This window comes from Rhizobium hidalgonense (assembly GCF_002914525.1).
Taxonomy (GTDB): Bacteria; Pseudomonadota; Alphaproteobacteria; order Rhizobiales; family Rhizobiaceae; genus Rhizobium; species Rhizobium hidalgonense.
The window spans coordinates 1-57,496 of sequence record NZ_LODW01000060.1 but is presented as its reverse complement, the minus strand read 5'-3'; the positions used below and the strand labels follow the sequence as shown (position 1 = coordinate 57,496).

The 57,496-nt window shown below is 61.5% G+C and carries 54 protein-coding genes (1 of these 54 cut by a window edge); 25 read left to right on the top strand and 29 right to left on the bottom strand.

Annotated features, from left to right (window positions below; genetic code table 11):
• Positions 1-352, top strand: partial view of a dephospho-CoA kinase gene (gene coaE / locus ATY29_RS19610; protein ID WP_003571421.1) — the 3' portion only. Its footprint begins 260 nt before the window's first position; 352 of the gene's 612 nt are visible here — the last part of the coding sequence; the start codon falls outside the window, past its left edge; the stop codon is at positions 350-352.
• Positions 345-1,067 (top strand): DNA polymerase III subunit epsilon, encoded by a 723-nt coding sequence (gene dnaQ, locus ATY29_RS19605; RefSeq protein ID WP_025417399.1) that lies wholly within the window; start codon positions 345-347, stop codon positions 1,065-1,067. The genes coaE and dnaQ overlap by 8 nt, the downstream gene beginning before the upstream one ends.
• A gap of 66 nt (positions 1,068-1,133) precedes the next feature.
• On the opposite strand, the gene secB is transcribed toward dnaQ, so the two are convergent.
• Positions 1,134-1,619 (bottom strand): protein-export chaperone SecB, encoded by a 486-nt coding sequence (gene secB / locus ATY29_RS19600; RefSeq protein WP_003571418.1) that lies wholly within the window; start codon positions 1,617-1,619, stop codon positions 1,134-1,136.
• 101 nt (positions 1,620-1,720) lie between these two features.
• Complete coding sequence (locus ATY29_RS19595) at positions 1,721-2,227, bottom strand: FxsA family protein (RefSeq protein WP_038574280.1); 507 nt, start codon at positions 2,225-2,227, stop codon at positions 1,721-1,723.
• Positions 2,228-2,358: 131 nt separating this feature from the next.
• Between ATY29_RS19595 and ATY29_RS19590 the strand changes: the two genes are divergently transcribed.
• The 5 genes from ATY29_RS19590 (at position 2,359) to gyrB (ending at position 7,683) form a co-directional block, all read left to right on the top strand.
• Complete coding sequence (locus tag ATY29_RS19590) at positions 2,359-3,063, top strand: Tim44/TimA family putative adaptor protein (protein WP_003571416.1); 705 nt, start codon at positions 2,359-2,361, stop codon at positions 3,061-3,063.
• The gene (gene mltA / locus ATY29_RS19585; protein WP_097537077.1) at positions 3,056-4,174 is read left to right on the top strand and encodes a murein transglycosylase A; all 1,119 of its coding nucleotides are present in this window, start codon (positions 3,056-3,058) and stop codon (positions 4,172-4,174) included. Before ATY29_RS19590 ends, mltA begins: the two co-directional genes overlap by 8 nt.
• Positions 4,174-4,737: a Smr/MutS family protein gene (locus ATY29_RS19580; protein ID WP_097537076.1), complete on the top strand. Its 564-nt coding sequence runs from the start codon at positions 4,174-4,176 to the stop codon at positions 4,735-4,737. Before mltA ends, ATY29_RS19580 begins: the two co-directional genes overlap by 1 nt.
• Positions 4,734-5,111, top strand: coding sequence for a helix-turn-helix domain-containing protein (locus ATY29_RS19575; RefSeq protein WP_003571412.1), 378 nt, complete (start codon positions 4,734-4,736; stop codon positions 5,109-5,111). The genes ATY29_RS19580 and ATY29_RS19575 overlap by 4 nt, the downstream gene beginning before the upstream one ends.
• 136 nt (positions 5,112-5,247) lie before the next feature.
• Complete coding sequence (gyrB, locus tag ATY29_RS19570) at positions 5,248-7,683, top strand: DNA topoisomerase (ATP-hydrolyzing) subunit B (RefSeq protein ID WP_025417404.1); 2,436 nt, start codon at positions 5,248-5,250, stop codon at positions 7,681-7,683.
• Between the two features lie 66 nt (positions 7,684-7,749).
• On the opposite strand, the gene ATY29_RS19565 is transcribed toward gyrB, so the two are convergent.
• Both ATY29_RS19565 and ATY29_RS19560 read right to left on the bottom strand, forming a co-directional pair.
• Complete coding sequence (locus ATY29_RS19565) at positions 7,750-8,349, bottom strand: nitroreductase family protein (protein ID WP_003571410.1); 600 nt, start codon at positions 8,347-8,349, stop codon at positions 7,750-7,752.
• Positions 8,350-8,388: 39 nt separating this feature from the next.
• On the bottom strand, positions 8,389-8,673 hold the full coding sequence (locus ATY29_RS19560) for a DUF2218 domain-containing protein (protein ID WP_003571408.1): 285 nt from the start codon (positions 8,671-8,673) through the stop codon (positions 8,389-8,391).
• A 269-nt stretch (positions 8,674-8,942) separates the two neighbouring features.
• Between ATY29_RS19560 and ATY29_RS19555 the strand changes: the two genes are divergently transcribed.
• From ATY29_RS19555 to ATY29_RS19515, 9 genes are all read left to right on the top strand, one after another.
• Positions 8,943-9,785, top strand: a complete 843-nt coding sequence (locus ATY29_RS19555; RefSeq protein ID WP_003571407.1) for a fumarylacetoacetate hydrolase family protein — start codon at positions 8,943-8,945, stop codon at positions 9,783-9,785.
• A gap of 202 nt (positions 9,786-9,987) precedes the next feature.
• Complete coding sequence (locus ATY29_RS19550) at positions 9,988-11,265, top strand: polyhydroxyalkanoate depolymerase (RefSeq protein ID WP_003571405.1); 1,278 nt, start codon at positions 9,988-9,990, stop codon at positions 11,263-11,265.
• 145 nt (positions 11,266-11,410) lie between these two features.
• Positions 11,411-11,845, top strand: coding sequence for a DUF2852 domain-containing protein (locus ATY29_RS19545; RefSeq protein WP_003571403.1), 435 nt, complete (start codon positions 11,411-11,413; stop codon positions 11,843-11,845).
• An 84-nt stretch (positions 11,846-11,929) separates the two neighbouring features.
• On the top strand, positions 11,930-12,688 hold the full coding sequence (locus tag ATY29_RS19540; protein ID WP_097537075.1) for a M48 family metallopeptidase: 759 nt from the start codon (positions 11,930-11,932) through the stop codon (positions 12,686-12,688).
• Positions 12,689-12,763: 75 nt separating this feature from the next.
• Positions 12,764-13,432, top strand: coding sequence for a phosphoribosylanthranilate isomerase (locus ATY29_RS19535; RefSeq protein ID WP_025417407.1), 669 nt, complete (start codon positions 12,764-12,766; stop codon positions 13,430-13,432).
• Between the two features lie 2 nt (positions 13,433-13,434).
• On the top strand, positions 13,435-14,655 hold the full coding sequence (trpB, locus tag ATY29_RS19530; RefSeq protein WP_003571397.1) for a tryptophan synthase subunit beta: 1,221 nt from the start codon (positions 13,435-13,437) through the stop codon (positions 14,653-14,655).
• A 3-nt stretch (positions 14,656-14,658) separates the two neighbouring features.
• Entirely contained in the window at positions 14,659-15,498 is an 840-nt protein-coding gene (trpA, locus tag ATY29_RS19525; protein WP_097537074.1) for a tryptophan synthase subunit alpha, read from the top strand.
• 142 nt (positions 15,499-15,640) lie between these two features.
• Positions 15,641-16,546 carry an acetyl-CoA carboxylase, carboxyltransferase subunit beta gene (gene accD / locus ATY29_RS19520; RefSeq protein WP_003571394.1) on the top strand — a complete coding sequence of 302 codons (906 nt, stop codon included), beginning with the start codon at positions 15,641-15,643 and terminating at the stop codon, positions 16,544-16,546.
• 27 nt (positions 16,547-16,573) lie between these two features.
• Positions 16,574-17,926: a bifunctional folylpolyglutamate synthase/dihydrofolate synthase gene (locus ATY29_RS19515; RefSeq protein WP_097537073.1), complete on the top strand. Its 1,353-nt coding sequence runs from the start codon at positions 16,574-16,576 to the stop codon at positions 17,924-17,926.
• A gap of 64 nt (positions 17,927-17,990) precedes the next feature.
• Here ATY29_RS19515 and trxA read toward each other — a convergent pair whose 3' ends face one another.
• From trxA to ATY29_RS19455, 12 genes are all read right to left on the bottom strand, one after another.
• Positions 17,991-18,311, bottom strand: coding sequence for a thioredoxin (gene trxA / locus ATY29_RS19510; RefSeq protein WP_003544118.1), 321 nt, complete (start codon positions 18,309-18,311; stop codon positions 17,991-17,993).
• A 71-nt stretch (positions 18,312-18,382) separates the two neighbouring features.
• Entirely contained in the window at positions 18,383-21,934 is a 3,552-nt protein-coding gene (gene addA, locus ATY29_RS19505; RefSeq protein ID WP_097537072.1) for a double-strand break repair helicase AddA, read from the bottom strand.
• Entirely contained in the window at positions 21,927-25,121 is a 3,195-nt protein-coding gene (gene addB, locus ATY29_RS19500) for a double-strand break repair protein AddB (protein ID WP_097537071.1), read from the bottom strand. Before addB ends, addA begins: the two co-directional genes overlap by 8 nt.
• A gap of 3 nt (positions 25,122-25,124) precedes the next feature.
• Positions 25,125-25,856 carry a nucleotidyltransferase family protein gene (locus ATY29_RS19495; protein WP_097537070.1) on the bottom strand — a complete coding sequence of 244 codons (732 nt, stop codon included), beginning with the start codon at positions 25,854-25,856 and terminating at the stop codon, positions 25,125-25,127.
• 13 nt (positions 25,857-25,869) lie between these two features.
• Positions 25,870-27,381 carry a tRNA (adenosine(37)-N6)-threonylcarbamoyltransferase complex ATPase subunit type 1 TsaE gene (tsaE, locus tag ATY29_RS19490; protein WP_097537069.1) on the bottom strand — a complete coding sequence of 504 codons (1,512 nt, stop codon included), beginning with the start codon at positions 27,379-27,381 and terminating at the stop codon, positions 25,870-25,872.
• Positions 27,378-29,960, bottom strand: coding sequence for a sensor histidine kinase (locus tag ATY29_RS19485; RefSeq protein WP_097537068.1), 2,583 nt, complete (start codon positions 29,958-29,960; stop codon positions 27,378-27,380). Before ATY29_RS19485 ends, tsaE begins: the two co-directional genes overlap by 4 nt.
• Before the next feature lie 203 nt (positions 29,961-30,163).
• Positions 30,164-31,564, bottom strand: a complete 1,401-nt coding sequence (gene ahcY / locus ATY29_RS19480; RefSeq protein WP_003571384.1) for an adenosylhomocysteinase — start codon at positions 31,562-31,564, stop codon at positions 30,164-30,166.
• A gap of 172 nt (positions 31,565-31,736) precedes the next feature.
• Positions 31,737-32,012, bottom strand: a complete 276-nt coding sequence (locus ATY29_RS19475; RefSeq protein WP_003544133.1) for an HPr family phosphocarrier protein — start codon at positions 32,010-32,012, stop codon at positions 31,737-31,739.
• A gap of 9 nt (positions 32,013-32,021) precedes the next feature.
• Positions 32,022-32,423, bottom strand: a complete 402-nt coding sequence (locus ATY29_RS19470) for a PTS sugar transporter subunit IIA (protein WP_003544139.1) — start codon at positions 32,421-32,423, stop codon at positions 32,022-32,024.
• A 150-nt stretch (positions 32,424-32,573) separates the two neighbouring features.
• Positions 32,574-33,023, bottom strand: a complete 450-nt coding sequence (locus tag ATY29_RS19465) for an HPr kinase/phosphorylase (protein ID WP_025417414.1) — start codon at positions 33,021-33,023, stop codon at positions 32,574-32,576.
• Positions 33,020-34,810, bottom strand: coding sequence for a sensor histidine kinase (locus ATY29_RS19460; RefSeq protein ID WP_097537067.1), 1,791 nt, complete (start codon positions 34,808-34,810; stop codon positions 33,020-33,022). Before ATY29_RS19460 ends, ATY29_RS19465 begins: the two co-directional genes overlap by 4 nt.
• Before the next feature lie 79 nt (positions 34,811-34,889).
• Positions 34,890-35,624 (bottom strand): response regulator transcription factor, encoded by a 735-nt coding sequence (locus ATY29_RS19455; protein WP_003571378.1) that lies wholly within the window; start codon positions 35,622-35,624, stop codon positions 34,890-34,892.
• A gap of 338 nt (positions 35,625-35,962) precedes the next feature.
• On the opposite strand from ATY29_RS19455, the gene ATY29_RS19450 reads away from it, so the two are divergent.
• The 3 genes from ATY29_RS19450 to ATY29_RS19440 all read left to right on the top strand — a co-directional run bounded on the left by ATY29_RS19450 (position 35,963) and on the right by ATY29_RS19440 (position 38,822).
• The gene (locus ATY29_RS19450) at positions 35,963-37,573 is read left to right on the top strand and encodes a phosphoenolpyruvate carboxykinase (protein WP_097537066.1); all 1,611 of its coding nucleotides are present in this window, start codon (positions 35,963-35,965) and stop codon (positions 37,571-37,573) included.
• Between the two features lie 186 nt (positions 37,574-37,759).
• Entirely contained in the window at positions 37,760-38,203 is a 444-nt protein-coding gene (gene arfB, locus ATY29_RS19445) for an alternative ribosome rescue aminoacyl-tRNA hydrolase ArfB (RefSeq protein ID WP_003571376.1), read from the top strand.
• A gap of 1 nt (position 38,204) precedes the next feature.
• The gene (locus ATY29_RS19440) at positions 38,205-38,822 is read left to right on the top strand and encodes an alpha-ketoglutarate-dependent dioxygenase AlkB family protein (RefSeq protein WP_003571375.1); all 618 of its coding nucleotides are present in this window, start codon (positions 38,205-38,207) and stop codon (positions 38,820-38,822) included.
• 17 nt (positions 38,823-38,839) lie between these two features.
• Here ATY29_RS19440 and coaA read toward each other — a convergent pair whose 3' ends face one another.
• From coaA to hisB, 9 genes are read right to left on the bottom strand one after another with little or no spacing between them, the layout of a single operon-like run.
• On the bottom strand, positions 38,840-39,835 hold the full coding sequence (coaA, locus tag ATY29_RS19435; protein ID WP_097537065.1) for a type I pantothenate kinase: 996 nt from the start codon (positions 39,833-39,835) through the stop codon (positions 38,840-38,842).
• Positions 39,832-40,155 (bottom strand): phosphoribosyl-ATP diphosphatase, encoded by a 324-nt coding sequence (locus ATY29_RS19430; protein ID WP_003571373.1) that lies wholly within the window; start codon positions 40,153-40,155, stop codon positions 39,832-39,834. The genes coaA and ATY29_RS19430 overlap by 4 nt, the downstream gene beginning before the upstream one ends.
• Before the next feature lie 16 nt (positions 40,156-40,171).
• Positions 40,172-40,960, bottom strand: coding sequence for an imidazole glycerol phosphate synthase subunit HisF (gene hisF, locus ATY29_RS19425; RefSeq protein ID WP_097537064.1), 789 nt, complete (start codon positions 40,958-40,960; stop codon positions 40,172-40,174).
• Positions 40,960-41,706: a 1-(5-phosphoribosyl)-5-[(5-phosphoribosylamino)methylideneamino]imidazole-4-carboxamide isomerase gene (gene hisA, locus ATY29_RS19420; protein ID WP_097537063.1), complete on the bottom strand. Its 747-nt coding sequence runs from the start codon at positions 41,704-41,706 to the stop codon at positions 40,960-40,962. Before hisA ends, hisF begins: the two co-directional genes overlap by 1 nt.
• Before the next feature lie 5 nt (positions 41,707-41,711).
• Entirely contained in the window at positions 41,712-42,269 is a 558-nt protein-coding gene (locus ATY29_RS19415) for a hypothetical protein (RefSeq protein WP_003571369.1), read from the bottom strand.
• Positions 42,266-42,448, bottom strand: a complete 183-nt coding sequence (locus ATY29_RS19410; protein ID WP_097537062.1) for a hypothetical protein — start codon at positions 42,446-42,448, stop codon at positions 42,266-42,268. Before ATY29_RS19410 ends, ATY29_RS19415 begins: the two co-directional genes overlap by 4 nt.
• Positions 42,449-42,500: 52 nt before the next feature.
• Positions 42,501-43,151: an imidazole glycerol phosphate synthase subunit HisH gene (hisH, locus tag ATY29_RS19405; protein ID WP_003571365.1), complete on the bottom strand. Its 651-nt coding sequence runs from the start codon at positions 43,149-43,151 to the stop codon at positions 42,501-42,503.
• A 2-nt stretch (positions 43,152-43,153) separates the two neighbouring features.
• Positions 43,154-43,639, bottom strand: a complete 486-nt coding sequence (locus ATY29_RS19400; protein ID WP_097537061.1) for a DUF2628 domain-containing protein — start codon at positions 43,637-43,639, stop codon at positions 43,154-43,156.
• A 22-nt stretch (positions 43,640-43,661) separates the two neighbouring features.
• On the bottom strand, positions 43,662-44,270 hold the full coding sequence (gene hisB / locus ATY29_RS19395) for an imidazoleglycerol-phosphate dehydratase HisB (RefSeq protein ID WP_003571362.1): 609 nt from the start codon (positions 44,268-44,270) through the stop codon (positions 43,662-43,664).
• A 177-nt stretch (positions 44,271-44,447) separates the two neighbouring features.
• On the opposite strand from hisB, the gene hslV reads away from it, so the two are divergent.
• The 5 genes from hslV to ATY29_RS19370 all read left to right on the top strand — a co-directional run bounded on the left by hslV (position 44,448) and on the right by ATY29_RS19370 (position 51,230).
• The gene (hslV, locus tag ATY29_RS19390) at positions 44,448-44,975 is read left to right on the top strand and encodes an ATP-dependent protease subunit HslV (protein ID WP_003571361.1); all 528 of its coding nucleotides are present in this window, start codon (positions 44,448-44,450) and stop codon (positions 44,973-44,975) included.
• A 90-nt stretch (positions 44,976-45,065) separates the two neighbouring features.
• Positions 45,066-46,373: an ATP-dependent protease ATPase subunit HslU gene (hslU, locus tag ATY29_RS19385; RefSeq protein ID WP_003571359.1), complete on the top strand. Its 1,308-nt coding sequence runs from the start codon at positions 45,066-45,068 to the stop codon at positions 46,371-46,373.
• A 192-nt stretch (positions 46,374-46,565) separates the two neighbouring features.
• Complete coding sequence (locus ATY29_RS19380) at positions 46,566-47,513, top strand: DUF1402 family protein (protein WP_003571357.1); 948 nt, start codon at positions 46,566-46,568, stop codon at positions 47,511-47,513.
• Between the two features lie 47 nt (positions 47,514-47,560).
• Complete coding sequence (locus ATY29_RS19375; RefSeq protein WP_097537060.1) at positions 47,561-48,973, top strand: cytochrome P450; 1,413 nt, start codon at positions 47,561-47,563, stop codon at positions 48,971-48,973.
• 85 nt (positions 48,974-49,058) lie between these two features.
• A complete protein-coding gene (locus ATY29_RS19370; protein ID WP_097537059.1) occupies positions 49,059-51,230 on the top strand; it encodes a malate synthase G in 2,172 nt (723 codons plus the stop codon).
• 77 nt (positions 51,231-51,307) lie between these two features.
• On the opposite strand, the gene ATY29_RS19365 is transcribed toward ATY29_RS19370, so the two are convergent.
• On the bottom strand, positions 51,308-51,991 hold the full coding sequence (locus ATY29_RS19365; RefSeq protein WP_003571351.1) for a L,D-transpeptidase: 684 nt from the start codon (positions 51,989-51,991) through the stop codon (positions 51,308-51,310).
• A gap of 179 nt (positions 51,992-52,170) precedes the next feature.
• Between ATY29_RS19365 and ATY29_RS19360 the strand changes: the two genes are divergently transcribed.
• Positions 52,171-52,665 (top strand): MmcB family DNA repair protein, encoded by a 495-nt coding sequence (locus tag ATY29_RS19360; RefSeq protein WP_003571349.1) that lies wholly within the window; start codon positions 52,171-52,173, stop codon positions 52,663-52,665.
• A gap of 12 nt (positions 52,666-52,677) precedes the next feature.
• On the opposite strand, the gene ATY29_RS19355 is transcribed toward ATY29_RS19360, so the two are convergent.
• The 3 genes from ATY29_RS19355 to hrpB all read right to left on the bottom strand — a co-directional run bounded on the left by ATY29_RS19355 (position 52,678) and on the right by hrpB (position 57,142).
• A complete protein-coding gene (locus ATY29_RS19355; protein ID WP_025417428.1) occupies positions 52,678-53,256 on the bottom strand; it encodes an ActR/PrrA/RegA family redox response regulator transcription factor in 579 nt (192 codons plus the stop codon).
• Between the two features lie 68 nt (positions 53,257-53,324).
• A complete protein-coding gene (locus ATY29_RS19350; protein WP_003571345.1) occupies positions 53,325-54,653 on the bottom strand; it encodes an ActS/PrrB/RegB family redox-sensitive histidine kinase in 1,329 nt (442 codons plus the stop codon).
• A 23-nt stretch (positions 54,654-54,676) separates the two neighbouring features.
• On the bottom strand, positions 54,677-57,142 hold the full coding sequence (hrpB, locus tag ATY29_RS19345) for an ATP-dependent helicase HrpB (protein ID WP_003571343.1): 2,466 nt from the start codon (positions 57,140-57,142) through the stop codon (positions 54,677-54,679).
• Positions 57,143-57,496: the final 354 nt, after the last annotated feature.

Here is a 57,496-nt window from a genome sequence, read left to right as displayed (position 1 = left end):
GCGCAAACGCGAGACGGAATTTTTAAAGCGGCAGCGCGCCGCCGGCGCCGAGATGGTCGTCCTTGATATTCCGCTGCTCTTCGAAACCAGTGCCTGGGAAAGTGTGGATGTCGTCGTCGTCGTCAGCGCCGGTCCACAGATTCAACGCGAGAGGGTGCTTGCGCGCGACGGCATGACCAAGGAAAAATTCGAGATGATTCTCTCGCGCCAGACGCCGGACGCGGAAAAACGCCGCCGGGCGGATTATCTGATCGACAGCAGCCGCAGTATCGCGGAGACGAAGGAACGGGTGCTCGAAATTATCGCCGACCTTAAAACACGAATTGCCAAGGGAGATTTCCGGAATGCGTGAAATCATCTTCGATACGGAAACCACTGGCCTCGACAACCGCGCCGACCGCATCATCGAAATCGGCGGCATCGAGCTCTTCAACCATTTCCCGACAGGCAACGTCATTCATATCTTCATCAATCCCGGCGATCAGAAGGTTCATCCGGATGCGCTTGCGGTGCACGGGATCACCGATGAGTTCCTGAAGGACAAAAAGCCTTTCGCCGATGTCGCCGAAGAAATCCTTGCTTTCTTCGGTGATGCGAAGTGGATCGCCCACAACGCCACGTTCGACATGGGCTTCATCAACGCCGAATTCGCGCGGATCGGTTTACCGCCAATCCTGCCGGAGCGGGTGGTCGATACCCTGTCGATGGCGCGGCGCAAACATCCGATGGGGCCGAATTCGCTCGACGCGCTCTGCCGGCGTTACGGCATCGATAATTCGCACCGCACCAAACACGGCGCGCTACTCGACTCCGAACTGCTCGCCGAAGTCTATATCGAGATGATCGGCGGCAGGCAGGCAGCTTTCGGCCTGAGCATGACCGCCACATCAGGTCAGAACGGTCGCGGCGACGGGGCGGAGCAAGAGGATGTGGTAATTGCATCCGTGCTCGAGCGGCCCCGCCCGCTTGCCCCGCGCCTCAGCCAGTCCGAGGCGCAGGCGCACGAGGCGCTCGTGGCCAAGCTCGGTGAAAAAGGCATCTGGGCGAAATACGCCAGCCTCAATTAAACCGGCCTCAATTAAAAATGCCCGGGACTTGCCCGGGCATCACATCTCAAAACCGAAAAAATCCGATCAGTTCGGAACGGCCTGAACCTTGGCGCGGGCCTGCTCTTCGGCAACGCGCTGAGCGAACATCTGCGTGAAGTCGATCGGGTCGATCATCAGCGGCGGGAAACCACCGTTGCGGGTGACGTCGGCGATGATCTGACGGGCGAAGGGGAAGAGCATGCGCGGGCACTCGATGAAGAGCACCGGCAGCATGTGTTCCTGCGGGAAACCGGCAACGCGGAAGACGCCGCCATAGGCGAGTTCGGTATGGAAAACCGTCTTGTCGCCGTCCTTGGCTTCGGCATTCAGCGACAGCACGACGTCGAAATCCGTATCCGAAAGCGGATTGGCGTTGACGTTCACATTGATGTTGATCGTCGGCGCCTTGTCGCGGGCCTGCAGCGAACGCGGCGCACCCGGATTTTCGAAGGAGAGATCCTTGGTATATTGCGCAAGGATCGAAAGGGTGGGGCTGGCCGCACCGTTGCTGTTGTTATCGTCGTCTGCCATTGGCTTTTCCTCGAGGGGCATGGGAATGGTGCCGCCATCTAACATTTCGGGGAAGGGCTTACAACCCTGGGCGCTTGGTCCGGTTGATCGGTCGAAGTGCCTCAATCGCCGAGATGTTTGCCGGACCATGGCGAGTTGCGGTCCGGCTCCCTATGATAGTCCTCATCGTCGAGATCGACCACCTTCGAGTTCGGCTTGCGGTCGCGGAAATCGGGTTGCGGTCCGGTGGAAAAGCCGCCTCTGGCATGGACGGTGACGAAGCGTTTGGCGACCCACCGCCAGACGAAATCACGCACCGGCGGAATGAGGATCAGGATGGCAATGACATCCGTGATGAAGCCAGGAATGATCAGCAGCAGCGAGGCGATGACGTTCATCGCCGGCTGTAGCAGCTCGCGGCCCGGCATCACCCCGTTTCGTCCTTCGCTCGACATGCGGCGCAAAATACCGATGCCCTGCCGGCGCAGCAGAATCATGCCGAGAACGAAGCCCAGCATGACGAGCGCCAGCGTCAGCCACAATCCGATCGCCCGGCCGACGACGACGAAACCGGCAATTTCGGCGAGCGGCAGCAGCAGAATGAAAGCTGGCAGGATCGAAAAACGCATGGTCGTCATGTCCCGGGCTTGCCGGTCTCCTCTTAAGGCCGGCGAAGATGCCAGCCATCATTTGAATCATCTGTATAGGCAGACTATATGGGAGTACAAATCAGAGATGTTAACGGCGGCTGCGATACGATATGAGTTCGAACGACTTCATCACATTATTCTTCCTGGTGGCGGCTGTGCTGATTTTCTTTCAGCTGCGCTCCGTGCTCGGGCGCCGCACAGGAAATGAGAAGCCGCCGCGCGATCTCTATACGCCGCGGGATGCAGCGCCGGCTGAAGCCGCCGATGGCGGCAAGGTCGTAACGCTGCCGCGCCGCGATGCGACGACCGAGGATGAGGATCGCTTCGCCGCCATTGATGCCGTTGCTGCGCCCGGAACGCCGCTCAACGAATCGCTGCGCGCGTTGAACAAGGCTGATCCCGCCTTCAGCCCGAAGGAGTTTCTGAACGGCGCCCGCATGGCTTACGAGATGATCGTCATGGCCTATGCCGATGGCGACCGGAAAACGCTGAAGAATTTATTGTCCCGCGAAGTCTATGACGGCTTCGATGCGGCGATCGGCGAGCGCGAAGCCCGGGGCGACAAGGTTAAGTCCACCTTCGTCGGTATCGACAAGGCCGAAATCACCCATGCGGAGACCAAGGGCAGCGAAGCGCAGATCACCGTTCGCATCATCAGCCAGCTGATATCGGCCACCTACGACAAGGCGGACGTGCTGATCGAAGGCGACGCCGAAAACGTCGCCGAGGTCAACGATCTGTGGACCTTCGCCCGCGACACCCGTTCGCGCGATCCGAACTGGAAACTCGTGGCGACCGAATCGGAACATGAGTGACCACTCATCGGACTTCGTCCTGCAGGCCATAAGTTTCGACACTCTGGAAGGCTGGAAGGATGATGATCCCTCCGGCCTTTTTGAAGTCATGCGAAATTGCCGTCGCCAGATCACCGATGTCAAGCCCTACCGCACCGGATCGCTTGGCCTGAGTTCGGAAGATCTGCTTCCGCTTCTGCTGGCCGCCGAAGATGTCGCGCCGTCGTCTCCGGCATCGGCGCGCGGCTTTTTCGAGACGCACTGTCGGCCCTTCCTGATCCGCCGCAAGGATGGCAATTCCGGCTTCGTTACCGCCTTTTACGAACCGGATATCGAGGTGTCGGAGCGGCCTGACGCAACCTTCCGTTTCCCTTTCTACCGTCGCCCGGACGATCTGATCGATCTCGACGACACCAATCGCCCCGCCGAGCTCGACAAGTCTTATGCTTTCGGCCGTCTGCATGATGGGCGTATCGACGCCTATCCGGATCGCCGCGCGATCGATCAGGGTTATCTCGAAGGTCGCGGTCTCGAAATCGCCTGGGCGAAATCGAAGGTCGATGTCTTCTTCGTACATGTGCAGGGGGCGGCCCGCCTGCGTTACAGTGACGGCCGTATCGGCCGCATCACCTATGCTGCGAAGGCCGGCCATGCTTTCTCCGCTGTCGGCAAACTGCTGATCGACCGCGGCGAGATCGATCGTGCCGACATCTCGATGCAGACGATTCGTTCCTGGCTGGCGCTTAATCCCGAGCGCGTCGACGAGGTGCTATGGCACAACCGCTCATATATTTTTTTCCGCGAGACGCCGGTTGCCGATCCTGAGGCTGGTCCGGTCGCCGCCGCCAAGGTGCCGCTTCTTGCCGGCCGATCGCTTGCAGTCGACCGGTTGATCCATACGTTCGGTTTTCCCTTTTTCATCCGCGCCGAAAGCCTCACCCATCTCGATCACGGCCGGCCCTTCCGTCGGCTGATGCTGGCACTCGATACCGGCTCGGCGATCGTCGGACCGACGCGCGGCGATATCTTCACCGGCTCGGGGGATCTTTCGGGTGATATGGCTGGCACCGTGCGCAACGACGCCGATTTCGCCATTCTCATTCCCAACGCCGCCGCCGGACGATTCGACTGATGGCCAGGGATCGTAAACTCACTGCCGATGAGAGGATCCTCTGGGGCAAGGTCGCCCGCAGCACCCGGCCGATGCCCGGCAAGGCGGGTGAACTGACCGAACTCGACGCTTTTCTCGCCGAAACGACGGCCGAGCAGGAGAAAGCCGAAAAGCAGGTACACGCATCACCGATGCCGATGCAGCCGGCAGCACCCGCGACGGCGAAACCATCCGCCGGGGTGCATCATCCACTGGAAAGGCCGGTCAAGCGCAAGATCGCCAAGGGCCGGCTGGCGCTCGAAGCGCGCATCGACCTGCACGGGCTGGTACAGAGCGAGGCTCATGTCATCCTGCTCGATTTTCTCATCCGCGCCCACGAGCGCGGCATGCGCCATGTCTTGGTCATAACAGGCAAAGGCAGCTCGATGGGCAGCGACGGCGCGCTGAAACGGGCCGTGCCCCTCTGGTTCTCGAAGCCGGAATTCCGCTACCTGATCTCCTCCTACGAGTCCGCCGCACAGCATCATGGCGGCGAGGGCGCGCTCTATATCCGCCTGTCTCGGCGGCTTGGGGAACGGCCATGACTCCCTTCGGAGAGGCGGTTCGCCGGCTGAGAGCCCGCAAGGGCGTGTCGCAGAAGGAGATGGCGGAAGCGCTGAATGTCTCTCCCGCCTATCTCTCGGCGCTCGAACACGGCAAGCGCGGCTTGCCGACATTCGATCTGCTGCAGCGCATTGCCGGCTATTTCAACATCATCTGGGATGAGGCCGAGGAATTGTTCCTGCTCGCCCGTTCTTCGGATCCACGCGTCGTCATCGACACGTCAGGCCTGCCGCCGGAATATACCGAATTTGCCAACCGTTTGGCGCGGCGGATCCGCAACCTTGACAGTGCAGAGATAGGCCAGCTATCGGCTCTTCTCGAAAATGACGGCAAAGGTGACGGAAAAGCGTCATAATCCCCTGATTTATGCCAGGTTCAGGGGAGTTGCCATTGGGAACTGAGTTCAAAAAACCCTATATACGAGGGTGAAGAGAGCCGGTGATTCGCAAGGCCCGCCGCTGCTTTACGACAACAGGGAAAATCTCGACAGAATGAGCGATACATCCGCGACGGAAAACGGCGTAAGCACCGAATATGGCGCAGATTCCATCAAGGTTCTGAAGGGCCTCGATGCCGTGCGCAAACGTCCCGGCATGTATATCGGCGATACCGACGACGGCTCCGGCCTCCATCACATGGTCTATGAAGTCGTCGACAACGCGATCGACGAAGCGCTCGCCGGCCATGCGGACATCGTTACCGTCAGCCTCAATCCGGATGGCTCGGTGACCGTCACCGATAACGGCCGCGGCATTCCGACGGACATCCACACCGGCGAAGGGGTGTCGGCGGCCGAAGTCATCATGACGCAGTTGCATGCCGGCGGTAAGTTCGACCAGAATTCCTACAAGGTGTCAGGCGGCCTGCATGGCGTCGGCGTTTCCGTGGTCAACGCGTTGTCCGTCTGGCTGAAGCTGAAGATTCGCCGCCAGGGCAAGATCCATGAAATGAGCTTCACCCACGGCGTGGCCGATGCGCCACTGAAGGTCACCGGCGATGCGCCCAATGAGACCGGCACGGAAGTGAGCTTCATGCCGAGCAGCGACACCTTCACCATGACGGAGTTCGATTACGGCACGCTGGAGCATCGCCTGCGCGAACTCGCCTTCCTGAATTCCGGCGTCCGCATTCTGCTGACCGACAAGCGCCATTCCGATATCAAGCAGGAAGAACTGCGTTATGACGGCGGCCTCGAGGCGTTCGTCGCCTATCTCGACCGGGCCAAAAAGTCGCTCGTCGACAAGCCGGTCGCCATCCGCGGCGAAAAGGACGGCATCACCGTCGAAGTCGCGATGTGGTGGAACGACAGCTATCACGAGAACGTGCTCTGCTTCACCAACAACATTCCCCAGCGCGACGGCGGCACGCATATGGCCGGCTTCCGCGCGGCGCTGACGCGCCAGGTGGTTTCCTATGCCGACAATTCCGGCATCACCAAAAAGGAAAAGGTGACGCTGCAGGGCGAAGATTGCCGCGAAGGCCTGACGGCGGTGCTGTCGGTCAAGGTGCCCGATCCGAAATTCTCCTCGCAGACCAAGGACAAGCTGGTTTCCTCGGAAGTTCGCCCTGTCGTCGAAAGCCTGGTCAACGAGGCTCTGAACACCTGGTTCGAAGAACATCCGAGCGAAGCCAAGATTCTCGTCGGCAAGGTCGTCGAGGCCGCCGCCGCCCGCGAAGCGGCCCGCAAGGCCCGCGAATTGACCCGCCGCAAGGGCGCGCTCGATATCGCTTCGCTGCCCGGCAAGCTTGCTGACTGCTCCGAACGTGATCCGGCAAAATCCGAAGTCTTTCTGGTCGAGGGCGATTCCGCCGGCGGCTCGGCCAAACAGGGGCGGTCGCGCGAAAACCAGGCGATCCTGCCGCTGCGCGGCAAGATCCTCAACGTCGAACGCGCCCGTTTCGACAAGATGCTGTCGAGCCAGGAAATCGGCACGCTGATCACGGCGCTCGGCACCGGCATCGGCAAGGACGAGTTCAACGTCGAAAAGCTGCGCTACCACAAGATCATCATCATGACGGACGCCGACGTCGACGGCGCCCATATCCGCACCCTGCTGCTCACCTTCTTCTTCCGGCAGATGCCGGAACTGATCGAGCGCGGCCATCTCTATATCGCTCAGCCGCCGCTCTATAAGGTCGCGCGCGGCAAGTCGGTGCAGTATCTGAAGGACGAAAAGGCGCTCGAGGAATATCTCATCAGCCAGGGCCTGGAAGACGCGGCGCTGAAACTCGGCAGCGGTGAAGTTCGCACCGGCCAGGATCTGCGCGAGGTCATCCTCGACGCGCTGCGCATGCGTGCTTTGCTCGACAATCTTCATTCGCGTTACAATCGTGCGGTCATCGAACAGGCGGCGATCGCCGGTGCCCTCAATGCCGAACTCGTCAGCGACCGGGCAAGAGCCCAGGCATTGACGAGCGAGGTGGCAAGGCGCCTCGACATCATTGCCGAGGAAACCGAGCGCGGCTGGCAGGGCGATCTGAGCAGCGATGGCGGTCTGCGCCTCGAACGCATGGTCCGCGGCGTCAAGGAAATCGTCGTGCTGGATATGGCGCTGATCGGCTCCTCAGATGCCCGGCACATCGACCAACTGACGTCACGTCTCAAGGAAATCTATCAGACGCCGCCGTCGCTGCATCGCCGCGAAGGCGATGTCGAAATCTCCGGCCCGCGCGCCTTGCTCGACGCAATCTTTGCAACCGGCCGCAAGGGCCTGAGCATGCAGCGGTACAAGGGTCTGGGTGAGATGAATGCCGAGCAGCTCTGGGAGACGACGCTCGATCCGAATGTCCGCTCGCTGCTGCAGGTCAAGGTCAACGACGCCACCGATGCCGACGGCCTCTTCGCCCGGTTGATGGGTGATGAAGTCGAGCCGCGGCGCGAATTCATCCAGGACAACGCGTTGAGCGTCGCAAACCTCGATATCTGATGGATATTCGACATTAAAAAAGCCCCGCCGTCCTTGGAATGGCGGGGTTTTCGTTTTCGAGATTGCTCAGTTCGCAACGAAACGGCCGTTGAAGGCGACCTCGGCGAGTGGCTTGCGCTGGCTGGGGAATTCGCGCGCCTGATTGCGTTCGGAAAGCACGCTCTTGTCGGCTAGGCGGCCGACGGCAACACCGGCCTCAACCCGGTAACCCTCGGGAATGCCGAAGGTCTTCATGATTTCCTGGTGTTTGATGCCGCCCATGCCGTGGGCATAGAGGCCCGAGAGGCGGGCCTGCAGCGCCAAGTATCCCCAGGCCGTGCCGGCGTCGAAGGAATGGGTATAGCTTGGTTTTTCCTCGCCGGAGCCGGCAGCGCCGGTGAAGCTGCGCGACACGACGAAGATCAGCGCCGACGCATTTTTAGCCCATTCCTGATTGGCATCGACGAGCAATGCGACGAATTTTTCCCAATGCTCCGAACCCTTGAGCGCGTAAACGAAACGCCAAGGCTGTTGATTGGACGAGGAGGGCGCCCAATGGGCGGCGTCGAGCAGGCTGAGCAGCTGGGCTTCCTCGATGATTTCGCCGGTGAAGGCGCGCGGTGACCAGCGGTCGAGAAATATCGGATCGATCGGATATTGCGATTCGCGGCTATTGCTCTGTGTCATGCTTATTCCCAGGGTTGGGGCGTAAATGCGCGGGTGCGGTCAGTCCGTCCAGACGATGTCGAGTTCCTCGCGGAAGGCGAAGCGCTTCAGATGATCGTCGATCACGCCCTGCATTCTTGCCTGCTGTGCCGGGTCGGCGACGGAAAGCATCATGGTCAGCGCCGCATCGTCGGCGGTGAACGTCACCTCGGCCGTCTCGCTGAACGGCACCCGGCCCTTGTGCGGATCGAAATCGACGCTGAATTTATGGCTCCAGTGTTTGCAGAGCTGCTGCAGGTAGCGGCTTGCATGTTCTGTGCGCACGACGGCCTGGGAGAGGTGCATGTCGAACTCCATCTCATCTTGGACTGGAGCCAAGTCATATTTCCTGCTTCGCAGCCTTGGCAAGCGCAGTGTCGTCGCAGTTGGATGGACGGACTGTCTTCAAAAAGCAGCTCACGCCAGCGTCGGTGATGCCGCATTCATGCGGGTTGCGCCGAAATCCATTCGAATTCGGGAAAAGCCGTACCGCTTGGCGGCAAAGCCGTAATGACACCGGTGAATAATTCGTTCATAGGTGGCTGCAAATCCGTTTTCGATGAGGAGGAAATTCCATGAAGCTGATGCGTGTTGGCGAAGCAGGCAGTGAAAAACCGGCACTTCTCGATGCCGATGGCAAGATCCGCGATCTCTCCGGTCATGTCGCCGATATCGGCGGCGAGGCGATTTCGCCGGCGGGCCTTGCAAAGATCGCAGCGATCGATCCGAACAGCCTTCCGGAGCTTGCCCCCGGCCGTATCGGCGCCTGCGTTGCCGGCACCGGCAAATTCATCTGCATCGGCCTTAATTTCTCCGATCATGCCGCCGAAACCGGTGCGACGGTGCCGCCCGAGCCGGTGATCTTCATGAAGGCGACCTCGGCCATCGTCGGTCCGAATGACAGCGTCCGGATTCCGCGCGGTTCGGAAAAGACCGATTGGGAAGTCGAACTCGGCGTCGTCATCGGCAAGACCGCGAAATACGTCAGCGAGGCCGACGCGCTCGACTACGTCGCCGGCTATTGCGTGTCTCACGACGTTTCCGAGCGCGCCTTCCAGACGGAGCGCGCCGGTCAGTGGACCAAAGGCAAGTCCTGCGACACCTTCGGACCGATCGGTCCCTGGCTGGTCACCAAGGACGAAATCGCCGATCCGCAAAACCTCGGCATGTGGCTCAAGGTCAACGGCCAGACGATGCAGAACGGTTCGTCCAAGACCATGGTCTATGGTGTCGCCCACATCGTTGCCTATCTAAGCCAGTTCATGTCGCTGCATCCGGGCGACGTGATTTCGACCGGTACGCCTCCGGGTGTCGGCATGGGCATGAAACCGCCACATTATCTCAAGGCCGGCGACGTGGTCGAACTCGGAATCGAAGGTCTCGGCACCCAGAAACAGACCTTCGTAGCGGATCGTTAACAACGATTCCTGCTGAGAACCTTAAGTTTTCCAGTCGATAATGATGCCGGAGAGTCACTTCTCCGGCATTTCTTGTGCGGGTCTGGTTCGTCTATGTTGCTGCGCAACAAAAAACTGTTAGTCTGAGTGACGTGCCCGCGTAACGGAAAGAGTCGATGCCTTTCAATCGGCGTCATCTTTTCGATAGAGAAAGGTGGCGCCTTTGTTTTATCAGCTTTATGAATTGAACCATGCTGCCATGGCGCCGTTTCGCGCCGCGGCCGATATCATGCGGTTTGCCTATGCCAATCCGCTCAATCCGTTTTCCCATACGCCGCTCGGCCGGACGATGGCGGCAAGCCTCGAAATGTTCGAACGCACGACCCGCCGCTACGGCAAGCCGGAATTCGGATTGAAGCAGACGGCGATCGGTGATCAGACGGTTTTTGTCCGCGAAGAGATCGTCTGGTCGCGACCCTTCTGCAATCTCCTGCATTTCGCCCGCAGTGGTCCTGCCGCCCGCGGCAATGACCCGCGCATCCTGATTGTCGCGCCGATGTCCGGCCACTATGCGACGCTGCTGCGCGGCACGGTCGAGGCGCTGCTGCCGAGTGCCGATGTCTACATCACCGACTGGATCGACGCCCGCATGGTGCCGATGACGGAAGGCTCCTTCGATTTCGACGATTATGTCGACTACGTCATCGAAATGCTGCATTTCCTCGGCCACGATACGCATGTGATCGCCGTCTGTCAGCCTTCCGTCCCGGTGCTGGCAGCCGCAGCCGTCATGGAGGAAGCCAACGATCCGCTGTCCCCGTCGTCGATGACGCTGATGGGCGGCCCGATCGACACGCGCATCAACCCGACGGCGGTCAACAAGCTCGCCCAGGAGCGCTCGCTGCAGTGGTTCTCCGATAATGTCATCATGAATGTGCCCTGGCCGCAGCCGGGCTTCATGCGCCCGGTCTATCCCGGCTTCCTGCAGCTTTCGGGCTTCATGTCGATGAACCTCGACCGCCACCTCGTCGCCCACAAGGAATTCTTCATGCATCTGGTGAAGAACGATGGCGAACCGGAAAAACATCGTGATTTCTACGACGAATATCTCGCCGTCATGGATCTGACCGCCGAATTCTACCTGCAGACGGTCGAGCAGGTCTTCATCAAGCATTCGCTGCCGAAGGGCGAATTGATGCATCGCGGCAAACGCGTCGATCCGGCAGCGATCCGCAAGGTGGCGCTTCTGACCGTCGAAGGTGAGAATGACGATATCTCGGGCGTCGGCCAGACCAAGGCGGCGCAGACCATCTGCGTCAACATCCCCGAACATATGCGCATGCATTATCTTCAGCCGGATGTCGGCCACTACGGTGTTTTCAACGGCTCGCGTTTCCGCCGCGAGATTGCGCCGCGCATCATCAATTTCGTCCGCGAGCATTCTCGTTCCGCCGTCAAGCCGCCGGTGCCGCGTGTTATCAAGGGCGGCCGCAGCGCCTGATTTAGGTGTAGCTGAATTAGAAAAACGGATTCAAGGCCTTGTCCGATTTCACGGGCAATCGTCTTGAAGGCCGTGGTTGCGGTAACCACATCGATTTCAGCGTTCGGTATTCTGCCGGGCGCGGAAAGCGAGGGATACCCGCACGATGAACCAGTCAGCATTGCTTCGACCGGATTGGACTCCGGCTACCATTGCCCTGATGATTCTCGGCTTCATGGTTTTCTGGCCTCTGGGTCTTGCCATGCTTGCCTACATCATCTTCGGCGACCGTCTGCGCGGCTTCAAGCGTGACGTCAACCAGGCGACCGATGGCTTCTTTGCCTCGTGCCGCCGCTCGAACGGCCGTCACCGCCCGCATTTCTCGACCGGCAATGTCGCCTTCGACGACTGGCGCAAGGCCGAGATCGACCGGATCGAGGAAGAGCGCCGCAAGCTCGATGAAATGCGCGAGGAATTCGACGCCTACATGCGCGAACTTCGCCGCGCCAAGGACCAGGAAGAGTTCGATCGCTTCATGCGTGACCGCAAGAACGCCAAGCGTGACGACAACGGCCCGGTCGCTGAATACCAGACGCCATGAAGGCCTGAACGCTGAAAATCACCGGCATCTTCCGATGCCGGTTTTTCTATGTCCGCTGCCCCGGCGAATCGGGTAGAAACAACCATGTTCTCGCTTCTGAAGACAAGGCCGAAAGCCCGAAAACCGGCGCCGCCCGAAACGCGGACGCTTGACGTGGCCGGCCGGCTGATGCCGCTGACCATCAAGCAGCACGACCGGGCGACGCGCATCACCTTGCGCATAGAGCCGGGCGGCCGGGCCCTGAAGATGACGGTGCCGAAAGGTCTTGCGGCGCGCGAGGTCAACGCCTTTCTCGATCGGCACCAGGGGTGGCTGCTGACCAAGCTTGCCAAGTTTTCGACCAATGCCGGCCTGCGCGACGGCGGTGAAATTCTCTTTCGCGGCGTTTCCCATCGCATCCAGCATACCGGCAGCTTGCGCGGCCTGACGGAAGCGGTTTCCATCGATGGCAGACCGGTGCTGCTGGTTAGCGGAATGCCGGAACATGTCGGGCGGCGCATCGCGGCCTTCCTCAAGAAAGAGGCGCGCGCCGACCTTGGGAAGCTGGCGACGTTGCATGCCGGCATGATCCGGGCGTCGATCCGTTCGATCTCGATGAAAGATACGCGCAGCCGCTGGGGCTCGTGCTCGTCGGAGGGAAATCTGAGCTTTTCCTGGCGCATCGTCATGGCGCCGCCCTCGGTGATCGATTATCTCGCCGCCCACGAAGTTGCCCATCTCAAGGAGATGAACCACGGGCCCCGCTTCTGGGCGCTTTGCAAGAAGCTTTGCCCCGGCATGGAGGAAGCGAAATCCTGGTTGAAGCGGCATGGCAGCCAGTTGCACGCCATTGATTTCGACTGACCGACGTGGGCGCTAAATACGGCGTACCATGCAAATTGGCTCGACTCTTGCCGCATTTCGTGTCACTTCGCTGCCATGAAAACCGATATTAAGATCTGTGGCTTGAAGACGCCCGAAGCGATCGATCGTGCGCTGAAACGCGGCGCGACCCATATCGGTTTTATCTTTTTCGAAAAGAGCCCGCGCTACATCGAGCCGGACCTGGCGGCAAAACTGGCCGAACCGGCGCGTGGCAAGGCGAAGATCGTCGCCGTCGTCGTCGATCCCACCAATGACGAGCTGGACGAGATTGTCTCGCTGTTGAAGCCGGATATTCTGCAACTGCACGGCAATGAGAGCCCCGAACACGTGCTGACGATCAAGGCGCTCTATGGCCTGCCGGTCATGAAAGTCTTTTCCGTGCGCACCGCCGATGATCTCAGGCGCGTCGAAGCCTATATCGGCATCGCCGACCGTTTCCTGTTCGACGCGAAAGCGCCGAAGGGTTCGGAATTGCCCGGCGGTAACGGGATTTCCTTCGACTGGAGCCTTCTGAGCTGGCTCGACGGCAGCATCGACTACATGCTGTCTGGCGGGTTGAACAAGGACAATGTCGCGGATGCGCTGGCCAATACCAAGGCGCGTGGTATCGACGTCTCCTCAGGCGTCGAAACTGCGCCTGGCGTCAAGAGCGTCGCAATGATCGATGAATTTTTCGATGCGGTCGAAGAGGCGGATGCGCCTGTCATGGCCTCAGGGAGTTGAGAGTGAACGAGACGCTTAAACCGAATTCCTTCCGTTCCGGGCCTGATGAAGACGGCCGCTTCGGCATCTATGGCGGTCGTTTCGTTGCCGAAACATTGATGCCTTTGATCCTTGATCTGCAGGACGAGTGGGATAAGGCGAAGAACGATCCGGCATTCCAGGCCGAATTGAAGCATCTCGGCGCGCATTATATCGGTCGCCCGAGCCCGCTCTATTTCGCCGAGCGGCTGACGGCCGAACTCGGTGGCGCCAAGATCTATTTCAAGCGCGAGGAGCTGAACCACACCGGCTCGCACAAGATCAACAACTGCATCGGCCAGATCCTGCTCGCCAAGCGCATGGGCAAGACCCGGATCATCGCCGAAACCGGCGCCGGCCAGCATGGCGTTGCCTCCGCCACCGTCGCCGCCCGCTTCGGCCTTCCCTGCGTCGTCTATATGGGCGCTACCGACGTCGAGCGTCAGGCGCCGAACGTTTTCCGCATGAAGCTGCTCGGCGCCGAAGTCAAACCGGTGACAGCCGGCAGCGGCACGCTGAAGGACGCCATGAACGAGGCGCTGCGCGACTGGGTCACCAATGTCGAGGATACCTATTACCTGATCGGAACGGCAGCCGGTCCGCATCCCTACCCGGAGATGGTCCGCGATTTCCAATCGGTGATCGGCGCGGAAGCGAAAGAACAGATGCTGGCCGCCGAAGGCCGCCTGCCGGATCTCGTCATCGCTGCCGTCGGCGGCGGTTCGAACGCCATCGGCATCTTCCATCCTTTCCTCGATGATCCCACCGTCAAGATCGTCGGCGTCGAAGCCGGCGGCAAGGGCCTGCAGGGCGACGAACATTGCGCGTCGATCACCGCCGGTTCGCCGGGTGTGCTGCACGGCAACCGCACCTATCTGCTGCAGGATGGCGACGGCCAGATCAAGGAAGGCCATTCGATTTCGGCCGGTCTCGATTATCCCGGCATCGGCCCCGAACATTCCTGGCTGAACGATACCGGCCGCGTCGATTATGTACCGATCATGGATCACGAAGCGCTGGAGGCCTTCCAGACGCTGACGCGCCTCGAAGGCATCATCCCGGCGCTCGAGCCCTCGCACGCGATTGCCGAGGTGATCAAGCGCGCGCCGAAGATGGGCAAGGACGAGATTATCCTGATGAACCTCTCCGGCCGCGGCGACAAGGATATCTTCACCGTCGGCAAGATTCTGGGAATGGGACTGTAAGACATGACCGCACGCATGGACAAACGCTTTGCCGAGCTGAAGGCCGAGGGCCGTCCGGCGCTTGTGACCTATTTCATGGGCGGCGATCCTGATTACGATACCTCCCTCGGCATCATGAAGGCGCTGCCGGAGGCGGGCTCCGACATCATCGAGCTCGGCATGCCGTTTTCCGATCCGATGGCCGACGGCCCGGCGATCCAGCTCGCCGGCCAGCGTGCGCTGAAAGGCGGTCAGACGCTGAAGAAAACGCTGCAACTGGCGGCCGATTTCCGCAAGAGCAACGACGCCACGCCGATCGTGATGATGGGCTACTACAACCCGATCTATATTTACGGCGTCGAGACATTCCTCGATGACGCGCTCGCCGCCGGCATCGACGGCCTGATCGTCGTCGATCTGCCGCCTGAAATGGATGACGAACTCTGCCTTCCGGCGATCCGTAAAGGTATCAACTTCATCCGCCTGGCGACGCCGACGACGGATGAAAAGCGCCTGCCGAAGGTTTTGAAGAACACTTCCGGTTTCGTCTATTACGTCTCGATGAACGGCATCACCGGATCGGCGCTGCCGGATCCGTCGCTGGTTTCGGGCGCGGTCGAACGCATCAAGCAGCACACGCAGCTGCCCGTCTGCGTCGGCTTCGGCGTCAAGACGGCGGAACATGCAAAGGTCATCGGCGGTTCGGCCGATGGGGTCGTCGTCGGCACCGCCATCGTCAATCAAGTCGCCACGAGCTTGACCGCGGACGGCAGGGCGACGGCGGACACGGTTGAGGCGGTCGCAACGCTGGTGCGCGGCCTTTCCTCGGGAACCCGTTCGGCACGCCTTGTTGCTGCCGAATAGTATGCCCACATTGGCACCAAAGCATGTCGCGCAAAAGTGTGCAGCGGTTTTGCGGCAACGACATGCGGGAAACAAAGACCTAAAGCGTCGGCCAAGCAGCTGACAGCCCGGGACGCGCTTTAGTCAATCAGGAGTATTCGAGTTGAACTGGATCACCAACTACGTTCGCCCGCGGATCAATTCCATGCTGGGCCGTCGCGAAGTGCCGGAGAACCTCTGGATCAAGTGCCCGGAGACCGGAGAGATGGTCTTCCATAAGGACCTGGAAGGCAACAAATGGGTCATCCCGGCCTCCGGCTATCACATGAAGATGCCGGCGAAGGCTCGCCTGGCCGACCTTTTCGACAATGGGGAGTTCGAATCGCTGCCGCAGCCGAGGGTCGCCCAGGACCCGCTGAAGTTTCGCGATTCGAAGAAATATAGCGATCGCCTGCGCGACAGCCGCCTGAAGACCGAACAAGAGGACACGATCCTCGCCGGCCTCGGAAAAGTGCAGGGCCTGAAGCTCGTCGCCGTCGTGCATGAATTCAACTTCATCGGCGGTTCGCTCGGCATGGCCGCCGGCGAGGCGATCGTCAAGGCTTTCGAGCGCGCGACCTCCGAAAAGTGCCCGCTGGTGATGTTCCCCGCTTCCGGCGGCGCGCGCATGCAGGAAGGCATCCTGTCGCTGATGCAGCTGCCGCGCACGACCGTTGCCGTCGATCTGCTCAAGGAATCCGGCCAGCCCTATATCGTCGTCCTGACCAACCCGACCACCGGCGGTGTCACGGCCTCCTACGCCATGCTGGGCGATATTCACCTTGCCGAACCCGGCGCCGAAATCGGCTTTGCCGGCAAGCGGGTGATCGAGCAGACCTTGCGTGAAAAACTGCCCGAAGGCTTCCAGACCTCCGAATATCTCTTGGAACATGGTATGGTGGACATGGTCGTAAAGCGTCACGACCTTCCGGAAACGCTGGCGCGTCTCCTGAAGATCCTGACGAAGAAGCCCGTTTCGGCGGCGAATGACATGAATAGCGGCGCGATCGCTCTGGCGGCGAGCGCCTGATAATCGACAAGCAGGCGGGGTGCCGAAATGATACCCAGGGGCCAAACCGCGGTGAGTGAGGCAGCACAGGAGATCGACAAGCTCATGGGATTGCATCCCAAGGGCTTCGACCTGTCTCTGGATCGCATCACCCGTCTTCTCCAGGTGCTCGGCAATCCGCACAGGAGATTGCCGCCGGTGATCCATGTTGCCGGCACCAACGGCAAGGGGTCGGTCACCGCCTTCTGCCGGGCTCTGCTCGAAGCCGGCGGTTACAGCGCGCATGTTCACACCTCGCCGCATCTCGTCAATTGGCACGAGCGTTATCGCATCGGTGTGCCGGGCGGACGCGGGCAGCTTGTCGATGACGCAGTCTTTGCAGAGGCCCTGCGCCGTGTGGCTGGTGCCAATGCCGGACAGCATATCACCGTCTTCGAAATCCTGACGGCCGTCACCTTCATCCTGTTTTCCGAACAGCCGGCCGATGCCGCGATCATCGAAGTCGGTCTCGGCGGCCGTTTCGATGCCACCAATGTCATTTCCGATCCGGCCGTCTCGGTGATCATGCCGATCTCGCTGGATCACCAGCCCTATCTCGGCGACCGGGTCGAGCTGATCGCCGCCGAAAAGGCCGGTATCATGAAGCCGGGATTTCCCGTCGTCATCGGCCATCAGGAATATGATGCGGCACTCGACGTGCTGATGTCGACGGCTGAGCGGCTGCATTGCCCGAGCGCCGTCTTCGGGCAGGATTTCATGGCGCATGAGGAATATGGCCGGCTCGTCTATCAGGACGAATTCGGTCTTGCCGACCTGCCGCTGCCGCGCCTTCCCGGCCGCCACCAATATGCCAATGCGGCCGCTGCCATTCGCGCCGTCAAGGCCGCGGGTTTCACCGTGACCGAGACGATGATGGAAAAGGCGATGAATCTCGTGGAATGGCCGGGCCGGCTGCAGCGTCTCGGCGAAGGCCGGCTACTGGCGCATGCGCCCGCCGGCGCCGAGATCTGGATCGATGGCGGGCACAATCCCGGTGCCGGCGAAGTCATCGCCGAAGCTATGGCCAATTTCGAAGAGCGCCAGTCACGGCCGCTTTTCCTGATTATCGGCATGATCAACACTAAGGACCCTGTCGGCTATTTCAGGGCCTTTGCCGGCTTGGTCGAGAAGGTTTTCTGCGTGCCGATCCGCGGCAGCGACGCGATGATCGACCCGGTGATATTGTCGAATGCCGCCTATGATGCCGGCTTGGTTGCCGAACCGATGTCGACGGTCGGCGATGCGCTGGAAGCCATAAAAGCCCTCCTCGATCCGGAAGGCCTACCCCCGCGCATCCTCGTCGGCGGCTCTCTCTATCTCGTCGGCGATGTACTTTCCGACAACGGCACGCCCCCCAAATGAAGATTGCGACATGAAAAAAGCCCGGTCGAAGCCGGGCTTTTTCATCAATGCGAGGCGATATCAATCAGGCAGCGCTCGAAATCCAGTTCGAAAGCGCGGTCTTCGGCTTGGCGCCGACCGAGATATCGGCAACTTCACCGCCCTTGAAAATTGCAAGGGTCGGAATGGAGCGCACACCGAACTGTGCGGCGAGTTCCGGGTTTTCATCGATATTCAGCTTGGCGACCTTGACCTTGCCTTCCATCTCGACGGCGATTTCTTCAAGGCTCGGCGCAATCATCTTGCACGGGCCGCACCATTCAGCCCAGAAATCGACGACGACGGGTTCTGCAGATTCCAGAACTTCCGACTGGAAATTGTTGATATCGACTTTCACGGTAGCCATGGGCTGCTCCTTTAACTCAAGTGTTGAACCACATGTGATGGTGCGGTGCCGAATTTTCAATGTCCGGTATTTCACTTTGTCTTGACCGCTGCAAGCGCCAAACCGAGCGCCTTTTCGCTCAGCGTGTAGAGCGAGGCGTTCTCGGTGTAGACAAGCATGCAATCGATAGGCTTGTCGGGATAGAGCGGCGCCAGGATCTCGCGATAGATTGCCAGCTGCGCCCGATGGGCGAAGGGGATGGCCGCCTCTGTCGCCGGCGGCACCCGATTGGTCTTGTAGTCGAGGATGACGACACGATCGGCAAGGACGGCAAGCCGGTCGATTCGGCCGGAGACGGCATAACGCCTGTCATCGAACGTCAATGTTCCCATGATCGAGACCTCGGGCTGGGCCTCAGTCCCCAGGACGGCCTGCAGTCCCTCTTCGTCCAATAGTTTCAGAACCGAATCGACTAATTTGCGCCGTTCGGCTTCCGGCCAGAACCGCGCCGCCCGTTCGGCATAACGGCCTGCGGCATCCGCCCGTTCGCCAAGTGGAATTTCGGGAAGTGCCTGCAGCATGCGATGAATCAACCGGCCCTTCTCCAGCGAACGATCGCTGCGCTCCTTCTCGCTGAACAGCGGAGATGCGACGAGCAATCCGCCCTCGTCTTCATCGATGATCGTCCCGGCGCCGGAGGGGCTGAGCGGGCGGGGCAGCGCGGCCTGCGGTGGCAATGGCCGCAACAGACCGTCCGGCAAGGCCTCCTCGCTGTCGCGCTCTCGGGCGCGGTCGGCCCGCTCGAAGCGTCGTTCCACCCGTGGCACGCGCCATTTGATCCCCGGCCATTGCCCATCGGGACTGGAGAATGTGGTTGCCTCCACATGCGGATGGTCGTCGCGCAGTGCCGTCGAAATCATCATATGCCACGTGTCGTTGTTCACACGCACGCCGCGGTAACCGCAAACGACCAACCGGTCGGCGGCACGCGTCATGGCGACATAGAGCAATCGGCGGTACTCTTCCTCCGCCAGCATCTGGATACGAACGGCGTCGTCCTGGGTCAGCGAATTGGCGAGATCGGAGACGGGAACCCAGACGGGCATCGGCGGCTCATCGGCGTCGGTCTCGATCAGCCGCAGCTTCGGCAGATGGGTATGGGTGAAGGCCTTCGAACCGCCGTCGACGAGGAAAACGATCGGCGCCTCGAGGCCCTTGGAGGCATGCACCGTCATGATCCGCACTTCGTTGCGCCCCTTGTCCTGCTCCCGCTTCACCACCGGGGCTTCGAGCTCCAGCGTCGAGATGAAGGATTGCAGCCCGGGAAGGCCGGAGCTTTCGTGATCCAGGGTGAAGGTCAGGAATTCGTCGAGAATATCGCTGACCTCGGTGCCGAGCCGGGCAAGGAATTGCCGCCGCCCGCCATGGCTACCGAGCACCCGCGCATAGAAATCATGAACCGACAGGCTCCTGGATTGCCGAAGGAACAGCTCCAGCGTCTCCACGGCAGCGCGGAAACGCTCGGTGCCGTCGGCGGCGAAGCGTTTGAGATGGCTCCAGACGCTCTCATTGTCGCCGCGCAGGCCGGCGACCGCAAAGATGTCGTCCTCGGAGAGATCGAAAAGCGGGCTCTTCAGCACGGCGGCGAGCGAAAGATCGTCTTCCGGCAGCAGCAGGAAACGGCCGAGCGCCAGCAGATCCTGCACGGCGATATGGCTGGTCAGCACCAGCCTGTCGGCGCCGGCGACCGGAATGTCGCCGCGGCGCTTCAACGCGCGCGTCAACGCATTGACGAAGGCATCGCGCTTGCGCACCAGCACCAGGATGTCGCCGGCCTCGATCAGGCGCTCCCTACCCTTGTCGACGATCGTCTCACGCCCGACGAGCGCGCCGATCGAATGGGCGATCCGTCGCGCCAGGATGGCCGCCGGCGCGCTTTCCGGCGTCGCGTCGAATGGCGCCGTCCAGTCCTCCTCCTTCACCACAGCTTCCGGCGCGACCATTTCCCAGAGATCGACGGCGCCGGGATGGCCGATGCGGCTGGAGCGATGCACCACCGGTTCGCCGAGCGCGCTGAGGCCGCGTGAATTGTCGGGCTCCCTGAAAATGTGGTCGACGGCTTCGAGCACGTCGGCGGTCGAGCGGAAGGAGAGGGGCAGCCGGACAGAGGAAAAATTCTGGCCGCTGTCGGTCACACGCCGCCGTGTTCGATCGCTTTCCTCGGAAAAACGCTCCGGCCTTGCGCCCTGGAAGGAATAGATCGACTGCTTTTCGTCGCCGACGGCAAAGAGCGTGCGCACGACCGGCCGGGCGCTCTCGCCGGAGAAGAAATCCTCGGCGAGCGACTGGATGACGCTCCACTGGATCGGGCTGGTATCCTGCGCTTCGTCGACGAGGATATGGTCGATGCCGCGATCGAGCTTATAGTGGATCCAGGGGCCGACGCCGCTTTTCGTCAAAAGGTCGGCGGTGCGGGTGATCAGATCCTCGAAATCGAGCTGGCTGCGCTGCTTCTTCAGCTCCTCATAGTCGCGATTCAGTCGGTCTGCGAGCACCAGCGCGGCATGGGTTGCGCCATACATCCGCATGAGTTTCAGCCGGTCGCGGCTTGCGGCGACATGGGCGCGGGCAGCGGCGACGGCCTCCGTCAACTGCGGTGCTTCGGTCAGCATGGCCTTGACCGTGAATTGCGAGTCCGCCTTTGGCTCGCCCTTCACGGTCAGAAAGATTTTCTCGAGAAACTCGGCGCGCTTTGCGTCATCGTGTTCACGCCCGGCAAGCCTGAGGCCGTAGGCAACTTCCTGCGCCTTCGCGCCGCCCTTCTGGTCGGCAAGCGACAGATAAAGCTCCAGCATGTGGCCCGAAAGCGCCGGCAGCGGCCAATACTGCGCCGCGATCCCGCTCTCGGTGTCATCGGGGGCAAGGCCAAGCCGTTGACGCAGAAACATCTCGATACCGCCCTGCCGTTCGGCTGTCGCCGTGAAACGACGGATGGCGTTGCGGTTGGCGACGATGTCGCCGAGCAGATTTTCCAGTCCGGATTCGTCGCCGAGATCGAGCACATAGGCGAAGGCCTCGGCGAGGTCGCTGTCTCCCTCCGGCGCGGTCGCCGTCAGCAGCGCCCGGCGCGCATCGGAAAGCAGCGCTTCCGCCGCGCGGTCGTCGAGAACCGAGAAATGCCCGGCGACGTTGGCCTCCAGCGGGAACTGATGCAGCAAGGCCTCGCAAAAGGCATGGATCGTCTGGATCTTCAACCCACCGGGTGTCTCCAGCGCCTTGGCAAACAGCCGGCGGGCCTCGGCAAGCTTAATTCCTTCAGGCGCCATCCCCTCGATCTGGGTGATCCGCCGGCTCAGATCCTCATCGTCGAGCACCACCCAGTCTGCCAGCCTCTCGAAGACGCGGTTCGACATTTCCGAAGCTGCAGCCTTGGTATAGGTGAGGCACAAAATCGCGGAGGGCCGCGCCCCGGCAAGCAGGAGACGGATGACGCGCTGAGTCAGCACATGCGTCTTGCCGGAACCGGCATTGGCCGAGACCCATGCGGAACGCTCGGGATCGGAGGCAATCGCCTGCTGGATCGTCGTCCAGCCGATCCAGGCGCCAGGATCATCGTCGCTCGGAAGAGGTGTTACATCACTCATCGCCGCCGCCCTCCTCGGTCTCGGCTGTCGACCATTCGGAGACGCGGGCGAGATGATCATAATCGCCGCCGAAATCGAATTGCTGTGCCGGGATGAGCCGCGAGGTAAAGCCTTTCTCGCCGGATTGCAGCAAACTCACGAACTTGACCAGCTGATCGATCGATTCCTCGGCGAGATCGATCGCCGATTTCGCCTTGTCGCTGCGCGCCGAATTCTCGTTGTTGACGGCGTCGACCTGAAAACGGCGTCCCGGCCGCAGGCGGACATAGAGCAGGTCCTGCGGCACGAGACTGCCGACATCGCGGAAGGCGCCGGCGCTCAAGGCCGCGGCTTCGAGCGCAAGCTGCGGATCGAGAAGCACGCGTGCCTGTGTCGGCGAGGGATTGTAGCCGGTCTTGTAGTCGATGATATCGGCGGCGTTCGGTCCGGTGACGTCGATCCGGTCGGCAACCCCGTTGAGCCGGATATTGATCGGCTCCAGCTCGACGCCGCCCCGCACCTCCGTCAGCGTCTTGCGGATGCCGGGCCGCCGTCCGGCCTCCCAGTCGAGGAAGGCGCGGGCCACCGCGCGAAAGCGTGGCCGCCACACAGCATCGATATGCGGCGGCAGCCGCTCCATGTCGAAAAGCTCGGAAAGAATGCGCTCCATCGCCGCTGCCGCATCCGGCGTACCGGCGACATGGGCTTCGCGAATGAACCGGTCGATGATCGTGTGGTAGAGCGTGCCGCGTTCGGCCGCTCCCGGATCGCGGTTGAACGCATCGACGGGATCGAGCCGCAGAATGCGGCGGGCATAGATGGCATAGGGGTCGCGGCGCAGCCGGCCGACCTCGCTGAAGGAGTAGGATGTCGGCTGCAGTGCCAGCGGCGGTTTCGGCGAGGGTCGCTGTGCCGGGGCCTGGGCCTCGCCGCGATCGATCAGGCCGGCCCATCGGAGGAACCGGTTGCCGCGTCCCTTCAATTCCGCTTCGAACGCCTCTCCGGCAAGCGCCAGCAGCCGCTGCAGCCAGCGCGAGGTGACCGTCGGCGTCGAGCCCTGGCGCAGCGCGCGCGAATAGATCAGATGGCGCGTGCCGTTCGCCATCTCGAAGTCATGCGCCAGCTGGCCGATGCGCCGCTCCGGCGGCTCAAGGCCGATTTCCGTCTTCATCATCCGCGGAATGAAGGGATTGTTGGCGGTCTGCCCCGGCCAGGTGCCCTCGGTCAACCCGCCGAGGATCAGCGTATCGACGCTCTGCAGCCGGGCTTCCAGTGTGCCGAAGACGAACAGGCGGGGATGGCTGAGCGCCCGTGGTTTTACCGCATGACCGGCGGCAAGCGCTGCCATGATGTCGATCCATTGCGGCCCGTCGGCCTCCATCTGGCCGTTGGTGTCGATCACTTCGCCGAGCAGGGTGGCGAGCGCATCACCGGCTTCATCGGACCAGAGATCGGCGAGATCGCCGTGCGGATCGACCGCCACCGCTTCAAGCGAACGGCCGGTTCGCTCCGCCCATTCGGACAAGGTGAAGCTCGCGGTTCTCCCACGATCTTCCGGCCGGTGCCGCATCAAGGCCGAAGCCAGAGGCTCGGTTGCTTGTGTGACCCGGCGGGCAAGGTCGTATGCCGCCTCGGCGGCGTCTGATGCAAGCGCCTTTCGCCATTGCGGCGCGTGCCTGTCCTCGGCCTGTTCGGCAAGCTGATGGGTCAGCAACGGCTCAAGCCTGCTGATATCCACCTCCGCCACGCCGCCGCGTAGCGCCAATAGCTCAAGCGCCCGGGTCGCCGAAATCAATGCGTCGCGTTCCAGGCCGAAACGGGCCAGCGGATGTTTGAGCAGCGAGACGATCGCCACCGGATCGCCCGGGCGCAGCGCTGCCTCCAGCAGCAATTGCAGAAGCGTGCCCTGCGGCGTGGCCGCAAGCGGTGTACCCGCCGAATCGTCGGCGAGAATGCCGAAGCGGGAAAGTTCAGCCATCACCCGCCGGGCGAGATTGCGGTCCGGCGTGATGAGCGCCGCCCGGCTTTCGCCCTCCTGCCCCGGTCTTTCCAGTGCCAGCCGCAGCGCGATGGCAATCGCGGTTGCTTCTTCACGCTCGTTGGCGGCTTCGATCAGCGAAACATCGGCGAAGGCTGACGTGAACGCGCCCTCCGGCAGCGCGCTCTTCCACGCCCCCCAATCGCTGGTCGCCTCCGCCGGGACGAGCGCCCGGGACAGGATTTCGGCGCGCTGGTCGAGGTCGGGCTCCGGCCTGTCGAGGGCCGTCACCTCGGCACGTGTGAGTTTCAGCCGCTTCAGCAGCGATGACAGGCCATATTGCGGATGACTCCGGCTTGCAGGATTGGCAAGCTGGCCGGGTGCCGGTTCCGGCGCGACCATCTGCCAGTCTTTCTCGGGCATGGAGAGATCGAGGCCCGGAAGCACGATCACCCCTTCAGGCATATGGGCGACAGCGGCAATTAGATCGGCGGTGGCGGGAACCGAACCTGTCGAACCGGCAATGATGATCGGCCCGGTGGTTTTCGTCGCCGAAAGCCTGGATGCTTCGGCCCGGAGAATGGCGTTTCGGTGCCGCGCCGGCGAGGATTTGCCGAGTTCCGAAAGCCGCTCCGGCCAGAAGGCGCTGGCGATCTGGAGGAATTCCGCCGTCAGCTGCCACCAGGCGGCATAGTCGCCGGTGTCGAGTTTCGACAGTTCCGACCAGTCGAGGTCTTCGGTTTCCATGGAATCGATCAGCTCCGCGAGGTTGCGGGCGAGCCAGATCGCATCCGCCGGGCTGGCTGGGGCGACCAGCGGCGAGTCCGAATGAATGTGGCGGACGATCTCCGGCAGTTTGTTCCGCCAGGCAAGGATCAGTCGCGCAAGCTCCAGCAGTCGGGCGGTATTCGACAGCGGCTGGGCGAGATCGATCGTTGCCGGCAGTGCCTCGTCGAAATAGCCGCTGTCGTCGTCGGTTTCGCCGAGAGCACGAATAACAGGCAGGATCGCCGAGCGGCCGCCGAGCAGGTCGACGAATTCCGAGCGCAGTACACGCACGGCGCGCCGCGTCGGCAGGTAGATCGTCACCCGGGACAGCGACAGCGGATCATCGGTCTCATGCCGGAAGAGCGGTGTCAGCCGGCCGTCGCAAAGCGTCGTTGCCAGCGTTTTCAGGAAGGAGAGGCCCGCCGGGATCGTCAGAATGCGTGGCTGGTGCCGCTCCGCCATAGCTCACGCAAACGCCCGCAGCCGTCGGATCGTTTCCTCCGCTTCGCCGATCGCTTCCGGCGTTCCCACCGTCAGCCAGTGGCCCTCGAGCACCATGCCGAAAAGCCGCCCGCACGCGATCGCCTTGTCGAAATAAATATTGAGGTTGAAGGCATCCTGTGGCGCGTCATCGAGCAAGGACGGGTTCATAACGATCGCTCCGGCATAGACGACGGGATTGGTCGGATCGTCGCGATACCGCGTCAGCCGGCCGTCGGCCGCCATGCCGAAATCATTCCGGCCGTTATGACCCGTCGTATCCTCAATTCCAACGCACAGCAGCGCCATGTCCATGCGTTCGGCATCGAAGAATCCGGCTAAGCGCTGCAGGTTCGTCGGCCGCCCGGACTGTTCGCCGATCCAGAAGAGATCGGCATTCATGACGAAAACGTTCTCGCGATCGAGCAGCGTCAGACCCTTGGCCAGCCCGCCGCCGGAATTCATCAGTGCTTCCCGCTCGTCCGAGATGATGATGTCGAGGCCGCGATAGGCCTCGAGATGATCGAGCATCTGGCCGGCAAAGTGGTGAACATTGACGACCGTCCGTTCGACGCCGGCCGCCACCAGCGCATCCAGCGCATAGTCGATCATCGGCTTGCCGTCGATCTTCACCAGCGGCTTCGGGATCGTGTCGGTGATCGGGCGCATACGGGTGCCGAGACCCGCGGCCAGTACCATGGCTTGTCTGATCGTCATGCTGATCCGGAACTTATGATTCGCTTTGGCCTATTCCAGCCCTTGCGCACCAATCGCGCAAGGGGGCAAGCGCCTCGTGCTCGAACGCGACCTGGAGATAGGCAAGCGTTCGCGGCATATGTTTGAGATAACCGGGCTTGCCGTCGCGCTGCAACAGCCGCACCCAGAGACCGGCAAGCTTGCAGTTGCGCTGCGCCGACATGATCGCCCAGGCTTTCATGAACCCGGCTTCGTCAAAGCCGCCCTGGGCACGGCGCAGGGTGAGGTAATCGTCCATCAACTGACGGAAGAGCTCCGGTTCGATCGTTACGCGCGCATCCTGGACGATGGAAGCAAGGTCATAGGCGGTCGGGCCGATCATCGCATCCTGGAAGTCGATGATGCCGACCTTGCCAATACCGCTTTCGCCCTCGCGCCAGATGATGTTCGGCGAATGGAAGTCGCGCAGCAGCAGGTTCTTCTCGGCTGTGGCGAGCTCGTCGATCAGCGCGTCCCAGATCGCCAGATACTCCGCCCGTTCGCTATCGGTGGGAGGTGTACCGCGCTTCCAGGCAATATGCCAATCGAGCACAAGCTGCACTTCCATCTTCATTGCCGTGCGGTCGAAGTCCGGAATGTGATGCGTATGGGTTGCGGAAACCGGGATATCCTGCGGAATCTGCATCGAATGAAGATGGGCGAGGCAGGCGACGCTTTGCCGGTAACGTTCGGCGATCGGCCGTCCGTCGTCGTCGAGCACGCCTTCCGTGCCGAGATCCTCGATCAGCAGGATGCCTTTGATATAATCAACCTTGTAAATCTCCGGCGTCGCAAACCCCCGCCCGCGCAACGCATCGGCAATCGCAACGAAAGGGTAGGCGTTCTGTGCCAGATGCGCGACTTTGGGGTAGGATTTGCCGTCATAGACTGGCGGTCCCTCAGGATGCGGGCGCCAATCCATCAGTATTTTTCGCTGGCCATCGTCCTGATAGATCGCCTCATAGGCGCGCAGTGAAGCGTCACCGGTCAGGAAGCGGCGTTTGGCATCGGGATAGCCGGCTTCGTCGAGGAAAGCGCGGATCGCCAGGACCCTGCGGATTCGCGAGGCCTGTGGGTCCGAGACCTTGATCGTTGCCCGGCGGCCGCTGCCCTCATGTTCCAAGCCCAGTGCGATACGCTGGGCGGGCAGTTCGCTCTCTGCCATCTCCGGCCATTCGACGAGACAGATGCCGCTCTCCAGCGCCTCGTCGAAGCCGAGTTCTGTCAGTTCCGAGGGATCGCCGAGCCGGTAGAGATCGAAATGCGAAATGGGAATGCGCAGATCGTAGGATTGCACCAGCGTGAAGGTCGGGCTCGGGACTTCGAGCCCCTCGTCGTCGGCGATGGCGCGCAGGATCGCCCGGGCGAGCGAGGATTTGCCGGCACCGAGATCGCCGGAAAGGGCGAGGCAGTCACCGGCTTTCAAGGCCAGCGCCAGGTCTTCGCCGAGTCGAATGGTGGCCGCCTCGTCTTTCAGGAAAAGCGAGATCGTATTGCCGGTCGTCATTCGGCTGCCGCGGTATGCGGAATATCGACCGAGGGGATACGGCAGACGACGGTGGTGCCCTTGCCGGGCTCGCTGTCGATCGTCACGTCGCCATGATGCAGGCTGACGAAGCTGTCGACGATCGACAGGCCGAGGCCCGCGCCGCCGCGTTTGCCGCTTTTCGCTCCGGTCGCAAAACGATCGAAGACCGTCGCGATCATGTCAGGCGAGATGCCGGGGCCGCGGTCGCTGACGGCGAAGACGAAATCCGTGCCGTCGCGGCTGCATTCGAGCGAGATCGAGGTGCCCTCGGGGGAAAAATTCGCCGCATTGGCAAGCAGCTTCAGCAGGATCTGCTTCAGCCGCTGCGGGTCAGCGACGATCGAGCCGAGATAGGCCGGCGCGGTGATTTCGAGCGCCACGCCGCTTTCGTGCAGGCGATCGGCGATCTGCATCGCGACGTCGTCGAGCAGGTCGTTGAGATCGATATCCGCGTAGTTCAAGCGCATGATGCCGGCGTCGACGGTCGCAAGATCGAGAATATCGTTGACGAGCGTCAGCAGAACCGACGACGAGGTCGAGATGTGGTCGATATATTCGGCCTGCCGCTCGTTCAGCGGTCCGACCCCTTGGGTGCGCAGGAGATCGGTGAAGCCGATGATATTCGTCAGCGGCGAGCGCAGCTCATAGGAAACGTGCTGGACGAAGTCGTTCTTCAGCTCGTCGGCCTTGCGCAGCGCTTCGTTCTTTTCGGTCAGCGCCCGCTCGGCACGCACGCTGTCCGTCATATTGACGAAGGTCAGCATGGTCTGGGCATTCGGCAGCGGGATCACGGCGTAGTCGAGCACCAGGCCGGAGAAGAGTTCCAGCGTTCCCTGGCCCGAGCGGCGTTCGTCGTCGAAGCTGGTGATCAGTTCCGCGAAGGCCTTCCAGCCATCCGGCCGGTCATAGGACGGCGCGCAGGCCTCGCCCAGTGCGCGGATATGGGTGCCGGGCTTGGCTTCGGTTTCCGTGATCCCCCACAGCGCGCGGAAGGCCGGGTTCGACAGACGGATGCGTCCATCCGGGCCGAACACCGCCACACCTTCGGAAAGATGGTCGATCGTTTCGCCCTGCACCTTGACCAGCGTGTTGTAGCGGGTTTCGAGATCGACCTGCTCGGTCAGGTTTTCGAACACCCAGGTGGCGCCGCCTTGCGGGTGGGCGGTGGCAAAGACACGCAATGTCTGCCCGTTCGGCAGGTGCCAGAGATCGGATTGCGTGTCGAGTGCGCGATAGACGGAAAGGGCCGCTTCCTTCCAGCTTTTCCAGTTGAGCTGGTCCGGCAGCTTCTTGGCTGCCCGCAGCCGCTCGAGCAGTTCGCTATTATCAGGCCGGCCCTCGAGGAAAGCGATATCCAGCTCCCAGAGCGCGACAAAGGCCTGGTTGTAGAATTGCAGCCGGCGGTCGCCGTCGAAGATGGCAACCGGCGTGGCGAGATGGTCGAGCGTTTCGGCATGGCTCTTCAGCGTCCGTTCCAGCTCGGCGCGCACCGCCTCGATGTCGGACACATCGATCGCGATCCCGGCGGAGCCGCCGGCAAGCCTGACATCGACGACATCGAAGAATGTGCGGTTGCCGTGCACGACCGTCGAAATCGTGTCGTGGAAGGGCGATTCCGGCGTCGTCGTCGCGCGAATGCGTTCGCGCGCCACCGTCGTCAGCATCTCGCGGCCTTCATTGATCGCCTGCTGCGGCGAGCGCGCTTCGACGGCCTCGCCATAGGCCTGGTTGACCCAGGTCAGCCGACCGGCCGGGTCGCGTTGCCAGGCCGGCATGTCGATCGCATCGAGCATGGTCTGGAAGGCCGAGATCGAGGTCATCAGCCGGTCGCGCTCGATCCTGAGCTCCGCGAGCTCGGCGCGCAAATTGTTGAGCGCCACGAAACGGACGAAGGCGCGGCCGCCGGAAACCCGGCCCTGCGCCTCGAGGATTTCATCGCGGATGGTTTCGACCACCATGTCGAAGCTCTGTGCCCCGTCGCGCAGCCGGTCGATCGCCTTTTCCAGATCGGCGGCCGAGCGTGACTTCAGCCAGAGGCCAAAGGCCAAAAATTCGCCGTCCTGCGGCGCGCCGGTCTCGGGCGGAAGCTGGCCGAGCAATTCGGGACGAGCATTACCGTCCCAGATGACGATCCGCCGGTTCTTGTCGGCGATCAGCGCCTGGTATTGCGAAATGCGCTGCTGGGCATCGGAGAGTGCCGAGCGGATCTCCCGGCTCTCGCTTTCCAGATTGCCGCGCTGGCGCACCAGCCACAGCGTCGAAAGCAGGGCCGCCGATATGACGCCGATGACGACGGAAACGCCGACAACCTGCGACGATGTGAAGAGGTGAGCCGAGGCCGCCGCCTGCTGCTCCGTCTGTGCCAGAACCGGCCGCGCCAGCGCGGCAAACGCCGTGCCGGCCGCGCAGGCTTTCAGAAAGCGCGCCAATGATCTCTCTTGCGATGCGGCCTCGTGTGCCGTTGCAAATTGATGTTCTTGGCCTGCCATCAGCGGGCGGCGACCGGCGCGAACGCCATCATCCGCCTGACCGGGCAGGCTGTTTTTCATTTCCGACATCCGCGGTATGTCTCCGTCCTTCAATGTGCCGCATTACGACAAGACATCCCATTTTCGGAGCGGTCGGACGGTGTCCGGCGTCCCGAATCAAGTCTTAAAACAATACTTCGGAAGGGAATCTGCGGGAAGGGAGCGTCCAAAAAATAAGCCGCGGCATTTGTCAATGCCGCGGCTTCTACATCTTGTGGATATTAACTATGAGATCAATATCTGTAGTGGTCGGACTTGAACGGGCCCTTCGGCGAGACGCCGATATAGGCAGCCTGTTCCGCAGAAAGCTCCGTCAGCTTCACGCCGAGCTTGTCGAGATGCAGGCGGGCGACCTTCTCATCGAGATGCTTCGGCAGGATATAGACCTGGTTGGAATACTGGTCGGGCTTGGTGAAGAGCTCGATCTGCGCCAGCGTCTGGTTGGTGAAGGAAGCCGACATCACGAAGGACGGATGACCGGTGGCGTTGCCGAGGTTGAGCAGACGGCCTTCGGAAAGCAGGATGATGCGGTTGCCCTTGGGGAACTCGATCAGATCGACCTGCGGCTTGACGTTGGTCCACTTGAGATTGCGCAGCGCGGCGACTTCGATTTCATTGTCGAAGTGACCGATATTGCCGACGATCGCCATGTCCTTCATCGCACGCATATGGTCGATGCGGATGACATCCTTGTTGCCGGTGGTGGTGATGAAGATATCGGCCGAGGAAACAACGTCTTCGAGCAGCACGACTTCATAACCGTCCATGGCGGCCTGCAATGCGCAGATCGGATCGGCTTCGGTGACCTTGACGCGGGCGCCGGCGCCGGAAAGCGAGGCGGCAGAACCCTTGCCGACGTCGCCGTAGCCGCAGACGACGGCAACCTTGCCGGCCATCATCACGTCGGTGCCGCGGCGGATGCCGTCGACCAGCGATTCCTTGCAGCCGTATTTGTTGTCGAACTTCGACTTGGTGACGGAGTCGTTGACGTTGATCGCCGGGAAGGGCAGCAGGCCCTTCTGGCTGAGCTGATAGAGGCGGTTGACGCCGGTCGTCGTTTCCTCGGTGACGCCCTTGATGGCGTCGCGCTGCTTGGTGAACCAGCCAGGCGATGCGGCAAGACGCTTCTTGATCTGCGCGAAGAGGATTTCCTCTTCCTCGGAATGCGGATGCGACAGCACGTCTTCGCCGGCTTCAGCGCGGGCGCCGAGCAGGATGTACATGGTGGCGTCGCCGCCGTCATCGAGGATCATGTTGGAAAGACCGCCATCGGCCCACTGGAAGATCTTGTCGGTATAGACCCAGTAATCCTCGAGGGATTCACCCTTGATGGCGAAAACAGGAACGCCGGCAGCGGCGATTGCGGCAGCGGCGTGATCCTGCGTCGAGAAGATGTTGCACGAGGCCCAGCGGACTTCGGCACCGAGCGCCACCAGCGTCTCGATGAGCACGGCGGTCTGGATGGTCATGTGCAACGAGCCGGTGATGCGCGCGCCCTTCAGCGGCTTTGCATCGCCGAATTCGGTGCGGCAGGACATCAGCCCCGGCATTTCGGTTTCGGCGATCGTAATTTCCTTGCGGCCAAAATCCGCAAGCCCGATATCGGCGACGACATAATCTTTTTCAGTGCTCATAGAGGTCTCCAGGCTGAAAAACGTCTCAAAATTGGCGCAGGCGCGAAAATGACCGCGCGACGGATAGGCCGGATGCAAGCTCACGGCATGTCCGCCGTTTAGCAGGCTTCGGATGCGAAGGCAATAAGGATATAAAGAAGTCTTTATATGTTTATATGAGCTCGGCCGAAGCCTACATCTCTTCGCCGAAGCGATTCTGGATCAGTTGGTCCAAGGCCTCGAGCGCTTCTTCGGCCTGGCTGCCGCTGGCCGAGACGACGACGCTCGAGCCGGGGCTCGCGGCAAGCATCATCAAGCCCATGATCGAGGTGCCGCCGACCGTCATTCCGTCTTTGGAAACGGTGATGGCGGCATCGAAAGTCTCGACCATCTGCACGAATTTTGCGGAGGCGCGCGCGTGAAGGCCGCGCTTGTTGATGATGAGGAGTTCCCGGGAGAGCGATGTCATGAAGGGCCGTTATTTTCCGCTAAGCACGCGGCTCGCGACATTGATATATTTCCGTCCGGCTTCGGAGGCCTCCACCAGCGCCTTCTCCATATTGTTCTCGCCGCGCACGCCGGCGAGCTTGATCAGCATCGGCAGGTTGACGCCGGCAATGACTTCGGTATGGCCGCTGCTCATGACTGAAATGGCGAGATTGGACGGCGTACCGCCGAACATGTCGGTCAGAATGACGACGCCATGGCCGTCGTCGGCACCGGAAACAGCTTCCAGAATGTCCTGCCGTCTTTGATCCATGTCGTCTTCGGGGCCAATGCAGACCGTCTCGATGAATTTCTGAGGACCGACGACGTGCTCGACAGCATGACGAAACTCTTCAGCCAGCTTGCCATGAGTGACAAGCACAAGTCCGATCATGATATTACTGCTCCCATATACGCGAACGGTGGCCCCAATATCGCAATGCAGCAATTACGTCCACCGGTGGCGGCACATCTTGGCTATGAAAAGCCGAAGTGCAAGATAAAAATGCGAATATATAAGGCAGATTGATCAATCCGGAAGGCGTCAATGCCCGATATCGGGTGCTTTCGCCATCAGCATGGCAAGGGGTGAGGAGACGCCTGTGAGCAACCGCAATGCGGGAAGCGAAAAACCCGGTGCAAGGTTGACGATTTCGCCCTCCGGCGGCACGCGGTTTTCACCGGCAGCACTGCCCGGAAGCACGGCATAATGCATCGCCGCCTGTGGCACATGCTCCTGTCGGACGATGCCAGTGCCGCGAAGCTCGATCAGCCCGGCGATCGACGGCGGGCAGGTGGCCACCACGGTGCCGGTCTCCTCGGAGAGAAGAACCTGGTCGTCGGCGACCAGTGCCGTAAAGAGCCCGAGCCGGCGTGCTTCGGTCATGCAGGTAAAGGCCAGCATCGATTTTCCCCAGCCGGAGGGGCCGCTGAACAGCAGTCCCGTGCTGCCGACGACGATTGCCGTCGCATGGATGTTTAAGGCCGCCGTCATGCGGCGGCATCGAGCGGCAGAGTCAGGATAAAGCGCGCGCCGAGCACCTTTCCGCCTTCGGCGTCGGTGATGTTTTCTGCTCTCAGCGAGCCGCCATGGGCTTCGGCGATCTGCCGGCTGATCGACAGGCCGAGCCCCGAATTCTGTCCGAAGCCTTCCGATTCCGGTCGGTCCGTATAGAACCGCTCGAAGATGCGGTCGATATTTTCCGCCTGGATGCCGGGGCCGTTGTCTTCGATCGTGGTGACGCAGCGCGAACGTGTCCGCACCAGCCGCACGGTAATCTTGCCGCCCTTCTCAGGCACGAAAGAGCGGGCGTTCTCGATCAGGTTGGCGATGATCTGGCCGATGCGCAGATCGTGGCCATTGATGACGAAGCGCGTCTTGACGTTCGGCTTGCGATCGATCGCATATTCGATTTCCACCTGCTTCTTGCTGCTCCTGACCTGGCGTGAAACCTCGATGAGGTCGCGCAACAGCACCTCCATGTCGACGGAGCCGGCATCGACACGCGCGAGTTCGGCATCGAGGCGGGAGGCGTCGGAGATATCGCTGATCAGCCGGTCGAGGCGGCGGACATCGTGCTGGATGACGTCCATCAGCCGCTTCTTGGAATCGTCGGACCGGGCAAGCGGCAGCGTTTCGACGGCGCTGCGCAGCGACGTTAGTGGATTCTTGAGTTCGTGGCTGACATCGGCGGCGAAACTCTCGATCGCATCGATGCGGTCGTAAAGCGCCGTCGTCATTTCGCGCAATGCAATGGAAAGATTGCCGATTTCATCCTGGCGGGCGGAGAAGTCAGGAATTTGCTCACGCGTCTTGGCCCCGCGGCGCACACGGATGGCGGCGGCCGAAAGTCGGCGCAGCGGATTGGCGATGGTCGACGAGAGCACTAGCGAAAGCAGCACGTTGACCAGCGTCGCGACACCGAAGACGCGCATGATCGCAAGCCGCTCGGCATGAACGATATTGTCGATGTCGCCTGCCTGTGTCGACAGGAGCAACACCCCGAGCACAGCGCGGAAACGCTGGATCGGCACGGCGACCGAAACGATGAGCTCGCCTTTTTCCGTCGTGCGCACGACGGCGCCGCGCACGCCGGTGAGCGCGTTCATCACCTCCGGATAGATCGAGCCGTCGCCGCCCGGCGCTTCCTTGTAAAGCGGCAGGTTGCCGGGCTGCAGCGCCTTGTTGAACAGGGTGGCGAACCAATCGCTCCAGGTCTGCTTCTCCTCCTCGACCGGCGGCAGGTCGAAGCGCAGCACTTGGCCGCGCGAATAAAGATGGCGGGAATCCAGCAGCAGATTGGCATCGGCATCGAAGATGCGGGCGCGCGTGCGCGTCGGAGAGATCAGCCGGCGCAGCACCGGCGCGACCTTCTCGGGATCGATCGGGAATTCGAGGTCTTCGTCGTTCGGTACCGGGGTGATGCTCTGGCCAGCCTGCAGCTCGAGCAGCTTCTGCGGATCGATGGTGATCGAATTCGTATCGACCGATGCGGAAGCTGAAATGGCGCCGGCGATGATTTCGCCTTGCGTCAAAAGGCTCTCGGCGCGGGCGTCAATCAGTCCCTCGCGAAACTGGTTGAGGTAGAGGATACCGCCGACCAGCACCAGCAGTGCGACGAGATTGAAGAAGACGATGCGCCGCGTCAGGCTCGAAAACACGGCATTGCCGAAGATGCGGCGGATCAGCGTGAAAGGATGCGACCAACGGCGGTCTCGGACGCGACGGGTGCTCACGCCCTCCGCATCGTCGAGATCCCTATCCTGCACCAACTGTGCCAACGACTGGCCCTTTCGAAGGGCAGGGCCGGATAATCCGGCCGGCAGCCCTCAACAATGTCTCGCGCTGCGCCGTCTGGGCTCAGGCTGCTTCGCGGAAGCGGTATCCCACTCCGTAGAGCGTTTCAATCATATCAAAGTCGTTGTCGACCATCTTGAATTTCTTGCGCAGCCGCTTGATGTGGCTGTCGATCGTCCGGTCGTCGACATAGACCTGTTCGTCATAGGCGGCGTCCATCAGCGCGTCGCGGCTTTTGACGACGCCGGGGCGCTGCGCCAGCGAATGCAGGATCAGGAATTCGGTCACCGTCAGGGTCACGGCCTCACCCTTCCAGGTGCAGGTATGACGTTCCTGATCCATGACCAGCTGCCCGCGTTCCAGCGAGCGGGCCTGCTGCACGGCGCCGTTCTTCGGTGCGCCGACGGGGCTGGTGCCGGCGGCTGCGGCTTCACGGCTAGAGGCGCGGCGCAGCACGGCGCGGACGCGCTCGACCAGCAGACGCTGCGAAAAAGGCTTGGTGATGAAATCGTCGGCGCCCATCTTCAAGCCGAAGAGCTCATCGATCTCCTCATCCTTGGAGGTAAGGAAGATGACGGGAATATCCGACTTCTGTCGCAGGCGGCGCAGCAGTTCCATGCCGTCCATGCGCGGCATCTTGATGTCGAAGATCGCTAGCTGCGGTGGTCGCGCCAGCAGGCCGTCGAGCGCCGAAGCACCGTCCGTATAAGTCTCGACCTTATATCCTTCGGCCTCCAGTGCGATCGACACCGAGGTTAGGATGTTGCGGTCGTCATCAACGAGCGCGATTGTCGGCATGGTGTTGGTCTCCATTATCAGTGCGCAATCTCCCGGATTTTGCTCTCCCCAGGCGGTCTCAGTGACCGGATGCGCTTATGGAGGATAAAGGTGGAACAAATTGTGGCAAAGATAAAGGGAAAGATTGTCGTGAAAATCGCCGGCAATCTTAAGTAGCGAGGGAAAATGTTTCAACGCGCTCACCTAAAACGATTTAAAACAGAGGCAATAAATTTAAATCGATTAAATATTTGATATTACTATATTTTTTCAAGTTCTGTGTCTTGTGTTTTAAAATTTCTACCCGTATTTTCGCGGTTAGTTTTAACGGCAACGCGCCTGAGCAAAGGGAACTAGCCATGGAAAAGTTCGGAGTTCATAACCCGGCAACGGAGCTGGCAACGGTTGGATTGGGCGGCGCAGCCAGCGTTCGCTACAACTTTTCCGCTGCCGCACTCTATGAAGAAGCGATCCGCCGGGGTGAAGCCGAACTGACTGCTCAGGGCGCGCTGCGGGCCATCACCGGCCAGCACACCGGCCGTTCGCCACGTGACAAGTTCGTCGTTCGCGACAGCAATACCGATGGCCAGATCTGGTGGGACAACAATAAGCCGCTCTCGCCGGAACACTTCGCCCTGCTGCGCGACGACATGCTCGCGCATGCCACCGGTAAGGACCTTTTCGTCCAGGACCTCGTCGGCGGCGCCGAGGAAGGCCATGCTCTGCCGACCCGGATCGTCACCGAGTTTGCCTGGCATTCGCTGTTCATCCGCAATCTGCTGATCCGCCCTGATGCTGCAGCGCTCCCCAGCTTCGCGCCGAAGCTGACGATCATCGATCTGCCGAGCTTCAAGGCCGATCCGGCCCGCCACGGCTGCCGTTCGGAAACGGTGATCGCCTGCGACCTGACCAACGGTCTCGTCCTCATTGGCGGCACCTCCTATGCCGGCGAAATGAAGAAATCGGTCTTCACCGTTCTCAACTACCTGCTGCCGGCCAAGGGCGTGATGCCGATGCATTGCTCGGCCAATGTCGGCCCGGACGGTGACGCGGCGGTGTTCTTCGGCCTTTCCGGCACCGGCAAGACGACGCTGTCGGCCGATCCAGCCCGCACGCTGATCGGCGATGACGAACACGGCTGGAGCGAAAACGGCATCTTCAACTTCGAAGGCGGCTGCTACGCCAAAACAATCCGTCTGTCGGCCGAGGCCGAGCCGGAAATCTATGCGACGACCCAGCGTTTCGGCACCGTGCTCGAAAACGTCGTGCTGAACGAAGGCCGCGAGCCGGATTTCAACGACGGCTCGCTGACCGAAAATACCCGCTGCGCCTACCCGATGCATTTCATTCCGAACGCCTCGGAAACCGGCCGGGCCGGGCATCCGAAGACGATCATCATGCTGACCGCCGATGCCTTCGGCGTCATGCCGCCGATCGCCCGTCTGACGCCTGATCAGGCGATGTATCACTTCCTGTCCGGCTACACCGCCAAGGTGGCCGGCACCGAAAAGGGTGTCGTCGAGCCGGAAGCGACCTTCTCCACCTGCTTCGGCGCGCCCTTCATGCCGCGGCATCCGGCCGAATACGGCAACCTGCTCAAGGAACTGATTGGCCGCCACGGCGTCGAATGCTGGTTGGTCAATACCGGTTGGACCGGCGGCGCTTACGGCACCGGCAAACGCATGCCGATCAAGGCGACGCGCGCGCTTCTCACTGCTGCTCTCAACGGCAAACTCGGCCAGGTCGAGTTCCGTGCCGATACCAACTTCGGCTTCGCCGTGCCGGTCTCCGTCAATGGCGTCGACAGCGCCATTCTCGATCCGCGCTCGACTTGGGCCGACAAGGCAGCCTATGACGCACAGGCCGAAAAGCTGGTCTCGATGTTCATTGCGAACTTCGCCAAGTTCGAGAACCACGTCGACGGCGGTGTTCGCGACGCGGCTCCCGGCGTGAAGGTTGCCGCCGAATAAGAAGTGCAATCAATTCCAGCAAAAGTGTGCAGCGGTTTTGCCAGGCAAAGCGCGAAGCGCTTTTGCCGGGAATTGCGCTAAACAGACTCTCTGATTCACGTGAAACCCGGCATCGCAGGATGGCCGGGTTTTTATTGATGATGGCCGATGTTTTCAATTAGCGGCCGATGTGAGATAGAACGCCGCATGGCCAGCGACGCACTCTATATCGACGATAGGATCACCATCGCTGGATGGGAGCTGACCGAACAGTTCGTTCTGGCGGGCGGTCCCGGCGGGCAGAACGTCAATAAGGTTTCGACCGCGGTCCAGCTGTTCTTCAACATCCCGAACTCGCCGTCACTGAACGAGCGCGTCAAGGCCAATGCGGTCAAGCTCGCCGGCCGGCGCCTGTCGAAGGACGGCGTGCTGATGATCGAGGCGAGCCGCTTTCGCAGCCAGGACCGCAACCGCGAGGATGCGCGCGACCGGCTGAAGGAGCTGATTCTGGAGGCCGCCAAGCCACCGCCGCCGCCGCGCAAGAAGACCAAGCCGACCAAGGGTTCGGTCGAGCGCCGCCTGAAGGAGAAATCCGGCCGCTCGGAAGTCAAGAAAATGCGCGGCCGCCCTGGCGGCGGAAGCAGTGAATGACATGCCGGAACTCTTGAGCGGCATTCGCCATCTCCCCGGCTATCTCGACCGGGCGCGCCAGGAGGCGTTGGTCGAGGTCATCCGCACTATTGTCGCCGAGGCGCCGCTTTATGTGCCGGTCATGCCCGGCACCGGCAAGCCGATGTCGGTGCGCATGACCAATTGTGGGGCGCTCGGCTGGGTAACCGACAAGCAGCGCGGCTATCGCTACCAGCCGACGCATCCGGCAACCGGCAGGCCTTGGCCCGATATGCCGCAGGAATTACTCGATATCTGGAATGATGTGGCCGGTTACGACAAGCCGCCGGAAGCCTGTCTGATCAATTTCTACTCCGACGATGCCCGGATGGGTCTGCATCAGGACAAGGATGAGAGGGATCTGCAGGCGCCGGTCGTCTCGATCTCGCTCGGCAACAGCTGCCTGTTTCGCATCGGCGGCCTCAACCGCAATGATCCTACGCTATCCCTAAAGCTGTCGAGCGGCGATCTGGTCGTTCTGGGCGGCGAGGGGAGGCTGTGTTTCCACGGCGTCGACCGCATTCACCCGGCGACATCGACGCTCTTGAAGAATGGCGGCCGCATCAATCTGACGCTGCGCCGCGTCAATCCCTCGAGCTGACAGCCCAGGATCGCCTGCTATAGTTTGCGCAGCGCGACCTGCTCGATCAAATGATCCTTGCCCTTTTTCAGGATCAGATCGGCACGCGGCCGCGTCGGCAGGATGTTCTGGCGCAGGTTTTTCAGGTTGATGTTCGCCCAGAGATCCCCGGCGATTTCGAGCGCTTCCGCGTCGCTGATCGAAGCGTAGCGATGGAAATAGGAATTCGGATCGCGGAAGGCGGTCTCGCGCAGCCGCATGAAACGCGCGACGTACCAGTTGTGAATCTGGTCTTCCGCTGCATCGATATAGATCGAGAAGTCGAAGAAGTCGGAGACCATCGGCACGATCTTGCCGCCGGCGGGCAGGTCGCGCGACTGCAGTACGTTGATGCCTTCGAAGATCAGGATGTCGGGCCGGTCGACGATCTTGTAATCGTCGGGCAGCACGTCATAAACGAGATGCGAATAGCTGGGCGCCTTGACATCCGGCTGGCCGGCTTTGATCGCCGAGAGAAAACGCAGGATCGCGGCCGTGTCGTAACTCTCCGGAAAACCCTTGCGCTGCATCAGCTTTTGCCGCTGCAGCACGGCGTTCGGATGAAGGAAGCCGTCGGTGGTGACGAGATCGACCTTCGGGCTGGAAGGCCAGCGCCCCAGGAGCTCTTTGAGGATACGGGCGGTGGTCGATTTTCCCACCGCGACCGAGCCGGCGATGCCGATGACGAAGGGCGTCTTCGTCACATCGGACAGGCTGAGGAAGCGGTTGCGCTGTTCGAACAGCATCTGCGAGGATTCGACATGCGCCGACAGCAGCCGCGACAGCGACAGATAGATGCGCCGGACCTCGTCGAGATCGATCGGGTCGCCCATCGAACGCAGCCGCTTGACCTCGTCGCTTGTTAGCGTCAACGGCGTGTCGGCGCGGAACTTCGCCCATTGCTCGGAAGAGAAGAAGTGGTAGGGCGAATAGGATTCCGACTGGAAGTGATCCAACGTTTCCGGCACCCCGATAATCTCAGTCGCGATACTCATGAACTCTGCCGGCCGGCCTTTTCCTTGAGGCCGGACTGCGCGGTTCTGCGCTCGAGCTCGGCCATGACATTCTCTAACGGTATTTCAGCAATCTTCAATACGACCAATAGGTGATAGAGCACATCGGCGGCTTCATAGGTCAGATTGTCGCGATCGCCGGTCACCGCCGCCATTACGGCTTCGATCGCCTCTTCGCCAAGCTTCTTTGCCGCTTTCGGCTGGCCGGCAGCGACGAGCTTCGCCGTCCAGGATTGCTCCGGTGAGGCTTTCGACCGCTCGGCGACGATGCTTTCGAGATCGGAAAGGGAAAATCCGCTCATAGGTCCGCTTTCAAGTTCAGTCGAGACGCATGTCGATGCCGCACTTCGACATATAGTGCTTCGCCTCGCCGACGGAATAGGTGCCGAAGTGGAAGATCGAGGCGGCGAGCACCGCATTGGCATGGCCCTCCTTCACCCCGGCGACGAGATGGTCGAGATCGCCGACGCCGCCCGACGCGATGACCGGCACACGCACCGCATCGGCGATCGCCCGCGTCAGTTCCAGATCGTAGCCAACCTTGGTGCCGTCGCGGTCCATCGAGGTCACCAAGAGCTCGCCGGCGCCGCGCGCCACCATCTTCTGGGCGAATTCGACGGCGTCGATGCCGGTCGCGTTGCGGCCGCCATGCGTATAGATTTCCCAGGCGCTGAGATTGTCGCCGCCGACCGCCTGCGTGCGCCGGCGCTTGGCGTCGATCGAGACGACGATGCACTGGTCGCCGAACTTGTCTGCCGCCTCGGCAACGAAGTCGGGATTGCTGACGGCTGCCGAATTGATCGAGACCTTGTCGGCGCCGCACAGCAGGAGCTTGCGGATATCGGCGATGGTGCGCACTCCGCCGCCGACCGTCAGCGGCATGAAACATTGGTCGGCCGTGCGCGACACGACATCAAAGATCGTCTCGCGATTGTCCGAGGAAGCGGTGATGTCGAGGAAGCAGAGCTCATCGGCACCGGCCACATCATAGGCCTTCGCCGCTTCGACGGGATCGCCGGCATCGACGAGATTGAGGAAATTGACGCCCTTGACGACGCGGCCGTCCTTGACGTCGAGGCAGGGAATGACACGGGCCTTGAGGGTCACTACGCAGTCTCCTTTGCCCTGTTGGCCTTGATCAGCGCCAACGCTTCCGCAGGATCGATACGGCCGTCATAAAGCGCACGGCCGGAGATCGCGCCTTCCAGCTTTCGTGCATCGGACCGCAGCATCCGTTTGATGTCCTCAAGCGAGGCGAGGCCGCCCGAGGCGATGACCGGAATGGAGACGGCCTCGGCAAGTTCCAGCGTCGAAGCCCAGTTGATGCCGGTCAGGATGCCGTCGCGGTCGATGTCGGTATAGATGATCGCGGCGACGCCGGCGCCTTCGAATTTTTTTGCGAGTTCGATGATCCCGAGTTCGGAAGCCTCCGCCCAGCCCTCGACCGCCACCTTGCCGCCCTTGGCATCGATGCCGACGGCGACGTGGCCTGGAAATTTCCGGCAAGCCTCGATGACCAGCTCAGGATTTCTGACCGCGACGGTGCCGAGAATGACTCGCCGCAGCCCGCGCGACAGCCAGGCCTCGATATGATCGAGGGTTCGGATGCCGCCGCCGAGCTGCACCGGATTTTTCGTCGCCTTGAGGATCGCTTCGACGGCGTCGCCATTGGCCGAATGTCCCGCAAAGGCGCCGTCGAGATCGACCACATGCAGCCATTCGAAACCCTGGTCTTCGAAGGATTTCGCCTGGGCGGCCGGATCGGTGTTGTAGACCGTCGCCTGCTGCATGTCGCCGAGCTTCAGGCGGACGCATTGGCCGCCCTTCAGATCGATCGCGGGAAAAAGGATCATGTCGTCTACGTCCGTAAAGTGGTCGGTACCATCAGCGCATTCCACGCATCTACGATATCCGAGTGGAAAAAGACAGCGGCAATGGTGGCCGCGCCGAAAAGCAGAAGAAGGAGCAGGGTGACGGTCAGACCGGCCCGGACCTGACGCCAGAAGCCCAGGCGCCGTTTCACCGACTTTTCGATGTCGCGCACCTTTCGCAGCGCGTCGTTGTTGACGGCGGCGAGACGGATCTCCGGCTCCATCGCCTCGACATAGGTTTCGGCATAACTCGAAAGGATCTGCGAGGCGCGGTCGCGCAGCGTATTGCGCAGGTCGGTGGAGAGATAATTGCTGGCGACCGCGGCAAGCTCCGCTTCATTGGGCGAACGGCCGGCATTGCGCTTGCGATAGCTGATGACGAAATCGCGCTTCTGCCGCTCGTAAAGCGCATAGGCAAGCAGGCCGATCAGATCGTCTTCGCCCTCGATATAAAACTCCAGCACGGCTTCGGTAATGTCGCCGGCGCTGATGCCGTTGGCGCGCAGCTGGGAATTCTCGTTGCCGGCAAGGATTTCATGGATCATCGGTCCAGCCTTTCTTTCAACGCCTTGGCTGCATTGGAAAGCGCTCTTTTGTGAATGGTCTCATCGACACGGCGGATGATCGTCCCATCGGCAAGCCGGATGTCCGAGAAGGGAGGCTGCCCCTCCCGGGAGGGTCTCAGCGTGTAGAACACCTTGCCTGATTTCCGCGACGCCGGCATCGAGCGCACTCCTGTTCCGCCGTTTCCATAAAGGGGAAATAAGGCGGCGGCATTACGGGTTCCAGCGCAGGAAATTGGCAATCAGCGCCAGCCCGAGCTTTTGGCTCTTTTCCGGGTGAAACTGTGCGCCGACCATGTTGTCGCGCCCGACGAGAGCGGTCATCGCACCGCCATAGTCGACGGTCGCGATGACATCGTCGGCCTTTTCGGCGGCAAGATGGTAGGAATGCACAAAATAGGCGTGCAGCCCCTCCGGGCCAGTCGCAATGCCGTCGAAAAGCGGATGTTCGCGTTTCAGGTCGAGCGTATTCCAGCCGATCTGCGGGATCTTCAATTGAGGATCATCAGGCGTCATCCCGACGACATCGCCGGGAATCCAGTTAAAACCGTGCGTCACGGTCTTTTCGAGGCCGCGCGAGGACATCAGCTGCATACCGACGCAGATGCCGAGGAACGGCCGCGCCTTCTTCTCGACGGCCTCGATCAACACCTCGGCCATCCCGGGCACGGCATCGAGACCGCGCCGGCAATCGGCATAGGCGCCAACACCGGGAAGCACGATACGATCGGCCGCGGCAACATTTTCCGCCCTGTCGGTGAGATCGATATGCGCATCGATGCCCGCTTCACGGGCGGCACGTTCGAAAGCCTTGGTCGCCGAGCGCAAATTGCCGGAACCATAATCGATAATCGCGACGCGCATCGTCAGCGTCCTCCATCAAATCCAAACAGGCCAAGCGCTGTGCCATGGCCATGTGGGCCGCGCGGCCGGGGCTTGTTCTCCCAGTCCGGTGCCGTGTTGTCGTCACTCTGCGCGATATCCGCCTGGTCCGAAAAATAGACCTGCTCGGCAATGCCGATCGTATCGGCGGCAATCAGCGCGTCTTCGGTCCAGCCCTTGCCAGCAAGGTTGCGGATGCGAAAATTCTGGCCCTCGAGGCCGACCAGTAGATTCACGCCCAGCATGATGGCCACTCCCATTGGCCAGAGACCCGGCTCCTCCATCAACGCACCACCGATGCCCTGCAGCAGAAAGGCCACGGCCGCATGCAGCCAGAGCCGATGTGCCAGGAGCCACGGCCAGGGGAAGAGAAAGCCGAGCAGCGTGAAGCCGTCGCGGATGGTTCGCGTCTCGTCGATCGTGGCGCGCGTGCCGCCGGGCGGCGTCAGGAAGATATAGCTTGATGTCATGGTCGCCGCTCCCTTGAGAGGCTCAGACGAGCGTGCCCTTGGTTGAGGGAACACGGCCCGCCTGTCTCGGATCGATCTCTGTCGCCGTGCGCAATGCGCGGGCAACGGCCTTGAAGCACGTCTCGGCAATATGGTGGTTATTAGCGCCATAATGATTGAGAATATGCAATGTGATGCCGGCATTCTGGGCGAGCGCCTGGAAGAATTCGCGAACGAGTTCGGTGTCGAACGTGCCGATCTTCGGCGCGCTGAAGCCGACGTTCCAGACCAGGAACGGCCGGCCGGAAAGATCGACGGCGGCCTTGGTCATCGTCTCGTCCATGGCGAGGTCGATCGACGCGTAGCGGGTGATGCCGCGCCGGTCGCCGAGCGCCTTGGAGATCGCCTGGCCGATGGCAATGCCCGTATCCTCGACCGTATGATGATCGTCGATATGCAGGTCGCCCTTGGCCTCGATCTCCATGTCGATGAGAGAATGCCGCGAAAGCTGGTCGAGCATATGGTCGAAGAAGCCGACGCCCGTCGAAATCTTCGATTTGCCGGTGCCGTCGAGATTGACGGAAACCGAAATCGAGGTCTCGTTGGTCTTGCGGGAAACGCTGCCCGTGCGGCTTGCTGCGGTCTCGGCCATATGGCCCTCCATCGGGAATAAGGCCGTTCCTTATCAGGCGCATCGGCAAATATCCAGAAGCCGGCCAAGAGAAAAGCCGGCCCATTTGCAAACGGCGCCGCCCTGCTTACATAGGGCTTAACAGGGCCGGTGTGCGGCCCGGTGGAGTAGCCCGCGTCAAGGGCAGACAGGTGTTTGATGACAACGATCATTACAGTTCGAAAAGGCGGCAAGGTGGTGATGGCGGGCGACGGCCAAGTCAGCCTCGGCCAGACCGTCATGAAGGGCAATGCCCGCAAGGTGCGCCGCATCGGCAAGGGCGAAGTCGTCGCCGGTTTCGCCGGCGCGACCGCCGATGCCTTCACCCTGCTCGAACGGCTCGAAAAGAAGCTGGAGCAATATCCCGGCCAGCTGATGCGCGCCGCCGTCGAGCTCGCCAAGGACTGGCGTACCGACAAATACCTGCGTAATCTCGAAGCCATGATGCTCGTCGCCGACAAATCGATCACGCTGGCGATCACCGGCAATGGCGACGTCCTGGAGCCCGAGCATGGCACGACGGCGATCGGTTCGGGCGGCAACTACGCTTTCGCCGCTGCCCGCGCGCTGATGGATACCGACAAATCGGCCGAAGAGATCGCGCGCCGCGCCCTCGAGATCGCCGCCGATATCTGCGTCTACACCAACCACAATATCGTGGTGGAATCGCTTGACGTCGAAGGCTGAATTCCCGGCCTTCCGGCCGCTGCCGCGGCCAACAAAGACGAATTGCGGCCGGGCGCTGATGGCCCTGGACCGCCAGGAGAATGATACGCAATGACGACTTTTTCCCCCCGCGAGATCGTTTCCGAACTCGACCGCTACATTATCGGCCAGCATGATGCCAAACGCGCTGTCGCGATCGCGCTGCGCAACCGCTGGCGCCGCCAGCAGCTCGATCCCAGCCTGCGCGACGAAGTCATGCCGAAGAACATCCTGATGATCGGCCCGACCGGTGTCGGCAAGACCGAGATCTCCCGCCGCCTGGCAAAACTCGCCGGCGCGCCCTTCATCAAGGTCGAAGCCACCAAATTCACCGAAGTCGGTTATGTCGGCCGCGATGTCGAGCAGATCATCCGTGATCTGGTCGAGGTCGGCATCGGCCTGGTGCGCGAGAAGAAGCGGGCCGAGGTCCAGGCCAAGGCGCATGTCAGTGCCGAGGAGCGTGTTCTCGATGCGCTGGTCGGCACCACCGCGTCGCCGGCCACCCGCGAAAATTTCCGCAAGAAGCTGAGGGACGGCGAACTCGACGACAAGGAAATCGATATCGAGGTGGCCGATGCCGGTTCCGGCATGGGGGGCTTCGAAATACCCGGCATGCCGGGCGCCAATATCGGCGTGCTCAACCTGTCGGAAATGTTCGGCAAGGCGATGGGCGGCCGCACCAAGAAGGTTCGCACGACGGTCAAGGCCTCCTATAGCGACCTGATCCGCGATGAATCCGACAAGCTGATCGACAATGAGGTGATCCAGCGCGAGGCCGTCCGCTCCACTGAGAATGACGGGATCGTCTTCCTCGACGAAATCGACAAGATCGCCGCCCGCGACGGCGGCATGGGCGCCGGCGTCTCCCGCGAAGGCGTCCAGCGTGACCTCCTGCCGCTCGTCGAAGGCACGACGGTCTCGACCAAATACGGGCCGGTGAAGACGGACCATATCCTGTTCATCGCGTCGGGCGCCTTCCATGTCTCCAAACCCTCGGATCTTCTCCCCGAGCTGCAAGGCCGCCTGCCGATCCGTGTCGAATTGCGGCCGCTGAACAAGGAGGATTTCCGCCGGATCCTGACCGAGACGGAAGCAAGCCTCATCCGCCAGTATCGCGCGCTGATGGAGACGGAAAGCCTGAACCTCGAATTCACCGACGACGCGATCGATGCGCTGGCCGATGTCGCCGTGCACCTGAACTCTTCCGTCGAGAACATCGGCGCCCGCCGCCTGCAGACGGTGATGGAACGGGTTCTGGATGATATTTCCTACAACGCGCCGGATCGCGGCGGCACGGCGATCACCATCGACGCTGCCTATGTACGCGAACATGTCGGCGATCTCGCGCAGAATACCGATCTCTCGCGCTTCATTCTGTGATATCGGCGCATCACCGGTTCATGTCTTTACCGATATGAATGCCGGATTGTGGCGAACTCTCTCTCGACAGCGGGCCTTTTACTTTTTAGTGAAGGCCCGTTTTGTTTTCCGTTCCGGCTTTATTCGGCCAAGATTCTGGTCCAGTCAGCCGCATCGCAAGCAGGACGATGGAACGGGACGGGATAGCGGATCGTGCGACGCCTTTTGACAAGCCTTTTGATTGCCGTTGCCCTGGTGAATTCGGCGCCTGCCTTCGCCATGCAGACGGTGCCGGCCGGCAACCGTCATGTCGAGCAGCCCGATATTCCGGGCGCGTCTGTCCGGCGCACTAAGGGAACCAAAAGCAGCTTCGATCTGAAATATGAAAAGGTCCACGAGCTTCTGGCGACCGATCGCGAGCTGATGGCCAAGATCCGCAAGGTCTCCAGCGCTTACGGCATCAACCCCATCCATGTCGTCGGCGCGATCGTCGGCGAACACACCTATAATGTCGACGCCTACGACCGGCTGCAGGCCTATTATGTCAAGGCCGCTTCTTATGCCGGCGAAAGCTTCCGCTTCGCCTATGACGGCGAAAATGTCGATGATTTCGTGGCGCGGCCGCAATTTGCGCAATGCAAGGGCAAGAGCGATTCCTATACGCTCTGGTCCTGCCGCGAAGATGTCTGGGAAAGCGATTTCCGCGGCAAGACGGTGGGCGGCCAGAGCTTCCCCAACAACCGTTTCAGCGCGGTTTTCTTCCAGCCCTTCTATGCCGGCCAGACTTTCGGCCTCGGCCAGGTCAATCCGTTGACGGCGCTGATGCTCTCCGATCTCGTCAGCCGCGTATCCGGTTATCCGAAGCTGAACGAGAAGAATGCCGGCGCCGTTTACAAGTCCATCATGGATCCCGATATCTCGCTCGCCTTCGTCGCCGCTTCGATCCGCAGGTCGATCGACGATTACAAGGAGATTGCCGGCATGGACATCTCAGGCAATCCCGGCCTGACGGCAACGCTTTACAATGTCGGCAATTCGCGCCAGCGTGCCGCGGCACTCGCGGCGAAGAACCGTTCTTCCGGCGCAACCGTCTGGCCGGAAGAGAATTATTACGGCTGGCTGATCAACGACAAGCTGGACGAACTCAAGGGCCTGCTCTAGCTTCAAGCCTGACGGGAAGCGTTGATCTTCCCCGAAAGGCTTTGACGATGGACATGCGTCCTGACCCCTTCGTTCCGCCGGCACCGCTGCCGCGCACCGTGCCACCGAGCCGGCTTGATATCATCCGCATCATCCTGCGCAATCCGCTCGAACTCTGGGGCGAGCCGTCCTATACGCTGCCCTGGATCAAGACGAGTTTCTTCGGGCAACATACCCTGATCGTCAACGATCCCGGCCTGATCAAGCATGTGCTGGTCGACAATGCTAACAATTACCGCATGTCCGACATACGCCAGCTGGTTCTGCGGCCGATCCTGCGCGACGGCCTGCTGACGGCGGAAGGCCAGGTCTGGAAACGGTCGCGAAAGGCGGTCGCCCCTGTTTTCACGCCGCGCCACGCCAAGGGTTTCGGCGGCCAGATGCTGCGGCAATCGGAAGAATATATCGGCAAATATGAGGGGTCCGGTTCGGCGGGCCAAGTCTTCGATATCGCCAGTGATATGACTGACCTCACCTTTGCGATTCTTGCCGAAACGCTCTTCTCCGGCGAAATCGTCTCCTCGAGCGGCCATTTCTCCGACGACGTCAACCAGCTTCTCCACCGCATGGGTCGCGTCGACCCGATGGATTTGCTGCGTGCGCCCTCCTGGGTGCCGCGCCTCACCCGCATCGGCGGCCAGAAGGTGCTGGAGAAATTCAGGGCGATCGTGCGCGACACCATGGATTTGCGTCTGGCGAAGATGAAGGCCGATCGCGCCGCCGCACCGGACGATTTTCTGACGCTGCTTCTCGAACAGGCCGGCCCCGATGGCCTGACCAAAGAAGAGATCGAGGACAATATCCTGACTTTCATCGGCGCCGGGCACGAGACGACCGCTCGTGCGCTGGCCTGGACGCTTTATTGTGTGGCCAACAGCCCGCATATCCGCGAGGTGATGGAAACGGAAATCGACGCTGTTCTTGCAACCGGCGCCGAGCCGGTAGAATGGCTGGATCTGATGCCGGTGACGCGGGCAGCCTTTGAAGAGGCTCTCAGACTTTATCCGCCGGCCCCTTCGATCAATCGCGCCGCAATCGCCGATGACGTCTGGACGAATGCGAAGGGCGAGGAGGTCGAAATACCGGCCGATATCACCGTGCTCATCATGCCCTGGACGTTGCATCGACACGAGCTCTATTGGGATAGGCCGCGCGCCTATATGCCGGAACGTTTCCTGCCGGAGAATCGCGGCAGTATTGGCCGCTTCCAGTTCCTGCCGTTTGGCGCCGGTCCGCGGGTCTGCATCGGCGCGACCTTCGCGCTGCAGGAGGCGGTGATCGCGCTGGCGGTGATGATGCATCGCTATCGCTTCGATTCGACCGATGAGACCAATCCCTGGCCGGTGCAGAAACTGACGACCCAGCCGCAGAACGGGCTGCCGATGCGTGTGACGCCGCGCATAATTTCCACGAAAGCATAAATCTTTCGAATTATTGCGGAATTGACTGTGAATGAAAGCCGGGCAAAGTGGCAGCATTCAAAGTCGTTGCCAGGGAGAATGCCGCATGAGCCGCGTTGATAAGAACGGTCTTGCCGTCGAAACCGTCCTTCATGATTTCCTGACCCAGGAGGTTCTGCCGGGTCTGGCGGTGGATGCGGACAAGTTCTTTGCCGATTTTTCGGCGATTATCCATGATCTCGCCACGAAGAATCGGGCGCTGCTGGCCAAACGCGACGACCTGCAGGTCAAGATCGACGACTGGTATCGCCGCCATGGCGCGCCTGCGGATATGGACGAATACCAGTCCTTCCTCCGCGAAATTGGCTATCTCCTGCCTGAGGGATCTGACTTTCAGGTTTCGACCGACAACGTCGATCCCGAGATCGCATCGATCGCCGGCCCGCAACTGGTCGTTCCCGTCATGAACGCCCGTTATGCGCTGAACGCCGCCAATGCCCGCTGGGGCTCGCTCTATGATGCGCTCTACGGCACGGATGCCATTGCTGAGAGCGACGGCGCCGAGAAAGGCAAGGGTTACAATCCGAAGCGCGGCGAGAAGGTCATCGCCTGGGTGCGCGATTTCCTCGATATGTCCGTGCCGCTGCAGGATAGCAGCTGGAAGGACCTCGGCAGCCTGATCGTCAAGGACGGAGCGCTTGTTGTCAGATCGACTGATGGCGAGCAGGCAATGCTTAGGAATACTGGGCATTTTGCCGGTTATCGCGGCGATGCGGCCGCTCCGACGCATATTCTCCTGAAGAACAACGGTATCCACATCGAGATCGTTATCGATGCGACGACGGCGATCGGTAAGACCGATCCGGCCCATGTTTCCGACGTCTGGCTGGAATCGGCGATCACCACGATCATGGACTGCGAGGATTCGATTGCCGCCGTCGATGCCGAGGACAAGGTCATTGTCTATCGCAACTGGCTCGGCCTGATGAAGGGCGATCTGCAGGAAGAAGTGGCAAAGGGCGGGACGAGTTTCGTCCGCAAGCTCAACCCGGATCTGCAATATACCGGCCCCGACGGCGCCGCCTTCGAACTGCATCGCCGCTCGCTGATGCTGGTGCGCAATGTCGGCCACCTCATGACCAATCCGGCCATTCTTGACCGCGACGGCAAGGAAGTGCCGGAGGGCATCATGGATGCCGTCATCACCGGCCTGATTGCCCTTTACGATATCGGCCCGGCCGGCCGGAGAAAGAATTCCCGTACCGGCTCCATGTATGTGGTCAAGCCGAAGATGCATGGGCCCGAGGAAGTCGCCTTCGCCGTCGAGATCTTCTCGCGGGTCGAAGATGCGCTTGGCCTGCCGCGCAACACCATCAAGATGGGCATCATGGATGAGGAGCGCCGCACGACGGTCAACCTCAAGGAGTGCATTCGCGCCGCCCGTGAACGTGTCGTCTTCATCAATACCGGCTTCCTCGATCGCACCGGCGACGAGATCCACACCTCGATGGAAGCCGGTCCGATGATTCGCAAGGGCGATATGCGCCAGGCGGCCTGGATCTCGGCCTATGAGAACTGGAACGTCGACATCGGTCTCGAATGTGGACTTTCCGGCCATGCTCAGATTGGTAAGGGCATGTGGGCGATGCCGGATCTGATGGCGGCGATGCTGGAGCAGAAGATCGCCCACCCGAAGGCCGGCGCCAACACCGCCTGGGTGCCGTCGCCGACGGCTGCGACCCTGCACGCCACCCACTATCACCGCGTCAATGTCGCCCGCGTTCAACAGGGACTGAAGGATCGTGCCCGCGCAAAACTCTCCGACATTCTCTCCGTGCCGGTTGCGGTGCGGCCGAACTGGACGCCGGAGGAAATCCAGCGCGAGCTCGACAATAATGCCCAGGGCATCCTCGGCTACGTCGTGCGCTGGGTCGATCACGGCGTCGGTTGCTCGAAGGTGCCCGACATCAACAATGTCGGTCTGATGGAAGACCGCGCCACATTGCGCATCTCGGCCCAGCATATGGCGAATTGGCTGCATCACCAGGTCGTCACCGAGGCTCAGATCGTCGAAACGATGAAGCGCATGGCCGCCGTCGTCGACCGGCAGAACGAGCAGGACACCGCCTATCGGCCGATGGCCGGCAATTTCGATGGCTCGATCGCCTTCCAGGCCGCACTCGATCTCGTGTTGAAGGGCAGGGAGCAGCCGAACGGCTATACTGAGCCGGTGCTGCACCGCCGCCGCCTTGAGCTCAAGGCGAAGCAAACCGGGTGAGAGTATAGTTTTGAATGTGAAAAGGCCGCCGAGACGACAGTCCGGCGGCCTTTTTTATACCGAATTCGATATCTAGCTTACTGGATAACGACGACCTTGGACGTGCCCTTGCCCGGACGAACGCGGCTATAGAGGTCGATGACGTCCTGGTTCATCAGGCGAATGCAGCCCGAGGAAGCGGCGGTGCCGATCGAAGCCCATTCCGGCGTGCCGTGCAGGCGAAACAGCGTGTCCTTGCCGTCCTCGTTGAAGAGATACATGGCGCGCGCGCCGAGCGGATTGCTGAGACCCGGGCCCATGCCGTCTTCGACATACTTGGCGACGTCGGGGCGGCGAACGGCCATTTCCTTCGGTGGATGCCAGGTCGGCCATTCCTGCTTCCAGGCGACGTAGGCGGTGCCGGCCCATGCGAAGCCCTGCTTGCCGACGCCGATGCCGTAACGCATCGCCTTGCCGTTGGCCAGGATGTAATAGAGGAAGCGCTCACGCGTGTTGACGATGATCGTTCCCGGACGCTCGGTGGTCTGGTAGCTGACGACCTGGCGGCGGAACTGCGGCTTGACCCTGTCGATCGGGATTGCCGGCAGGGAGTATCCGGCATCCTTCGTCACGCCATAGGCGTCGTTGAAGATCTGAGCTGTCTGTACCGTCGGGCCTGCGCCCTTGTCGTCGACGGATGCGCTATCGGAGTTGGTGGAGCAACCGGCCAGTGCGAGCGTTGTCAGCAGGCCAAATACAGGGAATGCATTGCGGATGCGCATAGATGACTCTTGAAGTTTTGGAGCAGGGAGAACAGTCTTTCGACCATCGTTGATTATGGTTTATTTTCGATTAACTTGCGCTTTGCAAGGCTACTGCAGCGCGACAAATCCGTCCGTGGCGCAAATTAGAAGCGCATGGTTTTTTTGCAACAACACGCCAGCCCCTGCGATGGTTATCCATGACGATTTTGAGTGTTTACAATAACAATCCGTTAATCGATGGCCGGCAATCGGACAGGGCCATGATGGTGCGGCGGGGAACGCAGATTTTGCTGCATGAAATGCGCCATGCCGTGCTGCCCGAACTGCCGCTGGCCAGCGGCCGTCGTGCCGATTTGATCACGATTTCGGAAAAGGGCGAGGTCTGGATTGTCGAAATCAAGACGTCGATCGAGGATTTCAGAGTGGATCGCAAATGGCCGGAATACAGGCTGCATTGCGACCGGCTGTTCTTTGCGACTCACGAAGGCGTGCCGCTCGACATTTTTCCCGAGGAGTGCGGGCTTTTCCTCTCGGACGGTTATGGCGCCCACATGATTCGCGAGGCGCCCGAACACCGCATGGCTCCGGCCACGCGCAAATCCGTCACGCTCAATTTCTCGCGCGCCGCCGCCCAACGGCTGATGATGGCCGAATGGGCGAACGGAAAGCCATTCACCGTCGACGATGTTTGACGGATGTCTCGGCTATTTCGGCGCGCGTTTGGCAAGGATGCGCTGCAGCGTCCGCCGGTGCATGTTGAGCCGGCGCGCCGTTTCCGAAACATTGCGCTCGCACATTTCGTAGACCCGCTGAATGTGTTCCCAGCGCACCCGGTCGGCCGACATCGGGTTCTCGGGGAGCTCGGCCTTTTCGCCTGCCCGCTGCGTCAGCGCCGAAAACACGTCGTCGGCATCCGCAGGCTTCGCCAAGTAATCGACGGCGCCGAGTTTTACGGCCGTCACTGCCGTTGCGATATTGCCGTAGCCGGTCAGCACGATGATCCTGGTGTCGTCGCGCCGCTGGCGGATGGCTTCGATGACGTCGAGCCCATTGCCGTCGCCGAGCCGAAGGTCGACCACTGCATATTTCGGCGGCCTGCCTTTCGATTTCGCAACGCCCTCCGCCACTGATTCGGCCGTTTCCACCTGGAAACCGCGCGTTTCCATCGCCCGGGCCAGGCGGCGCAGGAACGGCCCGTCGTCGTCGACGATCAGCAGGCTGGCGTCGGGACCGATATGGTCTTCATCCGTCGCGGCGAAATTTTCGTGATTTTGTTCTGTCATCGTCTTGGCCCTGGCGCTTGAACGCCCGATCTGCGTCAACCGCTTATATCCTACTTATGCCGACAAAGTCACTTTGTCGAATTTGCGTCGATCAGCATGCGCGGCCATTCGATTCGGATACGCGCGCCCGCACTTTCCGGGTCGCGATTCTCGAAAATCAGCGATGCTCCCGAGCGCTCCAGCAGCGTCTTGGCGATGAAAAGCCCGAGCCCGAGGCCGCCCGCCGTGTCCTCTTTCTGCCGCTTGGTCATATAAGGCTCGCCGATCCGCGTCAGAATCTCCGGCGCGTAACCGTTGCCGTCGTCCTCGATGACGATCAGCACTTTATCGTGATCATGCTCGACGGTGACGATCACCTTCTCCCGCGCATAATCGACGGCGTTTTCGATCAGATTGCCGAGCCCGTACATGATGCCGGCGTTGCGGTCGGTCACCGGCTCGTCCTTGCGCGGGCTCTTTTCGATCAGCTCGAGCGTGATGCCGAATTCCCGGTGCGGCGCGACGATCTCCTCGATCATCGAGGAAAGCGGCAGCCGGCGCATATGCGCTTCGCCTTCGGAGGACAGTGTCGTCAGCCGCCGCAGGATGTCACGGCAGCGTTCGCTCTGGCTGCGCAGCAGCATCACGTCCTCGCGGAACCGATCGTCGTTTTTGAGTTCCCGCTCCATTTCCTTGGCGACGACGCTGATCGTCGCCAGCGGCGTGCCGAGTTCGTGGGCAGCCGCGGCGGCCAGTCCGTCGAGCTGCGAAAGATGCTTTTCCCGCTGCAGCACCAGTTCGGTCGCCGCCAGCGCATCGGCAAGCTGGCTTGCCTCCATCGAGACCCGGTAGGCATAGAAGGCGGCGAACGCCATCGTCGAGGCGATCGAACACCAGACACCGAACTGCATGACGTTGTGGACGTTGATCTCGACGCCGTCGAACCAGGGCAGCGGAAAGGGCGAAAAGGCAAGCACCGTGATGCAGACCATCGCAAAGCCGATCAGCGCCGTGCTGTAGCGAATCGGCTGCGAGGCAAAGGAGATGATAACCGGCACGCAGACGAGCGCCGCAAACGGATTGGCAAGGCCGCCGGTGATGAAGAGCAGCGCGCAGAGCTGCAGAAGATCGAAGCCCAGCAGTGCGAAGGCGGCCGGCGCTTCCAGGCGGTGCGTCGGCGGATAGCGGATCGTCAGGTAGAAATTCACCCAGGCAAGGGCGGCGATCAGCGAAGAGCTGGCAATCAGCGGCAAGGGAAATTTCAGCCAGAAGGCCACGATGAACACCGTCATCGCCTGTCCGCCGACCGCCAGCCAGCGCAGCCGCACCAGCGTCTGCAGGCGCAGCCTGCGGCTGCTGTGCCGGTCCTCCAGCGTATAGCTTTCCGTCTTGTCAGTTATGCCAGGCTTGTCGATCATTCCGGGGGCTCCTTGAATGGCCGTCATGTACCACGCGGCTTTGCCCGTGTCGTCGGCAACGCCTCTTCCGGCCGCTCCGGCCAGGGGTGCCGGGGATAGCGGCCGCGCATATCGGCGCGCACATCCCTCCACGAGCCGGCCCAGAAGCCCGGCAGGTCGCGTGTCGTCTGGATCGACCGATGCGCCGGCGAGGTGAGTTCGAGCAGCAGCGGCAGGCGGCCGCCGGCAATGGCCGGGTGCTGCTTCAACCCGAACAGCTCCTGCACGCGGATCGTCAGCACCGGCTCCTCGCCTTCATATTGGATCGGGTGCCTCTGGCCGGTCGGCGCTTCGAAATGGGTCGGCGCAAGTCGGCTAAGGTCGCGCTGCAACTCGTGCGGTACCAACGACATCAGCCCGTTCGAAAGCCCGGCCGCGGAAATCTCCGAGAGGCCGCGGGCCTCCGTCTGAAAGGGGCCGAACCAGTCGTCCAGCTTTGACAGCAGGGCAGCATCGCTGACATCGGGCCAGGGATCGCCGATCGTCCGGTGAAGAAATCCGATCCGCTCGCGAAGTTGCACGGCCTCCTTCGAGAAGGAAAGCTGATCGAGCCCCAGCTCGCGAACCCCCTCCACTAGCGCCTGGGTGACCGTTGGCCCCGAGGGCCGCGGCAAGGGCGTCTCTTCGAAGACGATCGCGCCGAGCCGGGTTGCCCGCCGCGCCCTGACTTGCCGGCTTTGCCGATCGAAGAAGATCTGATCGCCGGTTTTGATCTCGCCGGGCAGCTCGGCTTCGATATCGCCGCGCGTCACCTCGGCTGCCGAGAGAATCCGCGCCTGCGCTGCCCGTCCGGTGAGATCGGCGATGACAAGCATCTGGCTGCCGGCCAGCCTTTCGGTTTCCGGCAGCTCCGCGCCGCGACCGTTCGCCATCACGAATCGGCCGCGCCCGCCGCGCTGAAGTGCGATTCGATCCGGGAATGCATGCAGCAGCAGCTGGCCGGCAAGCGCCGGCGCCGTTGAGGCAACGGTGTCGAGACCGCTCGCCAGCCGCCCCGCCAGCCGCCGCGAGGCGTCGGCTCTTTCGCCGCGCTCGGCCTTGAAGCGCCGCAACCGGTCCTCGATATCGATGCTTGTTCCGCCAAGCCCCTGTTCGGTGAGAAGCACTGATATCATCGCCGCATCCCTGGCATGGCCGGATTCGCCTGACGAAACCACCATGGCGGCAAGCCGCGGCGGCAAGGCGAGGTCGCGCATCACCTTGCCGCGCGCTGTCAGCGTCCCATCCTTGTCGAGCGCGCCCAACTGGCCAAGCAGCGTCCGCGCCTCCCGGAGCGTCGTTTCCGGCGGCTGATCTACCAAGGCAAGCGTTGCCGGATCCTGGACGCCCCAATACGCGAGATCGAGCACCAGGCCGGCGAGATCGCTGGACAGGATCTGCGGCGGCGTGAAGGCCGGCAGCGCTGCTGTCTGGCCCTGATGCCACAGCCTGATGGCGATCCCCGGCTCCGTTCGCCCGGCGCGTCCGGCCCGCTGATCGGCCGACGCCCGAGACACACGCACCGTCTCCAGCCGCGTGATCCCGGTCGACGCCTCGAAGACCGGCAGGCGCTGCAACCCGCTGTCGATTACGATCCTGACGCCGTCGATGGTGATCGATGTTTCGGCGATCGAGGTCGCCAGCACGATCTTGCGCGTTCCCTTCGAGGCCGGGCGGATTGCCGCATCCTGGTCCTTCTGGCTGAGATTGCCGTAGAGCGGTGCAATCAGCGTTTCGGCTCCGAATCGTCCCTGCAGACGTTCGACCGTCCGGGTGATTTCCGCTTGGCCCGGCAGGAAGGCGAGGATCGAGCCGGCTTCGTCGGCATGCGCATCGAGGATCGCCCGCGTGACGGCATCCTCGATGCGCTCGCCGCCCGGCCGGTCCTGATAGCGGATATCGATCGGAAAGCTGCGCCCCAGGCTTTCGATGACAGGCGGATGGTCGAGCAGGGCGGCCACACGGTCGACGTCGAGGGTCGCCGACATCACCAGGATACGCAGATCCTCACGCAGCGCCGATTGCACGTCGAGCGCCAGCGCCAGCCCGAAATCGGCATCGAGCGAACGCTCGTGGAATTCGTCGAAGATCACCGTCGAGACACCGTTCAGTTCCGGATCGTCAAGGATCATCCGGGCAAAAACTCCTTCGGTCACCACCTCGATCCTGGTCGCTGCCGATATCCTGTTGTCGAGGCGCATGCGATAGCCGACCGTGCCGCCGACCTGTTCGCCGAGCAGTGACGCCATCCGGCTTGCCGCCGCCCGCGCCGCCAGCCGCCGCGGCTCCAGGAGGATGATCTTGCCATCGCCGCGCCAGGCCTGGTCGAGCAGGTAAAGCGGCGCCAGCGTCGTCTTGCCGGCGCCGGGCGGCGCCGAAAGAACGGCGCGTTTCTGCTCGGCCAAGGCGGCGCCGACGGCCGGCAGGACATGTGTAACCGGAAGCTCCGGCAATGATGCGTTGATTGTCACTTTCGCCCTGTCACCATCTCATAGGCAAGGAATAGCGCCGGCCAGCGGTTCTTCGTCGAGGACTAGCGTCCTTCACCCCGCCGGATCGGTCTTCCCTCCCAGACTAGCGAGTGAGGGGCGTTATGGGCAAGCACCTGGAATTCCCTCACAAGCTTCCCATATAAGCCTTGCCTATCTCGCCGAAGCCATTCTGTGGGAATTCGGCGAAAACGAATCCCAAAAACCACCCGATCGGGGCGGCGAATTTCTTCGTTTTGAGAGATTGGCGCTAAAAGCCCTTCATTTTCAACCTGTTACAAAATTGTCAAAAAACTTTGTATTGGTGTGTTGACTTGGAAAAGGGGTTAGTTCTAT

Coding starts and splice junctions, on each gene's coding strand:
- ATY29_RS19450 (WP_097537066.1), top strand. CDS start 35,963: ATGGAAAAGTTCGGAGTTCATAACCCGGCAACGGAGCTGGCAACGGTT.
- addB (WP_097537071.1), bottom strand. CDS start 25,121: ATGGCGGAGCGGCACCAGCCACGCATTCTGACGATCCCGGCGGGCCTC.
- dnaQ (WP_025417399.1), top strand. CDS start 345: ATGCGTGAAATCATCTTCGATACGGAAACCACTGGCCTCGACAACCGC.
- ATY29_RS19465 (WP_025417414.1), bottom strand. CDS start 33,023: ATGACGGCGGCCTTAAACATCCATGCGACGGCAATCGTCGTCGGCAGC.
- ATY29_RS19575 (WP_003571412.1), top strand. CDS start 4,734: ATGACTCCCTTCGGAGAGGCGGTTCGCCGGCTGAGAGCCCGCAAGGGC.
- ATY29_RS19495 (WP_097537070.1), bottom strand. CDS start 25,856: ATGACGATCAGACAAGCCATGGTACTGGCCGCGGGTCTCGGCACCCGT.
- ATY29_RS19455 (WP_003571378.1), bottom strand. CDS start 35,624: ATGCCGACAATCGCGCTCGTTGATGACGACCGCAACATCCTAACCTCG.
- ATY29_RS19415 (WP_003571369.1), bottom strand. CDS start 42,269: ATGATCCATGAAATCCTTGCCGGCAACGAGAATTCCCAGCTGCGCGCC.
- hisH (WP_003571365.1), bottom strand. CDS start 43,151: ATGCGCGTCGCGATTATCGATTATGGTTCCGGCAATTTGCGCTCGGCG.
- ATY29_RS19365 (WP_003571351.1), bottom strand. CDS start 51,991: ATGCGCATCCGCAATGCATTCCCTGTATTTGGCCTGCTGACAACGCTC.
- ATY29_RS19400 (WP_097537061.1), bottom strand. CDS start 43,639: ATGACATCAAGCTATATCTTCCTGACGCCGCCCGGCGGCACGCGCGCC.
- ATY29_RS19515 (WP_097537073.1), top strand. CDS start 16,574: ATGATACCCAGGGGCCAAACCGCGGTGAGTGAGGCAGCACAGGAGATC.
- tsaE (WP_097537069.1), bottom strand. CDS start 27,381: ATGACGACCGGCAATACGATCTCGCTTTTCCTGAAAGACGAGGCGGCC.
- ahcY (WP_003571384.1), bottom strand. CDS start 31,564: ATGAGCACTGAAAAAGATTATGTCGTCGCCGATATCGGGCTTGCGGAT.
- ATY29_RS19350 (WP_003571345.1), bottom strand. CDS start 54,653: ATGATCGACAAGCCTGGCATAACTGACAAGACGGAAAGCTATACGCTG.
- ATY29_RS19430 (WP_003571373.1), bottom strand. CDS start 40,155: ATGAGCGGATTTTCCCTTTCCGATCTCGAAAGCATCGTCGCCGAGCGG.
- ATY29_RS19475 (WP_003544133.1), bottom strand. CDS start 32,012: ATGACATCGCTCTCCCGGGAACTCCTCATCATCAACAAGCGCGGCCTT.
- ATY29_RS19560 (WP_003571408.1), bottom strand. CDS start 8,673: ATGCACCTCTCCCAGGCCGTCGTGCGCACAGAACATGCAAGCCGCTAC.
- arfB (WP_003571376.1), top strand. CDS start 37,760: ATGGCCAGCGACGCACTCTATATCGACGATAGGATCACCATCGCTGGA.
- coaA (WP_097537065.1), bottom strand. CDS start 39,835: ATGAGTATCGCGACTGAGATTATCGGGGTGCCGGAAACGTTGGATCAC.
- ATY29_RS19485 (WP_097537068.1), bottom strand. CDS start 29,960: ATGTCGGAAATGAAAAACAGCCTGCCCGGTCAGGCGGATGATGGCGTT.
- hisB (WP_003571362.1), bottom strand. CDS start 44,270: ATGGCCGAGACCGCAGCAAGCCGCACGGGCAGCGTTTCCCGCAAGACC.
- ATY29_RS19470 (WP_003544139.1), bottom strand. CDS start 32,423: ATGATCGGACTTGTGCTTGTCACTCATGGCAAGCTGGCTGAAGAGTTT.
- ATY29_RS19590 (WP_003571416.1), top strand. CDS start 2,359: ATGAGTTCGAACGACTTCATCACATTATTCTTCCTGGTGGCGGCTGTG.
- ATY29_RS19360 (WP_003571349.1), top strand. CDS start 52,171: ATGACGATTTTGAGTGTTTACAATAACAATCCGTTAATCGATGGCCGG.
- gyrB (WP_025417404.1), top strand. CDS start 5,248: ATGAGCGATACATCCGCGACGGAAAACGGCGTAAGCACCGAATATGGC.
- ATY29_RS19535 (WP_025417407.1), top strand. CDS start 12,764: ATGAAAACCGATATTAAGATCTGTGGCTTGAAGACGCCCGAAGCGATC.
- secB (WP_003571418.1), bottom strand. CDS start 1,619: ATGGCAGACGACGATAACAACAGCAACGGTGCGGCCAGCCCCACCCTT.
- ATY29_RS19565 (WP_003571410.1), bottom strand. CDS start 8,349: ATGACACAGAGCAATAGCCGCGAATCGCAATATCCGATCGATCCGATA.
- ATY29_RS19595 (WP_038574280.1), bottom strand. CDS start 2,227: ATGCGTTTTTCGATCCTGCCAGCTTTCATTCTGCTGCTGCCGCTCGCC.
- addA (WP_097537072.1), bottom strand. CDS start 21,934: ATGAGTGATGTAACACCTCTTCCGAGCGACGATGATCCTGGCGCCTGG.
- ATY29_RS19375 (WP_097537060.1), top strand. CDS start 47,561: ATGGACATGCGTCCTGACCCCTTCGTTCCGCCGGCACCGCTGCCGCGC.
- hslV (WP_003571361.1), top strand. CDS start 44,448: ATGACAACGATCATTACAGTTCGAAAAGGCGGCAAGGTGGTGATGGCG.
- ATY29_RS19440 (WP_003571375.1), top strand. CDS start 38,205: ATGCCGGAACTCTTGAGCGGCATTCGCCATCTCCCCGGCTATCTCGAC.
- ATY29_RS19545 (WP_003571403.1), top strand. CDS start 11,411: ATGAACCAGTCAGCATTGCTTCGACCGGATTGGACTCCGGCTACCATT.
- hisA (WP_097537063.1), bottom strand. CDS start 41,706: ATGATCCTTTTTCCCGCGATCGATCTGAAGGGCGGCCAATGCGTCCGC.
- trpA (WP_097537074.1), top strand. CDS start 14,659: ATGACCGCACGCATGGACAAACGCTTTGCCGAGCTGAAGGCCGAGGGC.
- ATY29_RS19580 (WP_097537076.1), top strand. CDS start 4,174: ATGGCCAGGGATCGTAAACTCACTGCCGATGAGAGGATCCTCTGGGGC.
- ATY29_RS19555 (WP_003571407.1), top strand. CDS start 8,943: ATGAAGCTGATGCGTGTTGGCGAAGCAGGCAGTGAAAAACCGGCACTT.
- hslU (WP_003571359.1), top strand. CDS start 45,066: ATGACGACTTTTTCCCCCCGCGAGATCGTTTCCGAACTCGACCGCTAC.
- mltA (WP_097537077.1), top strand. CDS start 3,056: ATGAGTGACCACTCATCGGACTTCGTCCTGCAGGCCATAAGTTTCGAC.
- ATY29_RS19355 (WP_025417428.1), bottom strand. CDS start 53,256: ATGACAGAACAAAATCACGAAAATTTCGCCGCGACGGATGAAGACCAT.
- ATY29_RS19370 (WP_097537059.1), top strand. CDS start 49,059: ATGAGCCGCGTTGATAAGAACGGTCTTGCCGTCGAAACCGTCCTTCAT.
- ATY29_RS19410 (WP_097537062.1), bottom strand. CDS start 42,448: ATGCCGGCGTCGCGGAAATCAGGCAAGGTGTTCTACACGCTGAGACCC.
- ATY29_RS19540 (WP_097537075.1), top strand. CDS start 11,930: ATGTTCTCGCTTCTGAAGACAAGGCCGAAAGCCCGAAAACCGGCGCCG.
- trxA (WP_003544118.1), bottom strand. CDS start 18,311: ATGGCTACCGTGAAAGTCGATATCAACAATTTCCAGTCGGAAGTTCTG.